Genomic DNA, 52,587 nt, shown 5'->3' with positions numbered 1-52,587 from the left:
CGCCGTGGCCGTCGACCCCGCATTCCACGCCATGGGCGAACTGCTCTGGATCGACGCCAGCGCGCCGCTGCTGGCGGGCGCCTTCCCGACCTACAGCCGCCTGGTGACGGCGCTCGACACCGGCGGGGCGATCAAGGGCGATGTGCGCGCCGACCTCTACCTCGGCGAGGGCGAGGCCGCGGGCCTGGAAGCCGGCCGCGTGCGGCACACGCTCCGGCTCTGGCGGATCGTGCCGCGATGAAGCGCCACCCAACGCCGGAAGAGCTTCACCTGTGGGGCAAGGTCGCCGCCACGGTGCACCCGCTGCAGAACCGCGCGGGCCCGCAGCCGCAGACCCTGGACGCCCCCGCGCGCATCGCGCCTGCCCGGGTGGCCGAGGCGGCCAAGGCGCTGCGCGAACGCGTGGACGCCATCGAGCCCAACCGCCGCCATCGCATCGCCCGGGAACGCGAGGAGATCGGCGGGCGGATCGACCTCCACGGCATGACGCAGGACCGGGCGCGCCGCGCGCTGGAGGCGTTCCTGCAGCGGGCCTGGGACGACGGCTGGCGCGCCGTCCTGGTGATCACCGGAAAGGGCGTCCAGGGCGACGGCGTGCTGCGCCGGCGCGCTCCGGACTGGCTGGGCGCGCCCGAGGTGTCGCACATCGTCGCCGGAATCTCGGAGGCGTCGCGCCGTCACGGCGGGGAAGGGGCGCTCTACGTCGCCCTGAAGCGCAAGCCGCGCTGAGGCGGGCTAGCTTTTGCGCGCAGCCTTCTCCGCGAGGCCGGAAGTCCCCTCGCGGGCCTCGAGGCGCGCCGCGACGTCGTCGAGGCTGACGCCGGCGGCCGCGAGCAGAACCAGCCAGTGGTAGATCAGGTCGGCGCTTTCAGCGGTCAGGGCGTCGCGGTCGCCCTGGGCGGCGGCGATCACGGTCTCCACCGCCTCTTCGCCCATCTTCTTGGCGGCGCGGTCCAGGTCGCCCAGGAGCTGGGCCGTGTAGGACGTCGAGGCGTCGGCGCCCCGGCGGCTCTCGATGGTGCGGGTCAGGCGGGCGACGACGTCGGTGAAGCGGGTCATGCGGGAACGGGCTCCGTCAGGCGCACCGGGATGCCGGCCGCGGCCATGGCCGCCTTGGCCTCGCCGATGGAGATCTCGCCGAAGTGGAAGATGGACGCCGCCAGGACGGCGTCGGCGCCGGCCTCGACCGCCTCGACCAGGTGCCGCGTGGTCCCGGCGCCGCCCGACGCGATGACCGGCACGCTGACCGCCTCGGCCACCCGCCGCAGCAGCTCCAGGTCGTAGCCGGTCTTGGCGCCGTCGCGGTCCATCGAGGTGAGCAGGATCTCGCCCGCGCCCTTCGCCACCACCTCGACCGCGTAGTCGATGGCGTCCAGGCCGGTCGGGTTGCGGCCGCCGTGGGTGAAGACCTCCCAGTGGTCGCCCCGTCCCGGCGTCGTCACGCGCTTGGCGTCGACGGACACGACGACGGCCTGGCTGCCGAAGGCGTCGGCGCAGCGGCTCACGACGTCGCGGTCCTGCACGGCGGCGGTCATGATCGAGATCTTGTCGGCGCCCGCCAGCAGCAGACGGCGCCCGTCCTCGACGCTGCGGATCCCGCCGCCCACGCTGAGCGGCATGAAGCAGACCTCGGCCGTGCGCGCCACGACGTCGAGGATGATGCCGCGGTTCTCGTGGCTGGCGGTGATGTCCAGGAACATCAGCTCGTCGGCGCCGGCCGCGTCGTAGGCCTGGGCCTGCTCGACCGGATCGCCGGCGTCCACCAGGTTCACGAACTGCACGCCCTTCACGACCCGGCCGTCCTTCACGTCGAGGCACGGGATCAGGCGGGTCTTGAGCGTGGTGCTCATGCGGCCAGCCTCAGCGCCTCGGCGGGATCGATGGCGCCGTTGTAGAGCGCCCGGCCCAGCACCGCGCCCGCGACCGGCACGCCCGGCCGCGCCTTGAGCCTGGCGATGTCATCCACGCTGGCGAGGCCCCCGGCGGCGATGACCGGGATCGCCACGGCGTCGGCCATGGCGCCGAACGCCTCGACGTTGAAGCCCATGACGGTGCCGTCGCGGTCGATGTCGGTGACGATCAGGGCGGCGACGCCGGCGTCCTCGTAGCGCCGGGCCACGGTGATGGCGTCCAGGTCGGAATCGGCGGTCCAGCCCTCGACCGCCACCTTGCCCTTGCGGACGTCGACGCTGACGGCGATCTGCTCGGGCCATTCGCGGGCGGCGTCGATGACGACCTGCGGCTGCTTCACCGCCACGGTGCCCAGGATCACGCGGCTGACGCCCGCCTCGACCCACCGCTCGACGTCGGCCAGGCTGCGGATACCCCCGCCCAGCTGCACCGGCACCGACACGGCCGAGAGGATGGCCTCGACGCCCTGGGCGTTGATCGCCTCGCCCTTCACCGCGCCGTTCAGGTCGACCACGTGGATCCAGTGGAAGCCGGCGTCGGCCCACTGGCGCGCTTGGGCCCCGGGGTCGGCGTTGAACACGGTGGCGGTCGACAGGTCGCCGTGCAGAACGCGCACGCACTGGCCGTCCTTCAGGTCGATGGCGGGATACAGGATCAAGGGCGCCACTCCAGGAATGCGGCCAGGAGGCCGAGGCCGGTCCCCTGCGATTTCTCGGGGTGGAACTGCACCCCGGCCATGTTGTCCCGCGCGACGGCGGCGGGGAAGCGCCCGCCGTGGTCCACGTAGGCCGCCACGTCCGCCGGATCGGTGGGGAACATGGCGTACGAATGGGTGAAATAGACGGGCTGGCCCGCCCGGGGTCCGACGAGCAGCGGCAGGTCCGAGACGACCTCCAGCGTGTTCCAGCCCATGTGCGGCACCTTCAGGTGCGGATCGCTCACCGCGATCTTCCGCACGTCGCCCTCGATCCAGCCCAGGCCGGGGGTGACCCCGAACTCATGGCCCCGCGAGGCCATGAGCTGCATGCCGACGCAGATGCCGAGGAAGGGCGCGCCGCGATCGCGCACGGCGGCGTTCAGGGCTTCGATCACGCCGGGGCGGGCCGCGAGCGCGTCCATGCAGGCCTTGAACGCGCCGACGCCGGGCAGCACCACGCGGTCGGCGGCGGCCACCCGGTCGGGGTCGTGGGTCACGACGATCTCGGCCTTCCCGGCCGCGGCGCGGACCAGGGCCTTCTCGGCCGAGCGCAGGTTGCCCGACCCGTAGTCGATCAGGGCCACTTGCTGCATGGGATGATCCTTACAGCACGCCCTTGGTGGAGGGGGCGTGGCCGTGGGTCTTCGGGTCGAGCTCGACCGCCTGGCGCAGGGCCCGGGCCAGGGCCTTGAAGCCGCTCTCGGCGATGTGGTGGCTGTTGGCGCCGTAGAGGCACTCGAGGTGCACGCAGGCGCCAGCGTTCATGGCGAACGCGTGGTGGAACTCCTTGAAGAGCTCGGTGTCCATGTCGCCGACCTTGGGCGTGCGGAAATCCACCCGCCAGATCAGATAGGGCCGGTTCGACAGGTCGATGGCGCAGCGCGACAGGGTTTCGTCCATCGGGATGTAGGCGTGGCCGAAGCGGCGGATGCCCTTGAAGCCGGGCAGGGCCTCCTTGATCGCCTGGCCGAGGACGATGCCGGTGTCCTCGACGGTGTGGTGCATGTCGATGTGCAGATCGCCCTTGGTCTCGACCTCGAGGTCGATGCCGCCGTGGCGGGCGAAGCTGTCCAGCATGTGGTCGAAGAAGCCGATGCCGGTGGACACCTTGGACACGCCGGTCCCGTCCAGGTCCAGGGCGATCCGGATCTGGGTCTCCTTGGTGTTGCGGACGACCTCGGCCTTGCGGCTCATCTTCCTCAGTACCCCTTGGACGCGGCCAGGTCCTTCAGCGAGACCTGCGGGCGCGGACCATAGTGCGAGATCACCTCGGCCGCCGCCAGGGAGGCGAGCTGGCCGCACTGCTGCAGCGGCCGTCCCCGGGATAGACCGAACATGAAACCGGCTGCGTATTGGTCGCCCGCGCCGGTGGTGTCCACGACTTTCTCCACAGGCTCGGCCCGGACGGTCAGCCGTTCGCCCTGCGACAGGATCACCGAGCCCTTGTCGCTGCGGGTCACGGCGGCGAGGTCGCAACGGGTCCGCAGGGCCTCGCAGGCCTCGTCGAAGCTGTCGGTCTCGAACAGCGCGAGCAGCTCGGCCTCGTTGGCGAACAGCAGGTCGACCTGGGTCTCGATGAAGCCCAGCAGCCCGCCGCGGTGACGCTCCACCACGAAGCTGTCGGAGAGGGTCAGGGCGATCCTGCGGCCGGCGCCGTGCGCGAAGGCCGCCGCCTTGGCGAAGGCGCGCCGCGCCGCCTCGGCGTCGAAGAGGTAGCCCTCGAGGTAGACGATCTGGGCCGCCTCGACCGTGTCCTGGTCCACGTCGTCGTCGGTGAATTGCACCGAGGCGCCCAGGTAGGTGCACATGGTGCGCTGGGCGTCCGGCGTCACGTTGATCATCGAGACGGCGGTGGCCGGCCCGCCCTTCAGCGGCGCGTTCTCGAAGCGCGCGCCGATGCGGCGCATGTCCTGCGCGAAGGTGCGGCCCAGGTGGTCGTCCGCCACCTTGCCCATGAAGGCGCCGCGGCCGCCGAAGCTGGCCAGGCCTGCGATGGTGTTGGCCGCCGAGCCGCCCGACGCCTCGACCGCCTGCTGCATCTTCGAATAGAGCCGCGACGAGGCTTCGGGGTCGACCAGCATCATGGCGCCCTTGGTCAGCCCGTTCTCCGCCAGGAACGCGTCCGTGCACGGCGCGATCACGTCGACGATGGCGTTGCCGATCGCGGCGACGTCGTAGAGTTCGGGCATGCGTGGCTTTTCCGGTCCGATCTGGTGGGGCGGCTTAGCCGGATTGGGGTTCCGGAGCAACGCCGGGCGGCTCCACCGGCGGCTCGGTGCGTGGCTGGGCGGGCTGTCCGAAGTTGTCGCGGAACCGGAACGGCCGCACGTAGTGGTGGCGGCGAGGCTCGTCCCAGGCCCGCACGCGCGTCTCGACCGCCGCCGCTCGCACCGCCGCGAGACCGCGCGCCAGGCACCCCGAGCCGTCTTCGCGAGATTCCAGGCCCGGGGGCAGGGGGGACGCCGCGGCGGGGGTCGCGGCCGCCGGCGTGTCGTCCCCAGGCGAAGGGGCGATGGCGGGCGGCTCCTGCGGGCCGCACATGACGACCCACGTTTCGTAGGCGATCACCCGTCCCCTGGCGTCACGCCGCAGCGGGCGAACGGCCTCGAAGTCGTAGAGCCGCTGTTTCGTCCAGCGTGTCTCGCGGATCATCGGATCGCCCGGGGCAAGGCGGCTTTCCTGGACGAGGCCGTGGATCACCGACGACGCATTGAAGACGTCGCCGCCATTCCGCACGCCGTGGGCGCAGTCGGGCCAGGTCTTGAACGAGCCCGCAGGGTCGAAGACGCAGTCCGCCTCCGGGGCCGCCCAGATCCCGCGCCGAAGGACGAGCGGCGCGGTTTCAGTCACCAGGGCGGCTTGGGAGTGAACCTGGTTGGCCCGGCTGCACGCGGAGGCTGCGATCGCCATGGCCGCCATCGCCGCCGCCGGCCACCCGCGAGCCATGAGCCTCTCCGATCACAGACCCGTGATCGTACCACATCACGGAGCCGTGAACAGGTCTGGCAGGGCGCGTCTGATGGCAGGAACCGAGGCCTCCGCGGCATACCTGACGCCGGCCTCCTGACGTAACCTGCGCCGGATCGACGTCAGCCTGGGGGTCCGTCCATGCTCACCCGCCGCGCGTTCGCAGCCCTGTCCGCCTGCGCCTGCATCGTCCCGGCGACGGCCGTGGCCCAGGCAAGTCCCGCAGGGAAGTGGGTCTGTCCGCCGTGCGGATGCGACCACGACGGGAAGGTGTTCGACGCCCCCGGGACCTGCCCGGCGCCGGGCTGCGGCATGGAGCTGGTTCCGCAACCCGAGCAGAAACCCGCGCCGGCCCCCAGTTCACCGCGCTAGAGCCTATCCGGTCTCGATGCCGAACGCGCTTCAACCGCCCCAGCGGCCGCCGCGCATGCTGTGGTTCGACATCCGGCCGCCGAAGCCGCCGCGGCTGACCACGCTGGTGCGCGACATCATCTTCTCGGGCGGCCGCACGATGTCGGGGCGCTCGAAGCTGCGGTTTCCGATCCTGGCCCGGCCGGTGGAGTAGTCGGTCCAGACGCGCCCGCCGCCATAGGAGTAGTACCCGCCGTCGCGCCAGTCGCGGTACATGCCGCGCCCGCCCCAGCCGCCGTCCAGCATGCGGCCGACGACGAACCCGGCGATCAGCGGCCCCCAGATGCTGCCGCCCCCGCTCGCCTGCTGGCGGGGCACGCACTGGCCCTCGCCATAGACGTCCTCGCAGCTCTTCTGGTCGTTCCAGCTGGCGGCCTTCTGATCGTCGGCGAGGGCCTGCTTCTCGGCCTTGTCGCAGACGTCGTCGGGGACCTCGTTCTTGTCCTTGCACTCGGCCAGCGACTGGTAGGCGTAGGCGTCGACCGAGGGGCCGGGGTTTTCGATGCGGACGTTGTCGGCCGGGCTGTCGCCGCAGGCGGTGAGCGTCACCCCGCCCATCGCCATGAGCGAGGTCAGCGCCAGGGTCTTCGAGCGTTTCATGCCAGATCCTCGCGGCCCTCAGGCCGTCATGCAGGCGGCGTTCAGGATGCCGACGGTGATCGAGATGAACATCAGGTAGAGTGCGGTCGACACCTCGCCCCGCTCGATCCGCGCCGAGACGTCCGGCAGCGCGATGCGGCGGACCAGCCAGAAGGTGGCGATCTGGATCACGCCCGCCAGCAGGGCCCAGGCGACGAACTCGGGGAGCGAGTGGGTGTTGGCGAGCGCGGAGGCCAGCGGAATGACGTAGCCGATCAGCGCGCCGCCCAGGGCCACGGCCGCCGCGGGGTTGCCGGCGCGGATCAGGGCGCCCTCGTCGTGCGGCGTGATCCAGCGGTAGACCGCCTTGAAGACCAGCGTGAAGCCGCCGGCGGCCAGGAAGGCGAGGAGGAAGGCCAGGGCGCCGGTGGCGAAGGCGTTGGGGTCGAAGGTCATGCAGTCCCTCTCGAGCTGGCGTTTCACGCCTTAAGCTTCGAATTCTCCCACATTGAGCGGGATTCCCACCATCACCTCGTGGGTCAGGTCGCCGCCCTCCGGCTCCATCTCAATGGCCAGGAGCAGTTCGCGTCCATCACCCGGAAGGTCCCGGGCGAAGAGCATGCAGGTCTGGTAGATGCGCCGCGCCCGGGCGCCCGAGCGATCGTCGTAGACGCTTTCCCAGAAGCTGACCGGCTCCTGCCGCGCATCCGCGTCGCCGAACCAGAAGCGGCGGTACTCGGGCAGGTCCTGGCCGCCGAACGCGGGCGCCCGCAGCCGGTCCGCCCACCGGCGCCGCGCCGCGCCGTCGGGCGGGTAGTCGCTGGACCACGGTCCGAAGAGGGTGAAGTCGTCGGCGCCCTGGCCCTCGGGGTCGGGGCTGACCATCTGCAGCATGAGGTCGTCTTCGGTGTAGAAGCGGTGGACGAAGCCGTCCGGCCCCAGGTCGATGCGGCCCTGGGCCACGATCTCGAGCACGTCGGTGTCGAGGGCGAACTTCGCGTCCGACCCGTACCGGCGCCAAGCCAGGGGATCCAGGCGGACGGTGCGCCCGATGGTGATGTTGCGCACCACGGGGATCGCCTGATCGTCGCCCTGGTCGCGCTTTCCGCCGAAAAGTCCCCGGAAGATCACGTCGTCCGTCCTTGCTGAACGCGGACCATACGCGCATCTTGCGTGTTGTCAAATGTACGCGTATGGATACGTGAACGCATGGGACGGCGCAGGACGGACAAGGCGGCGGGCCTCAGCCCCGCGGAACGGACCCGGCTCTGGCGCGAGGAGCGCCAGCGGCTCGGGCTCGTGAAGCTGGAGCTCTGGGTTCCCCCCGCAGCCAGGTCCGACATCCAGGCCGCCGCCCGGGCGATCATCACGGCGTCGAGCCGCGGACCGGCGCTGATGAGAAACCCCGACCCTCCGCAGGGATCATTCCAGATGGACCATGTCATCGACACCGATTGGTCGGTGAAGAGTCTTGCCGAAGCGCTGTCCGAGACCCGCCTCCTGCGCGAGGGCGAACTGACCGCGCGCGTGCTGGAGGGGACGGACCCCGTGCTGCAGGTCACCATGCACGAGTTCGGGGACCTGCCGGTCTTCATGTCGGTGGGCGCCGAGCAAATCGTCGTGAGCGCGCTGCTGTGGCCGGTGGACGAGCAGAAGGACCAGGCGGCGTTCAACGTCTTCCTGCTGAAGGCGCAGAAGCTGGTGCCGCTCTCGAACTTCGGCATCACCACCATCGCCGGCCGCGACTACTACGAGGTGTTCGGCGAGCTGTCCTGCAAGACGACCCTGCAGACGGTCATCATCGAACTGCGCATGCTGGCGGAGAACGCGATCCGCGCCGCCAGCGACCTGCGCGACGATTTCGCCTCGGCGGCCTGAGCCCGGAGCCCACATGTCGATCTTCACCAAGCTCATCACCCTCTTCCGCGGCGCCAGCTACGACGCCGGCGCAGCGGTCGTCGACGCCAACGCGCTGCGCATCCTCGACCAGGAGATCCGCGACGCGGACAACGCGCTGGGGCGCGCCCGCGACGACCTGGCCACGCTCGTCGCCAAGCGGCGCATGCTGGAAAAGGAGATCCAGGGGCTGAAGGATCAGTCGGCCCGGTACGAGGGGTCGGCGCGCGCCGCCCTGGCGAAGGGCGACGAAGGCCTCGCCCGCGAGGTGGCCGTCCGGATCGCCGACCTGGAGACCGACATCGGCGTCAAGACCCCGCAGCTCGCCGACATGCGCACCGCCGAGGAGCGCCTGCACCAGACCATCGCCCAGACGCAGCAGAAGGTCGAAAACCTGCGCCGCGAGATCGACGTGGTGAAGGTCAACGACAGCGTCCAGCGCGCCCAGGCCTCCGTCGCCTCGCGCGGCGGCTCGGCGCAGGCGTCGCTCGGCTCGGCCGCGGACAGCCTCAAGCGGATCAAGGAACGTCAGGCGATCGCCGACGAGAAGTTCCGCGCCGCCGGCGAGCTGGAGGACAAGCGCACCGGCGCCGATCTCGACGCCAAGCTGGCCGCCGCCGGCATCCTGCCGGGCCACCAGAGCGCCGACGACATCCTGGCCCGCCTGAAGGCCCCCGCGGGCGAGCCGATGCCCCAGCTCGAGGCCCCGCGCCTGCAGATCGAGGCCCAGCCGGTCCCGGTCGAGCGGAAGGAGAGCTGAGGGTCCCGCTCTCCTTCGTCGTCATGGCCCGGCTCGTCCGGGCCATCCATTGAGCTGTGAGGTCGTGGCGATCCTCGGCGTCGCTGCTGCGGATGGCCGGTCGGCTCACAGCCCAATGGGTCCCCCGGACAAGCCGGGGGATGACCGGCAGAGAGGCGCAGGCTGAGGTCAGCACACCATGAAACGCATCAAGACCGACGAGCGCCCCGGCTGGGACGAGAAGGCCGAGCGGCTCGGCTTCACGTGGCGCCATATCGACGGGGCGCGGTACTGGGACGAGCGGGCCTACTACGTCTTCAGCCTTCCCGAGATCGAGGAGGGGCTGGAGGCGCCCGCGCGCGAGCTGCACGCCCTGTGCCTGGACCTCGTGGACGAGGTGGTGAGGTCGGAAGAGCTGATGGCGAAGCTCGCCATCCCCGAGGCCAGCCGCGACGACGTGGCCGAGAGCTGGGCGCGGCGCGATCCCTCGCTCTACGGCCGCTTCGACTTCGCCTACGACGGCGAGGGTCCGGCGAAGCTCTTCGAGTACAACGCCGACACCCCCACCAGCATCTACGAGTCCGCCGCCTTCCAGTGGATCTGGCTGGAGGACATGATGGCGGCCGGGCGCCTGCCCGCCAACGCGGACCAGTTCAACAGCCTGCACGAGAAGCTGCAGTCGCGCTTCCGGGCGATCTTCCCGGCGGGCGGCTTCGTCCACTTCGCCAGCGATCCCGACGCGGTCGAGGACCGTCAGACGGTGAAATACCTCGAGGACATCGCCACCCAGGCCGGGATCGAGCCCAAGTTCACGCCCGTGGGCGAGATCGGCCTGACGGCGGACCAGAAGTTCGTGGACCAGGACGGCTACGTCATCCAGGCGCTCTTCAAGCTGTACCCCTGGGAGGAGATGCTGCGGGAGGCGTACGCCGCCAACATCAAGGCCTCGGGGACGCAGTTCCTGGAGCCGGCGTGGAAGGCGGTGCTCTCGAACAAGGGCGTTCTGCCGCTGCTCTGGGCGCGGCACGAGGGGCACCCGAACCTGCTTCCCGCCTATTTCGAGGACGATCCCCGAGCCGCCGACCTGGGCCGCTCGTTCGTGCGCAAGCCGCTGTTCAGCCGCGAGGGCGCCAACATCGAACTCGTGAAGGCCGGCCGACGGGCCCGCGTGCTGGACCAGGGCTACGGCGAGGAGGGCCACATCCGCCAGGCGCTCCACGAGGTCACCGCCTTCGAGGGGAACTATCCGGTGATCGGCGCGTGGATCGTCGGGGACGAGCCGGCCGGGATCGGCATCCGCGAGGATCGCAGCCGCGTCACCCGCAACCTCAGCCGTTTCGTTCCCCACGCGATCATCGGCTGACCCGCGCTGTCGTCCCGGCCGCCTCAGGCGTGCAGGGATCCATACGCCCGAACAGAAGCCGCCTAAGCCTCCAGCACCGCGGCGAGCCTCGCGACGCCCGGCGCCATCGCGCTCACCGGGAAGCCCGTGAAGCCAAGGAGCAGCCCGCGTCTGGGCGTCTCGTCGTGGAAGAGGGGGCTGATCGCGCGGGCCGTCACGCCGCGGTCCAGCGCGCGCGCCTCGACGTCGACGTCGGACCGTCCGTCCTTCAAGTAGGCGATCAGGTGCATGCCCTGGGGCGGGACGTCGACGGCCAGCAGGTGGCCCAGGCGTCGCTCGAGCGCCTCGGCCAGGGCGTCCCGCTGGGCCCGGTAGGCCAGGCGTCGGCGGCGGATGTGGGCGGCGAACTGGCCGCTCTCCATGAAATCCAGGGTGATCGCCTGGGTGATGGTCGGCGGCTGGCGGTCGGTGAGTCGGCGCATGGCCGAGAGCGGCGCGACCAGCTCGCGCGGAGCCACGATGTAGCCCAGGCGGATGCCCGGGAAGATCGACTTGTTGAAGGTGCCCACATAGACCACCCGCTCGCCGCCATCGAGGCCCTGAAGCGAGGGCAGGGGCGCGCCCGCGTACCGGAACTCGGCCGCATAGTCGTCCTCGATCACCCAGGCGCCCGCCGACCGCGCCCAGGCGGCCAGCTCGAGCCGCCGGGCCATCGACATGGCGACTCCGTACGGAAACTGGTGCGACGGCGTGACGAAGCAGGCGCGCGCCCGCGGCGCCCTGTCGATCCCCGCCTGGACCACGAGGCCGTGCCGGTCGACCGGCACCGGGACGGCCGCCGCGCCCGCCCGCTCGGCCGCGTGCCAGGTGGGCGCATAGCCCGGGTCCTCAAGCCACACCTCGTCGCCCCGCCGCAGCAGCGTGCGGAGCGCCAGGTCGGTCGCCTGCTGGGCGCCGGAGGTCAGGATCACCTGGTCGGGCGTGCAGACGACGCCGCGCGCCGCCCGCAGGTAGTCTGCCACCGCCGCGCGCAGCCGCGCGTCGCCCGCCGCCTCGCTGTAGCCGAAGTGGACGGGGTCCAGGTGGCGCAGGGCCCGGCGGGTGGACTTCGACCAGGCGTCCAGGGCGCGGGCGTCCATCAGGGTGCGGCCGTTCGAGAAGGTCTGCGACGCGGGCGAGAGGGGGCCGAAGCCGAGCTCGGCCTCGGCGGCGTCCGATCGCGGCGCGGGCGCCGGCGCCGGCCGCACGTCGACCACGCCCGACAGGTCGCCGCTCACGTAGGTGCCCGATCCCTGGCGCCCCTCGGCGTAGCCCTCGGCCAGCAGCTGGTCGTAGGCCGCCACCACCGAGGCGCGCGCGACGCCGAGCCGCTGCGCGAGGTCGCGGCTGGAGGGCAGCCGGCCGCCCGGCTTCAGGGCGCCGTCGTGGATGGCGGCGCGCACCTGCTCGTAGACCTGGCGGATCACCGGACCGCCGGGGTCCGGCTCACGCCACGGATAGACCTCGGACCAGCTCACCGTCCCTCCCGAAGTGGTCTGCAGGATTGTCCACTATTGGACCTGTCCACCAGACCACGCACGGCCTAGCTCGCCAAGGCGAAAGAGATCGCGGCCGCGCGCCGCCCCGGAAGCCGCCATGGACCAGACCGCCGCCTACGTCCCCACCGACCGCGCCCGCGTGCGCCGCCGGCCGCAACGGGCCCACTACGACGAAGCCACCGTCCACGCCGTGCTGGACGCCGGCGTGATGGCGCACGTCGGCTATGTGCTCGACGGTCAGCCCTATGTGACGCCGACGGCCTACTGGCGCGAGGGCCGCCGGCTCTACTGGCACGGCTCGGCCATGAGCCGGATGCTCGACGCCGTGGACGGCGCGCCCGTCTGCGTGACGGTCAGCTTCCTGGACGGCTTCATCGTCGGCCGCTCGGGCTTCGTGCACTCGCTGAACTACCGCTCGGTGATGGCCTTCGGTCGCGCGCGGCGGGTGGAAGGGATCGCGGAGCGCCGGGCGGCGCTCGACCGGTTCATCGACCGGCTCTACGCGGGCCGGCCCCTCAAGCTGCGGCCGGCCACCGACGAGGAGGTCGCCGCCACCGCCATGGTCGTCATGGACATCGAGGAGGCCTCGGCGAAGATCCGCCAGACCGGCGTCGCCGACCTCCCCGCCGATACGGGCTGGGCCGCCTGGTGCGGCGTGTTCCCGGTGGAGACCCGGATCGGCGCCGCGCTGCCCGAGCCCGCCATGGGCGCGGGCGGGGCGCCCACCCTCGACCTCGCGCCCTACCGGGAGGGCGCGCGGCTGGACGAGGCGCTGGCCCAGGCCGCCTGCAGCGCGCAGGCGCGTGGTCAGGGGGCGCCGGTCTCGACGTAACGCTTCAGCCGGCCCCAGTTGGTGGAGAGGACGCCGTCGATCGTCGGCGCGGCCTTCACGATGAAGTCCCGCGCGCCGCCCACATTGTAGGTCGCGGTGAGCTCCGTGCCGCCGTCCTTGGCCTTGAGCTGCCAGAGCAGCGCGGCGCTGACGCCCTCGTCCTGCAGAGGGCCGAGCGCCGCGTGCGCGCGGATCATGCCCAGCTTGGGCGCCGCCAGCACCACCACGCCGTGCTGCACGCCGGCGCCGTCGCCCAGGGTCTCGCACCAGCAGCCGCCCGGCCGGAGATCCAGGCTCAGGTTCTCGGCGCGGCCGGAGTAGGAATGCTGGGGGTCCCACCAGCGGCCCAGCTGGCCGATGGCCTGGTACACCCGCTCGGGCGGCGCCGCGATCTGCACCACCGACTTCAGGCGGAAGCCGCCCGGGAGCTGCTCCACGACCTCGGCGCGCGCCGCGCCGGCGAGCGCCAGCACGACCGCCGCCGCCAATATCCCGGATCTCATGGCTCGCCCCCCGCTTGTCAGGCCGCCTCGAAGCTTAACGGCGCGCCCCAGAACGTCTCAACGAGCTTGTTCTGCATGCCGGGCTCGCCGGTCGTCAAAAAGCGACGAACGGCGCTGTGGCCCGGCCGGAACTCCGGGTGTCGCTCGAAATAGCGGGCCAGGGCGTCGGCCGTGGCCTCGGGCTGGCGGATGAGCGGCGTGCCCGGCGGCAGGGCTGCGGCGAACAGGTCGGCCACGATCTCGTAGTGCGTGCAGCCCAGGATCGCCCGGTCGGGCGGCCGGCCGATCCGGACGGCGAGGGCCTTCACGTGGCCGGCGATCGCGGCGGCGAGCTCGTCGCGGGAAGCGCCGGCCTCGATCATCCGGGCGAGGTCGGGACAGGGCTGGGAGAAGACGGCCACGTCCTGGCGGCGCTTGTCGATCTCGATCTCGTAGACCCGGCTGGCCGCCGTCGCCGGGGTGGAGAAGACGCCCAGGATGTCCACGTGCTCGACCTTGTCGCCCAGGCGGTCCGCCTCGTGCTCCCAGGGCAGCCCCGTCGCCGCCTCGATGGTCGGCACCACGATGCCCAGGATGTTCAGCGGCCGCCCCGCCTCGCGGCGGTAGCCCGGCAGCCAGGTCTGCTGCAGGCGGCGGAGGGCGACGCTGGCGGCGGTGTTGCAGGCCAGGATCACGACGTCGCAGCCCTCCTCGAACAGCCGCCTGGCGCCTTCCCGGGTGAGCTCGACGATCTCCTCGCCCGAGCGTCCGCCGTACGGGGCGTTGGCCTGGTCGGCCAGATAGATGAGGTCCGCCTGCGGGAACCGGTCCACGAGCCGGTGGTGCACGGTCAGGCCGCCCACGCCGGAATCGAACACGCCGATGCTCATGCGCCGGTGTTAGCGGCGGTCGGCCGGACGGTCCAGCAAGCTTGCCCACGGCGCCGCTTCAGTGCGAATGGCGTTCGATGACCACCAAAATGCTGAACACGCGCGACGGGCGCATGCTGGCGCTGGCGGGCGACCGCTACATCACGCCCTGCCTGGAGGCCTATGGCGAGCTCAGCCCCGCCGAGCGGGCGCTGCTGCTCCAGATGATCCGCCCGGGCATGTGCGTCGTCGAGGTCGGCGCGAACATGGGGGCCTTCACGCTCGCCATGGCGCGGGCCTGCGCGCCCGGCCTGCTCTACGCTTTCGAGCCCCAGCAGCGGATCTTCCAGATCCTGTGCGCGAACCTGGCCATGAACGACGTCGGCAACGTCATCGCCTCGCCGGACGCCTGCGGCCGGGCCGACGGCCGCGCCGTGATCCCGCCGCTAGACTACGCCGCGCAGGACAACTTCGGCGGCGTCTCGCTCGCGCCCGTCGGGCAACCGGGGCTGGAGGTGCGGGTGACGCCGCTCGATGCGCTGGCCCTGCCTGCCTGCGGGCTGATCAAGATCGATGTGGAAGGGTTCGAGATCGAGGTCATCGAGGGCGCCCGCGAGACCATCGGCCGCTGCCGGCCCCTGCTCTACGTCGAGAACGACCGGCCGCAGCATGCACAGGCGCTGATCCGGCTGATCGACGGCCTGGGCTACCGCCTGTTCTGGCACACCCCGCCGCTCGCCAGCCCGCAGAACTTCAACGGCCTCGACCGGCTGATCTTCGACCGCAACTACATGTCCAGGAACATGGTCTGCATCCCCGCCGAGCGCGGCACCGAGACGGACCTCGAGCTCATCGACCCGGACAACCCCCGCGAACCCGCCGCCTTCCGCCCGGCCGGCGCCTGAAGGGGCGAATGCTCACGTGACGTTCAGGTTGGACGTGCCTAGTTTGTGCGTCCCTCTCGAAAGTCGTTGCGGAGATCTCATGCGCCGGCGCACGTTCCTTGCCGCCTCCACGGCCACGGCCACGGCAGCCTTCCTCCCGGCCGCCGCCCTTGCCCAGGCCGGAAACCCGCTGCTGGAACCCTGGCGCGGGCCGTTCGGCGGGGTCCCGGCGTTCGACAAGGTCCGCGTCGCCGACCTCAAGCCGGCGCTCGAAGCCGCCATGGCGGAGGAGCTGCGCGAGATCGACGCGATCGCCGGCGCCGAGGCGGCGCCCACCTTCGCCAACACTCTGGAGGCGCTGGAGAAGACCGGCGAGGCCCTCGATCGGGTGCGCACCGTCTACGGCGTCTGGACCGGAACGCTGTCCACGCCCGAGGTCCGCGCCATCGACAAGGAGATGTCGCCCAGGATGGCGGCCCACGGCGACGCGATCCTGCAGAACGCCCGCCTGTTCGAGCGGATCGACGCCGTCTACCGGCAGCGCGGAAGCCTCAAGCTGACGCCCGAGCAGGACCGCGTCCTGTGGCTGCGCTGGAACAGCTTCGTCCGCAACGGCGCCAAGCTCAGCCCGCAGGCCAAGGCCCGCGTGGCGGAGATCAACAAGGAGCTGGCGCAGGCCTTCACCGCCTTCAGCCAGAACCTGCTGCACGACGAGACCGAGCGCGACCTGTTCCTGGCCGCCGGCGACCTCGCGGGCCTGCCGGCGGACGTGCGCGCCGGCATGGCCGCCCAGGCGCAGGGCAAGGGGCGGCCGGGCGAGTTCGTGATCGTCAACACGCGCTCGTCGGTGGACCCCGTCCTGACATACGCCGAGCGGCGCGACCTGCGCGAAAAGGTCTGGAAGACCTTCTACAGCCGCGGCGACAACGGCGACGCCTACGACAACAACCGGCTGATCAGCCGGATCCTGAAGCTGCGGGCCGACCGCGCGAAGCTGTTCGGCTACCCGACCCACGCCCACTGGCGCCTGGCCGACAACTCGATGGCCGAGACGCCCGACGCGGCCATGGCCCTGATGATGCGCGTCTGGCCGGCCGCGGTCGCCCGGGTGAAGGAGGAGGTGGCCGAGATGCAGGCCATCGCCGACAAGGAAGGCGCCGGGATCCGGATCGCGCCCTGGGACTACCGCTTCTACGCCGAGAAGGTGCGGGTCGCCCGCTACGACCTCGATATGAACGCGGTGAAGCCGTACCTGCAGCTGGAGAAGCTGCGCGAAGGCATGTTCTGGGCGGCGGGCCAGCTCTACGGCTTCTCGTTCCACCCGGTGACGGTCCCGGTGCAGCATCCGGACGTGCGGGTGTGGGAGGTGAAGCGCGGGGCCCGACACGTCGGCCTCTGGTACTTCGACCCCTACGCCCGCGCCGGCAAGCGCTCGGGCGCCTGGATGAACGCCTACCGGCCGCAGCATCGCCTGGGCGGCGCCGCCACCACCACCATCGTCTCGAACAACTCGAACTTCGTGAAGGGACCGCCCGGCGCGCCGGTGCTGATCTCGTGGGACGACGCCGAGACCATGTTCCACGAGTTCGGCCACGCCCTGCACGGGCTGAACTCGAACGTGACGTATCCGTCGGTGTCGGGGACGCGGGTGTTCCGCGACTACGTCGAGTTCCCCTCGATGGTGAACGAGTCCTGGCTGCGGACGCCTGAGGTGCTCAACCGGTTCGCGCTGCACCACGAGACCGGCCAGCCGATCCCCGCCGACCTGGTGGCGAAGATCGAGAAGGCCGCCACCTTCCGGCAGGGCTTCGACGTCACCGAGTTCCTGGCCTCGGCGCTGATCGACATGAAGCTGCACCTGGCGGGCGACGCCGACATCGACCCCGACGCCTTCGAGCGGGAGGAGCTGGCGAAGCTGGGGATGCCCGCGGAGCTGCCGATGCGCCACCGCACGCCGCAGTTCGGGCACGTCTTCTCCAGCGACGGCTATTCGGCGGGTTACTATTCCTACCTCTGGGCCGAGGTGATCGCGCTGGACGCGGTGGAGGCGTTCCGCGAGGCGCCGGGCGGGCTCTACGACAAGGGCGTGGCCCAGCGGCTGCACTACAGCGTCATGAGCGTGGGCAACGCGATCCACCCGCGCGACGGCTACCGCAAGTTCCGCGGCCGGGATCCGGACGTGAAGGCCTACCTGAAGGACAAGGGCTTCCCGACGGGCTGAGCGCTCAGCGCCAGTCCTCGCCGGCGTTGATGATGCGGCGGGTCTGGGCGAGGCGGCCCACCGGCCCGCGCGCGCCCACGCATTCGGCGACCACGGCGTCCTCTTCGCGGCCCACGATGCGGCAGGTCACGTCCTGGCCGAACGCGGCGGCCATCAGCGCGCCGCGCGACGGCGGCGCCGTGGCGGCCCGGATCGGGAGGTCGGCGAGCCGCACGGGGACCCAGGCCGAGGGACTTGCGCCCAGCGCCACGCAGAGGCGCTCGCCGTCCAGCACCTCGAGGACGGGGCCCCGGAACGCCTCGGCGTCGGCCGGCGGCGCGCCGCCGCACACGCCGGCCTGCGCCGTCCCGCCGAGGGCGAGGGCCAGGAAGAGGGCGGGTCCGAGGGCTCGATGGATCATCTTGGGTCTCAACGCGGGTCCGGACCGTCGGTTCGCAACGTCCAGGCCACACCCTGAGGACGGCGCCCGCCCGGCCGATCCCTAGGTGAGGCGGCGCGCGACCCGCTCACGCCACAGCGCGATGAGCGGCGTCACGCCCAGCTCCATGACCAGCGGAAGCCCAGACCCCGGCGTCAGGCCGCGCTCGACGACGGCGCCGAGCCGCGCCAGGCCCCCGATCACGACGATGAACGCCAGCGCGCGCACCACCTCGCCGCGTCGTTCGATCGTGGGAATGCAGGCCCAGAACGTCAGCCCGACGCCTAGCAGCAGGCCTGAGAGATAGCGGGCGTGGCTGTCCGGCCGCCATTCGCCCAGGGCGCCCCAGGCTCCGGCCGCGACCGGCACGACCCCGGCCAGGGCGATGGCGACCTGCAGAAGCCGCCGCTCGAGCGCGGGGCTCATCCGGCGAACAGGTCGGCCTGGGCGGCGGCCTTCGCGCCCTCGATGGCGAGCAGCTTCATCTTGGTCTCCACGCCGCCGCGGGCCGAAAAGCCGCCCGGCTTGCCGCCGGCCGCCGTCACCCGGTGGCAGGGCACCACGATGGGCCACGGGTTCTTGCCCAGCGCCTGCCCGACTTCGCGGGCCAGCAGCCTGTCGCCCAGCTTCACCGCGATCTCGCCGTAGGTCAGCGTCTCGCCGGGCGGGATGGCGCGGGCGATCTCGTAGACCCGGGCGTGGAACTCGGGCGTCCGCGACAGGTCGAGCGGCGCGGCGGCGAGGTCGGCCTTCTCGCCGCGCATGAGGGCGCGGATGCCGTCCACGGTCGAGGCGAGCCCGGGCGGGACCTCGGCCTCGACGGCGTCGGGGAAGCGGCGCAGGAAGCCGCGGCGGCTGGTCTCCGGATCCCGCTCGGGCAGATGGCAGGCGACGAGGCCGGCGTCGTTCCAGGCTATCCCCGCGAAGCCGATGGCGGTGTCGAAGAGGGCGAACTGGGTCATGGCGGCAAGATAGGCGCGTTCGCCGAAAGGCGCTGGCGGTTATCGGACATGGATCGCGGGTCGGGGTTCGGAGGAACCTTCCTCACCCGCTTCGCGGGAGCTCCGCCGACGGGGGATCATCTGGCGGGGGCGATGACCCCTCCCGCCCCAACCAACAATATCTTCGGCGGACAGTGCGGAGCGGGCGCCTGCGCATCCGTGCGTCATCTCCTGGCCCTGAGCGTGCCTATCGGGTTCGGCCAGTCAAGGAGCGCGCTCCGCGCGCCCGCGCCGCGGCGACGCCTGCGGCGTCGTCCTTGAGTGGCCGAACCCGATAGGCCCCAATGCCACCAGGAGATCGAAGCCCTCCTCTCTCCAAGAGGCGGAGGCGCGTTCATCAGGACGTGGCGGAATGCGGCGGCATCGCAGATTGCAGGCGTGCTGCTGGCGACGCCCGCCGTGATCTTTGCGGCCTGGGCCTCTCAGACGGTGTCTTTTGGGGTTGCGCCCACCCTCGCGGCAGGGCTTTGGACCGCCGCAACTGCTGGCTTCGCCTCCATATGCACCGGTGTCTTGCTCTTGCGCCGGACAGACCACCCGCCCCCCACTTCCTTGACCTGACGCCCCTCTAAGCGCATAAGCCGCCGCTTCCGGCGCCAACCTCGGTCAGCGCCCTCCACCGCTACGACCCCGATCCCCATATCGGACGAGAGCGGCGAGGCCCCCCGTCCACGCAATCGTGCACGGGGGTCGACTGCGTTTGGGCCTTAGGAGTTCGACTTGTTCGACGCACTGACAGATCGGCTGACAGGAGTCTTCGACCGGCTCTCCGGGCGGGGCGTGCTGTCCGACAAGGACATCGACGAGGCCCTGCGCGAGGTGCGCGTGGCCCTGCTCGAGGCCGACGTCGCGCTGCCGGTCGTGCGCGACTTCATCGCCAAGGCCAAGGAGCGCGCCACCGGCGAGGCGGTGATCCGCTCGGTCCGTCCCGCCGACCAGGTGGTCAAGATCACCTACGACGGCCTCGTCGAGATGCTGGGCGGGAGCCGGGCGGCCGAGGGCCTCAACCTCTCGCTCAACCCGCCCACCGTCATCCTGATGGCCGGCCTGCAGGGCTCGGGCAAGACCACCACCGCCGGCAAGCTGGCCAAGCGGCTGGTGGGCGAGCGCAAGAAGGTGCTGCTGGCCTCGCTGGACACCCGCCGTCCCGCGGCGATGGAGCAGCTCGGCATGCTGGCCGAGCAGGCCGGCGCCAACTTCCTGCCCATCGTCCAGGGCCAGGCCGCCCCCGACATCGCCCGCCGCGCCATGCAGGCCGCGCGCCTGCAGGGTTTCGACGTCCTGATCCTGGACACCGCCGGCCGCACGACGATCGACGAGGCCATGATGGCCGAGGCGGCCGAGATCGCGAAGATCTCGACGCCGTCCGAGACCCTGCTGGTGGCCGACGCCCTGACCGGCCAGGACGCCGTGCGCACGGCCAAGGCCTTCCACGAGCGCCTGCCGCTCACGGGCCTGGTGCTGACCCGCGCCGACGGCGACGGCCGCGGCGGCGCCGCGCTGTCGATGCGCGCCGTCACCGGGCTGCCGATCAAGTTCCTCGGCGTCTCCGAGAAGATCGACGGCCTCGACGTCTTCGACGCCGACCGCGTGGCCGGCCGCATCCTGGGGCGCGGCGACGTCGTCGCCCTGGTCGAGAAGGCCGCCCAGGAACTCGACATGGCCAAGGCGGAAGCCACGGCCAAGAAGCTCGCCAAGGGCCAGTTCGACCTCGACATGATGGCCGACCAGCTGGCCCAGATGAAGCGCATGGGCGGCATGGAAGGCATGATGGGCCTGCTGCCCGGCGTGGCGAAGATGAAGCGCCAGATCGCCGAGAGCGGCCTCAACGACAAGACGTTCGACCGCCAGATGGCGATCATCTCGTCGATGACGAAGCAGGAGCGCAAGAAGCCCGACATCCTGCAGGCCTCGCGCAAGCGGCGGATCGCGGCGGGCTCGGGCGTGGACGTGGCCGAGGTGAACCGACTGCTGAAGCAGCACCGCCAGATGGCCGACGCCTTCAAGGCGCTCTCGAAGAACGGCGGCAAGGGCTTCGGCCAGATGGCCAAGATGCTGGGCGGCGGCAACCTCGACATGGGCAAGATCGCCCAGATGACCGGCCAGCCGGCGCCCACGCCCGAGCAGCTCGAGGAGATGCAGGCCCGGCTGAAACAGATGCCCGGCGGCCTCCCGAAACTTCCCGGCCTCGGCGGCGGCCTGCCGCCGGGCTTCAACCCCTTCAAGAAATAACGACCTAGGAACCGACTGAAATGCTGAAGATCCGTCTCGCCCGTGGCGGCGCCAAGAAGCGCCCCTACTACTCGATCGTCGTCGCCGACAGCCACTCGCCCCGCGACGGCCGCTTCATCGAGAAGGTGGGCAGCTACAACCCGCTGCTGAAGAAGGACGACCCGAACCGCGTGGTCCTGAAGCAGGAGCGCATCGCCGAGTGGCTCGCCAAGGGCGCGCAGCCGACCGACCGCGTCGCCCGCGAGCTTGGCAAGCTGGGCATCGTGAAGTGGGAAGCCGGCTCGAACCCGAAGAAGGGCGAGCCCGGCACGAAGGCCAAGGAACGCGCCGAGGAGCGCGCCCAGCGCGAGGCCGACCGCGCCGCCGCCGCGGCCGAGGCCGCCGCCAATCCGCCGGCCGAAGAGGCGCCCGCGGAAGAGGCCGCTCCGGTCGAGGCCGCCGCCGAGGAAGCTCCCGCCGCCGAGGCTCCGGCCGAGGACGCGCCGGCCGCCGAAGAGGCTCCGGCCGCCGAAGGCTCCGAGGAGCAGGCCTAAAGTCGAAGCCGGATGGGAGACGATCTCATCCTGGTCGGCCGCGTCGCGGGCGCCTTCGGGGTCCGCGGCGAGGTCCGCCTCACCAGCTACACGGCCGAGCCCGCCGCCCTCCTCGCGTACCGCGACCTGAAGCGCGAGGACGGGACGCCCGCCCTCACGCTGACCGGCGGCCGGGCGGCGAAGGGCGGCGTGGTCGCGCGTGCGCGCGAGATCGAGACCCGCGAGCAGGCCGAGGCGCTGCGGGGCCTGAGGCTCTACATCCCGCGCGACATCCTCCCCGAACCCGAGGAGGACGAGTTCTACGTCACCGACCTGATCGGCCTCGCGGTCGAGACGCCCGCGGGCGAGGCCCTGGGGACGATCCGCTCGGTTCAGGACTTCGGCGCCGGCGACCTGCTCGAGATCGCGCCCGCGCAGGGCGGCGCCACCTGGTACCTGCCCTTCACCAGGGACGCCGTCCCCGAGGTGCGCCTGGCCGAACGCAAGGTGATCGGCCTGCGGCCCGACGAGCTGGAATGACCCCGGCGAGCCCGGGCCCAGCGCCAGCGGAACAGGAATCCATGACTCCGGCCCCTGCCGCACGAGGCGCGAGCCTCGCCCTCGGCGACGGCAGAGCCCGCCGGACGTTCGGCTCGGCCGGCGTCAGGTCCGGGGCTTCGGCGCCCGCATGCGCATCAGGCCTTCCTGGGCGCAGCTCGCCACCAGGGCTCCGTCCGAGGCGCGGTAGATGTAGCCCAGGTTGAAGCCGCGGCCGCCAGAGGCCGAGGGGCTCTCCTGCACATAGAGGTGCCAGTCGTTGAAGTCGGTCGGCCGGTGGAACCACATGGCGTGGTCCAGGCTGGCCGACATGAAGCCCGGCGTGCGCCAGCTCACCCCGTGCGGCCGGATCGAGGTGCCCAGGAGGCTCATGTCCGAGGCGTAGGCCAGCACCACCTGGTGCATGTGGGCGTCGGCGCCGATCGGATGGCGGGCGCGGAACCACACCTCCTGGCGCGGCTCGCGGGGCTCGGGCGCGGCGCTGTCCCAGCGCTCGCCGACGGTGCGCATCTCGATGGGCTGGGCCTTGTCGATCCAGTCCAGTTCCTCGGGCGGCGGGTTCGGGTTCATCCGCCGGCGGACCGCCTGGTCGTCCTCGACCTCGTCCCATCCGGGCGCCGCGGGCATGTCGGACTGGTGCTCGTAGCCCTGCTCGTCCACCTGGAACGAGGCCGCGAGGTTGAAGATCTGCTGGCCCTTCTGCACCGCGATCACCCGCCGCGTGGTGAAGCTGCCGCCGTCGCGGCTGCGGTCCACTTCGAAGATGATCGGGATCGAGGGGTCGCCCGGCCGGATGAAGTAGCAGTGCAGCGAGTGGCAGGCCCGCGCGTCCACCGTCTCGTAGGCCGCCAGCAGCGACTGGGCGATCACCTGGCCGCCGTAGATGCGCTGGCGCGTGCGCTCGTCGTCGGGCGTGAAGCCGCGGAACAGGTTCACCTCGAGCCGTTCCAGCTTGAGGGTGTCCACGAGGGTCTGGCTGTCCATGACCGCGCCTATGCTGCAGTGCGAAAGGCTCGGCTGATACGCCCCGGCGGGGGCGTCGGCAACTAGGTCGGCTTGCGCATCCGCATCAGGCCCTCCTGCGCCACGGAGGCGACCAGGGTGCCGTCCTCGGCGTAGATCGCCCCGCGGATCAGCCCGCGGCCGTCCGAGGCCGAGGGGCTGTCGTGGACGTAGAGGTGCCACTGGTTGAAGTCGGTGGGGCGGTGGAACCACATGGCGTGGTCCAGGCTGGCCGACTGAAAGCCCGGCGTCTGCCAGTGCACCGCATAGGGGCGCATGGCGGTCGACAGCAGGTTCATGTCGGACGCGTAGGCGAGGATCACCTGGTGCATGTGCGGGTCGTCGCCGATGGGCGTCGCGCACCGGAACCAGTTCTGCGCCACGGGCTCCTTCGGCTTCCCGTCCCGCCAGTACGAGCGCGCGTCCTGCGAGCGCATCTCGATCGGCTGCGGCCGGGACAGCCAGCGCTTCGCCTCCTCGGGCGCGTGCTTCATGGCCTCCTTCAGCATCTCCATCTGGTCGGGCAGCTCGGACCAGTGCGGACCGGGCGGCATCGGCGACTGGTGGCTGAAGCCCTCCTCCGGGTCCTTGAACGAGGCGGCGAGGTTGAAGATCTGCTTGCCGTGCTGGACGGCGATGACCCGCCGCGTGGTGAAGCTGCCGCCGTCGCGCGAGCGGTCCACCTCGAAGACGATCGGCACGGTGGGGTCGCCCGGCCGGATGAAATAGCAGTGCATCGAGTGGCAGACGCGCGCCTCGATGGTCTCGTAGGCCGCCAGCAGCGACTGGGCGATCACCTGGCCGCCGAAGATCCGCCCCGGCCGGTTGTCGGGCGACGTTCCGCGGAACAGGTTCTCCTCGATCCGCTCCAGCTGCAGCGTCTCGACCAGGGTTTCGTCCTGGGCTTCATGTTCGGGGGCGATGGGCGTATCGGTCATCGGCGCCGCTTACGCGCCCGGCCGCAGTCGGGCAAGGTGTTGCCTCGCAGGCGCAAGCATCATCATCCTCCCCACGATGGACAACCTTGGCGACAGCTATACGCCCGTCTGGCGCACGCCGCTGGCCATGGCGCTGCTCGCCTGGATGGGGCTGGCGATCGGCGCGATCGTCGGCGCCTGGCGCGGGCTGGAGACGCTGCCCCCCGGCGTGGTCCTGGGGCTGGCGGCGGGCCTGCTCGTGGCCTGCCCCGTCCTGCTGCTGATCTGGTCGTTCTGGACGATGATGCGCGATCCGGTCACGGGGTGGATCGCGCCCTCGGCCCTCCTGGCGTTCCTGGGCGGCATGGTGCCCGCCTGGGGGCCGCTGCTCGACGCCGGAGTGCGGCTGAACTTCGAGAGCCATCGGCCCACCTACGAGGCCGTCGTCGCCGACGCCGCGGCGGGCCGGCTCGCGCGCCTCTCCGGAGCGCCCGGCGGCTGGGTGGAGGAGGACCGCGACGGCCTGCGCTTCCGCTACCGGGGCGGGCGGCCCGAGCGGATCGACTTCATCTGGGCGCGCAACGCCTACATCGAGGCCGGGGTGCGCTACAACGCCCGCCCCTGCCGCCCCACCCCGCGCATGAAGTGCCTCGGCGCCGGCCTGCCGCTGGCCGCCGGCTACAGCCACTACGTCCTGCTGCGGCCGTGATCCCTTGACCTGCGGCGCACGGCGCGCCCTAGGAAGCCCCGATGTCGTTCGACTGCACCGTGCTGACCATGTTCCCGGAGGCGTTCCCGGGCCCGCTGGGCGTGTCGCTCATCGGCACGGCGTGGCGCGAGGCCGCGCTGTGGACGCTGGAAACGGTGGACATCCGGGGCTTTTCCACAGATAAGCGCGGCTTCCTCGACGACACCCCTGCGGGTGGCGGTCCGGGGCAGGTGATGCGGGCCGACGTGATCGCCTCCGCGCTCGACAGCGTGGAGCGGCGCGGACGCCCGCTTTTGTACATGAGCGCCCGGGGTCGCCCCATCACCCAGGCGCGCGTGAAAGCGTGGGCTTCCGGCCCGGGACTGATCGTCCTGTGCGGGCGGTTCGAGGGGGTGGACCAGCGGGTGCTCGACGCCCGTGGGTTCGAGGAGGTCGCGGTCGGAGACGCGGTCCTCGCCGGCGGCGAGGCGGCGGCCATGGTGGCGATCGAGGCGTGCGTACGGCTGGTCCCGGGTGTGCTGGGGCAGGCCGAGAGTCTGAGTGAGGAGTCCTTCGAGGACGGGCTTCTCGAGCATCCGCAGTACACGCGACCGCGGACGTTCGAGGGGATCGACATCCCGGAGGTCCTGCTGAGCGGCCATCACGCGGAAATCCGCAAGTGGCGGCAGGCGCAGCGGGAAAGCGTCACGCGGGAGCGGCGACCCGACTTGTGGGCCGCCAGGACCGCCAATCAACAGGCAAAGGGCGCCCCCAGATCCAAAGGGTAAGCCCAGTAAGGACAAGACCGATGAACGTGATCGAACAGCTGCGCAAGGAAGAGGCCGACCGCCTCCTGGCCACGCGCAAGGTCCCCGAGTTCCGCCCCGGCGACACGGTGCGCGTGAACGTGAAGATCAAGGAAGGCGAGCGCGAGCGCGTCCAGGCCTACGAGGGCGTCTGCATCGCCCGCTCGGGCCAGGGCATCGACGAGAGCTTCACCGTCCGCAAGATTTCCTTCGGCGAGGGCGTGGAGCGGGTGTTCCCGATCCTGTCGCCGATGATCGAGAGCATCGAGGTGAAGCGCCGCGGCGTCGTGCGCCGCGCCAAGCTCTACTACCTCCGCGACCGCCGCGGTAAGAGCGCCCGCATCGCCGAGCGCCAGATGACGGCGGCGAAGGAAGAAGCCCCGGAAGCCTGAGGGGCCTTCCTCTCTCGCGGCTGGAGCGCTCCCGAGGGGAGCATCCGGATTTCAGGCGGCGGTCGGAGCGATCCGGCCGCCGTCTTCGTTCGGGCCCAGCTTTGGGCTTGCCGCGCTCTCCCTTGTAGTGTTGCCTAGCAGACGCAACCAGGGGGTGAAGATGGCCAAGCGTCCAACCTCATCTAAGGGGCGCACGACCCGCGCCACGCAGGCTGCGCCGACGCCGACGACCCCGATCCGCCTCCCCACCGCCTATGAGCTGACCGACGAGCAGATCGAGCGCGCGCTGGTCACCGACGAGTACCGCGGCGAACTCGAGGACTACTTCGGCCCGGCCCAGTACGAACAGCTGCGGCGACTCAAGCAGGAAGCCGGCACGCGCGCCGTGCGCGGGGGAGACCGGGTGCTGATCCTGCCCGGAATCACGGGTTCGCGTCTCGGGCGGGACCGGGGCTTCCCGTTCCCCCCGGACGTCATCTGGTTCAACCCGGTCGACCTGCCGTTCGGCAAGCTGGCCGATCTCAAACTGCCCGGGACCGGCCGGCCCATTGTCCCGCTCGGCGTCATTTCGTTCGCCTACGAGTTCCTGAAGCTCAGGCTGCAGATCGACGGCTTCAACGCCGACTTCTGGCCTTACGACTGGCGCAAGTCGATCCCGGCGCTCGGTCGCGACCTCGCGGACAAGATCAAGAAGGAGCGTGAGGCCCGGCCGGGCAAGCCGCTCTATATCGTCGCCCACAGCATGGGCGGCCTGGTGGCCCGCGCCAGCTTCCCGCACCTGACCGCCGCGCAGTCCGCGGACCGCATCGTCATGTTGGGGACGCCGAACTACGGCTCGTTCGCGCCGGTCCAGGCCTTCCGCGGCGCCAGCAAGACCGTCCAGAGCCTCGACAAGCTGGACCAGAAGCACACGGCTGCCGAACTGGCGGGCATCTTCGGCTCCTTCCCCGGCCTGTTGGAGATGATCCCCTCGCCGCGGTTCGCCAAGCGCGACTTCTTCGATCTCGGCATCTGGCCGGCGCAGGGCGTGAAGCCTGACCAGGGCATGCTCACGCGAGCCCGGAAGGCCCAGGAGACGCTGCCCATCGATCATCCCGCGATCGTGATGGTCTGCGGGGTCAACCGCGACACTGTGGTCGACGCGAACATCCAGGGCGCGGAGTTCGCCTACACCATCTCGAAGGAAGGCGACGGCACGGTGCCGCTGGACTGCGCGCGCATACCGACGGCCGCCCAGACCTACTACGTCGAGGAGGAGCATGGCGCCCTGCCCAACAACGGGCAGATCCAGAGCGCCCTCCCGTCGCTGCTCACCACTGGGCGGACCACCGAGTTGCCCGACCGCTACGAGGGCGTCCGCGGCGCGACGCTGCGCACGGTGACGGAGCGCCAGCTGGCGCTGCTCGCGCCCGCCCCTACCCGCGGCCTGCCGAGCGTGCGGGAACAGCGCCACCTGCTGGACGAGTTCGTCGCGCCGCGCGAGGCCGAGGCCGGCGCGCTCGCCCCACACGAAGCCGCCTCGCCGTCCACCGCCCCCGGGGCCCCGCTGTTCGGCCAGCGCGTCGTGGTGGGACGCGGCCGCCAGCAGCGGCTGGACATCACCCTGGCGCGCGGCAGCATCACCGAGGCCGACGCGGCCTGCTACGTCGTGGGGCTGTTCCAGAACGTCGCGCCTGACGGCGCCGCCCGCGCCATTAACGCCGAGATGGACGGCGCGCTGGACGACCTCATCACCCGCCGGATGTTCGGCGCCGACGTGGGCGAGATCTCCATCCTCCCGCGCGGCCGCCACGCGCTCCGCGCCGAGAGCGTCGCCTTCGCGGGCCTGGGCCCCTTCGACCTCTTCAACGAAGCGTCGCTGGAGATCGTCGGCGAGAACCTGGTGCGGACGTTCTCGGCCGCGCGCGTGGACGACTTCGCGATCGTTCCGCTGGGGGGAGGCTCCGGCCGCATGACCCTCGCCGCGCTGCGGCATCTGATGACCGGCTTCCTGCGCGGCCTGAAGGACGCCGACCGCGACCGCCGCTTCCGCGGGATCACGATCTGCGAGATCGACGAGGCGCGGCACCTGGCGATCCGCGACGAGATGTTCCGGCTGTCGGCCACCACCCTCTTCGACGACGTGGAGGTCGAGTTCCAGGAGCGCACCTTGCCCGCGCCGCGCGCCCGCGAGGCGTCTCGGGTGGCGACGCCGGCCTCCAGCAAGGTCTACCTGATCGTCCGCCAGGACACCGACGCGGAAGACCGCAAGGGCTTCGTGTCCTCGGTGCTGACGAGCGGCTCGGCCGCGGCCATCGAGAGCGGCCGGACCTCGGTCGAGCCGGGCCCCGACCGGCGCAACCTGCTGGACGACCACCTGCAGCGCATCCCCGCGCTGGCCGGCCGCGGCGCGGCGGCCCAGGACCACCTGCGCGACTTCGGCCGCCAGCTCGGCGAGATGGTGCTCGCGGAGAATGTCCGCCAAGTGCTCGCGCGCTACCCCGACGACCATCTGGTAGTGGTCCACGACGCCGCGGCCTCGCGCATACCCTGGGAGACGCTGGCCCTCGGGCCGCAGGGCGAATTCGCCCCCGCGGCGGGGAAGGGCCTCAGCCATCGCTACGAGGCGGCGAACTTCTCGGTGGCCAAGTGGCGCCGCGCCCGGCAACTCGCCGACGTCCTGGGCGTGCTCCTGATCGTCGACCCCACCCGGGACCTCCCGGGCGCGTTTGAGGAGGGCGAGCGCGTCCGCGCGCTGCTCGAGCGGATGAAGCCCGGGGTCCGCTTCCGCGTCATGCTGCAGGAGCAGGCCCGCAAGTCGGAAATCCTGCGATGCCTGTCCTCTGGGGAGTACGACGTGGTGCACTACGCCGGGCATGCCTTCTTCGATCCCGAGGTGCGCGGCAACAGCGGCCTGCTCTGCGCCGGGCGCGAGGTGCTCTCCGGGTCCGACCTCGCCAACGTCGGCGACCTGCCGACGCTGATGGTCTTCAACGCCTGCGAGTCCGCCCGCGTGCGCAAGGCGGACGGGCCGGACATTGACGCCCGCTCGCCCGAGCAGGTGCATCGCAACCTGAGCTTCGCCGAGGCTATGCTGCGGGGCGGCGTCGCGAACTTCCTGGGGACGTACTGGCCGGTGGGCGACGACCCGGCGAAGATCTTTGCCGAGACCTTCTATCAGGCGCTGCTGGACGGCCGGGACCTGAACAGCGCCATCCAGGAGAGCCGCGGCATGGTGCGCGACGACGGCTCGGTCGACTGGGCGGACTACGTCTTCTACGGCGACCCCGACTTCCGCGTGAAGATCCGCGCCTGACGTCCCGGCCGCCGCCTGCGCCGCGGTCTCAGCGTGCGGCCCAGCCTTCGGCGTGCCGGGGCAGGCCGTCGTCGAGCGCGAGCCACGGCGCCTTCTCGCTGACCCAGATGTGGCAGTCCGGCCTCAGCGCGCCGCGGTCGTCGCAGGTCGCGATCGAGACGCCGATCCGGGCCGGCGGGTCGGAGGGGATCGCGAACATCGGCGTGCCGCAGCGGGCGCAGGCGGCCCGCGTGAGGCGCTCGGAGGTGGCCCACCGCGTCGTCTCGCCCGACCGCTCGAAACGGTCCGCCAGGAAGATCGCCCGGGCGAAGAACGGCGCTCCGGTGGCGCGCTGGCACAGCCGGCAGTGGCACAGCCGCACGTTGGCCGGCGCCCCGACCGCGCGCCAGCGCACCTGCCCGCAGAGGCAGCCGCCCTCGTAGGTCTCGCCCGCCGGCTCAGCGGCCGTCGGCGGCATAGTCGGCGAGCTCGCGGGCCAGGTGGTCGAACATCAGCCGCATGCGCGGGCTGCCCCGCAGCGTCTCGTGCATGCAGATCCAGATCTCCAGCTTGAAGGAGAAGAGGTCCGGAAGCACCGGCGTGAGGCCGAAGCGCCGGCCGATCTGGCGCTGGCACGCGCCGATCCCGAATCCCGTCTTCAGCGCGGCGAGCTGGGCCACGTCGTTGTCGGTCCGCAGGGCGAAGAGGTCGCGCGTGATCGGCCGGCCCACCGACAGGTCGTTGACCATGGCGGGGAACTGCCGGTCGAAGCCGATCAAGGTGTGGTCCGCGAGCTCGTCCAGCGAGGCCGGGGCGCCCTTGCGCTCCAGGTACTCGGGCGCGGCGTGGAAGCCGATGGTCAGCTCGCCCACCTTCTTCGCCACCAGGCTGTTCTGGGTGGGCCGGCCCATGCGCACCGCCACGTCGGCGTCGCGGCGGCTCAGGTCCTCGTTCCTGTTCGAGAGCACCAGTTCCACGTCGATGCCCGGATTCGCAGTCCGGAACCGGGTCAGGATCTCGGGCAGCACCTCGATGCCGATGATGTCGCTGGCGGCCACGCGCACCACGCCGCCTTCGCCGCTGGCGACGCCCGAGGCGTCCCGCCCCGCCGCCTCCGCCGCCGCGGCCATGTCGGCCAGGTGCGGGCGGAAGGCCAGCGCCAGGTCGGTAGGCTGCAGCCCGCGCGGGCTGCGCAGGAACAGCGGCGCGCCGAGCTGCCGCTCCAGCTGGTCGATGTGCCGGCCCAGCGTGGGCTGGGTGAGCCGCCGCAGCCGCGCGGCCGCCGAGAAGCTGCCCGCCTCCAGCACCGCGTGCAGGCTCTGCAGAAGGTCCCAGTCCAGCGCTCCAGGCATGCGCACATGAAGACCTGTTCCGCCGCAAACGGCAATTCCGGCGAGCGCAGGTGGCAGCGCCGCTGGGGCGCTGGTCTCACACCCTGCCGGGCGGCGTCAGGGATCGTAGATGATGAGCGCGCAGCCCCACTTCAGCGCGGTCTCGTAGGCGGCGCGGAAGTCCTCGGGCAGGGCGGGCAGGTCGATCACCTCGGCGGCCCGCAGGACCGCGATCTCGCGCCACCCCTGGCTCTTGAGGTCGGCGACCGCCACGGCGCGGGCGGCCTCCTCGTCGCTGCCGGCCGCAAACGCCAGGATGGTCAGTGGCGCCGGCGCTCCCGCCTCCACTGCCTCCAGCGTCACCACGAACATCCCCGGCGGCGTCTCGTCCATCGTGAGGTTATCCGGCGATCCGGGCCCCACGGGAAGCAAGCCCGCCGACCTTTTCTGGGCCCCCCCGCGGGCGCCGCAAGTCACGTCGCGCCCTGGCGCCATCACGCCGCGCGAGGCAGTAAATTGCTGCGGCGGCGCACAATCTGCGGCGTTGCAGCACTAGACGTGCGCGCCTGAGCCGCCCTACATGCCGGCCATGCCCGGCAAGACCCTCTACGACAAGATCTGGGACGCGCACGTCGTCGCCGAACAGGACGGCGAGGCGATCCTCTACATCGACCTGCACCTCATCCACGAGGTGACGACGCCGCAGGCCTTCGCAGGCCTCAAGGCCAACCGGCGCCCCGTGCGGCGGCCGGACCGCACGCTCGCCGTGGCCGACCACAACGTCCCCACCGAGGGCCAGGCCCAGGGCGTCGACGCCGTGGCCGACGAGGAGGCCCGCCTGCAGCTGCAGACCCTGGGCAAGAACGTCGAGGCCTACGGGATCGAGTTCTTCCCCATGGGCGACATCCGCAACGGCATCGTCCATGTGGTGGGCCCCGAGCAGGGCCGCACCCAGCCCGGCATGACCATCGTCTGCGGCGACAGCCACACGTCCACCCACGGCGCGTTCGGCGCGCTGGCGCACGGCATCGGCACGTCCGAGGTCGAGCACGTCCTGGCCACCCAGACCCTGCGCCAGAAAAAGGCGAAGAACTTCCGCGTCCGCATCGAGGGCGAGCCCGCTCCCGGCGTCGGCGCCAAGGACTTCGCTCTGGCGGTGATCGGCGAGATCGGCACGGCGGGCGGCACCGGCTCGGTGATCGAATACGCCGGCTCGGCGGTGCGGGCGCTCTCGATGGAGGGCCGCATGACGCTGTGCAACCTGACCATCGAGGGCGGGGCCAAGGCGGGCCTGATCGCCCCCGACGAGACCACCTTCGAGTACCTCAAGGGCCGCCCGGCGACGCCCAAGGGCGGCGCCTGGGAGATGGCGCTGGCCTACTGGAAGACCTTCTTCACCGACGAGGACGCGGTGTTCGACCGCGAGCTCGTGCTCGACGCCGCGAAGATCGCCCCCAGCGTCACCTGGGGCACCAGCCCCGAGGACGTGATCCCGGTGACGGGCCGCGTCCCCGATCCTGACAGCTTCGCCACGCCCGACAAGCGCGCCTCGGCCGCGCGCGCCCTCGCCTACATGGGCCTGACCGCCGGCCAGCCGATCACCGAGGCCAAGGTCGACGTGGTGTTCATCGGCTCCTGCACCAACAGCCGCATCGAGGACCTGCGCGCCGCCGCCAGGATCGCCGAGGGTCGAAAGGTGGCCGACGGCGTCCGCGCCATGGTCGTGCCGGGCTCGGGCCTCGTCCGCGCCCAGGCGGAAGCCGAGGGCCTGGACGAGATCTTCCTGGCCGCCGGCTTCGAATGGCGCGAGCCGGGCTGCTCCATGTGCCTGGGCATGAACCCCGACAAGCTGACCCCCGGCCAGCGCTGCGCCTCCACATCGAACCGCAACTTCGAGGGCCGCCAGGGCCGCGACGGCCGCACCCACCTGATGAGCCCCGCCATGGCCGCCGCCGCCGCCATCGCCGGCCACATCGCCGACGTGCGGGACTTCCTGTGAGCTTGACCAAGTTGGTCAAGATGACCATTTTCCGCAGATGAAGCAGGTCAACCTCTACGAGGCGAAGACACGCCTCTCGGCCCTGGTCGACGAGGCGGCCGCGGGCGAGGAGATCATCATCGCCAAGAACGGCAAGCCATGCGCGCGGCTGACGCCGCTGCCTCAGCCGGATGCGAAGCCGAGGAAGCGCGTGTTCGGCCAATGGGGCCGCGACTACGGCTGGAAAGCGCCGGACGTCTTTCCGGAAACGACAGAGGAAGAGATCGCGCTCTGGGAAGACGGCCCAGTGTTCCCCGCCGACGATCAAAAGGCGTGAGCGGCTATCTCCTCGATAGCCACCTGTTCCTGTGGCTCGCGGGAGGAGATCGGCAGATCTCCAGGCCCACGCTCGACGCGATCTCCGACGGTGAGGCAGACCTCTACCTGAGCGTCGTGAGCATCGTAGAGCTCTGCATCAAGAGCGGCCTCGGGAAGCTCAGGCTGCCGGAAGTTGTCGAAGCCGACCCGGCAGCTGGTTTCGAGCGCGTCATGGCGGCCAACGACATCAGAGCTCTCCCCCTGTCGATTTCGCAGGCGGTCAGGCTGCGAGACCTGCCGCTGCACCATCGCGATCCGTTCGACCGGCTGCTCGTCGCCCAGGCGATGGCCGAGAACCTCACACTCGTCACTCACGATCGGACGCTGGCGCGCTATGACGGCCTCGCCGTGCTATGGGCCTGACATGATCACCGGTCTCGACCATGTCGCCCTCGTCGTCCGCGACCTCGACGCCGCCGTCGACGGCTACGCCCGCATGCTGGGCGTCCCGGCCAACTGGATCGGGCGCGGCGGCGGCGTGCGCCAGGCCTGGTTCCAGTTCCCGAACATGGCTCTGGACGTCATCTCGCCCGAGGGCGAGGGCCCCTTCGCCGACGCGATCCGCGCCCATCTCGACGCCCGCGGCGAGGGCGTCTGGGCCGTGGCGTTCACCGCCGACCCGATCGAGCCCTTCGCGGCCCTCCTGACCCGCCGCGGCATCCGCGCCACGCCGCCCGCGCCCGTGCGCACCACCGCCGACGACGGGCGCACGCGCACCTGGCTGGGGTCGAACCTCGACGCCGCCGCGACGGGCGGCCTCCAGCTTCTCCTGATGGCGCCGCCGAAGGGGGAGCCGTGGCCGCTGTCCGAGCCCGCCGGGCCGGGCGCGATCGCGAAGCTGGACCACGTCGTGGTCGCCACGGGCAACGTCGACCGGGCGCTCGGCGTCTATGGCGCCAAGCTCGGCCTCGACCTGCGGCTCGACCGCGAGAACCCCGCCTGGAACGCCCGCCAGCTCTTCTTCCGCTGCGGCGACGCGGTGGTGGAGATGGGCGCGCGCATCGGCGAGCCCAGCCTGGAGGCGCTCGGCAAGCCCGACCGCTGGGGCGGCCTCGCCTGGCGCGTCACCGACCCCGACGCGGCCGCCGCGCGCATCGCCGCCGCCGGCTTCGACGTCTCCGAGGTCCGCACCGGCCGCAAGCCCGGCACCCGCGTCTTCACCGTCCGCGACGCCCCCGCGGGCGTGCCGACGATCATGATCCAGCAGACCACGCAGGAAGCCGCCTGATGGAAGCCTTCACCCGCCTCGATGCGCCCGCCGCGCCGCTGCCGCTGGCCAACATCGATACCGACCAGATCATCCCCAAGCAGTTCCTGAAGACGGTGGAGCGCGCCGGCCTGGCGAAGGGTCTGTTCTACGAGTACCGCTTCGACCGCGACGGGCGCGAGAAGCCCGACTTCGTGCTGAACCAGCCGGCCTACAAGGGTGCGGGCGTGCTGATCGCCGGCGACAACTTCGGCTGCGGCTCGTCGCGCGAGCACGCCCCCTGGGCGCTGATGGACTTCGGCATCCGCTGCGTGATCAGCACCAGCTTCGCCGACATCTTCTACAACAACTGCTTCCAGAACGGCCTGCTCCCGGTGGTGCTGAAGGCCGGCGAGGTGCAGCAGCTGATGGACGAGGCGCGTGGGGGCAACCACGTGGTCTCGGTGGACCTCGAGGCCCAGACCGTGACCTCGCCGTCCGGCGCGGTCTTCCGCTTCGACATCGACCCGCAGCGCAAGGCCAAGATGCTGAAGGGCCTCGACGCCATCGGCGAAACCCTGGAGGCCGCGGGCGACATCGACACCTACGAGATGAAGCGGGCCCTGGCCCAGCCGTGGCTGGAGGGCGCGTGAGCGTCGTCGTCGCCGGAACCGTCCGCGTCCCGCCCGAGAACGCGGCGGCCTTGCGGCCGCACCAGGACGCGATGCTGGCCGCCAGCCGCGCCGAGGACGGCTGCCTTGTCTATTCGTACGCGATCGACGTGCAGGACCCGGGCCTGATCCGCGTGTTCGAGGTCTGGCGCGACCAGGCCGCGCTCGATGCGCACGCCCGCGCCCCGCACATGAAGACGTGGCGCGCCGCCAACGCCGAGCTCGGGGTTTTCGACCGCAGGCTCACCCTGTACGAGGTCGCCTCCGAACGCGCACTCTAGCCCTCCGCGCGTCATCCCCCGGCCTGTCCGGGGGACCCATTGGGCTGTGAGGTGGAGCAAAGCGTAGCGATGCTGCGGCTGGCCCTCACAGCCCAATGGGTGGCCCAGACGAGCCGGGCCATGACGACCCAGAAAAAGGACGACCGATGACCGACCTTCTCCTCCTGCCCGGCGACGGGATCGGGCCCGAGGTGACGGCGCAGGTGCGTCGCGTGGCGGAGGCGCTGACGCCGGACCTGACGATCGAGGAACGCCTGTTCGGCGGCTGCAGCTACGACGCCCACGGGACCCCCCTGACCGACGAGGCGCTGGCCGCCGCCAAGGCCGCCCGCGCCGTGCTGATGGGCGCCGTCGGCGGCCCGCAGTGGGCGGGCGCCCCGCGCGACAAGCGCCCCGAGGCTGGGCTGCTCGCCCTGCGCGCCGGCATGGAGGTGTTCGCCAACCTGCGTCCCGCCCTCTGCTTCGGCCCCCTGGCCGACGCCTCGACCCTGAAGCGCGAGGTGGTCGAGGGGCTGGACCTGATGATCGTGCGCGAGCTGACCGGCGGCATCTACTTCGGAAGCCCCCGGTTCATCGAGGACCTGCCGGGCGGCGGCAAGCGGGCCGTGGACACCCAGGTCTACACCACCGCCGAGATCGAACGGGTGGCCCGGGTGGCCTTCGAGCTCGCCCGCGGCCGCCGCAACAAGGTGGCCTCGGCCGAGAAGTCCAACGTCATGGATTCGGGCCTGCTGTGGCGCGAGGTCGTGACCGACCTGCACCGGCGCGACTACGCCGACGTCGAACTCACCCACATCCTCGCCGACAACGCCGCCATGCAGATCGTCAAGGCGCCCAAGCAGTTCGACGTCCTGCTCACCGACAACCTGTTCGGCGACATCCTCTCGGACGCCGCCTCGCAGCTCACCGGATCCCTCGGCATGCTGCCGTCGGCCGCGCTGGGCGTAGCCGGCGCGCCCGGTCTCTACGAGCCGATCCATGGCTCGGCGCCGGACATCGCCGGCCAGGGCGTGGCCAATCCGCTGGCGGCGATCCTGTCGTTCGAGATGGCGCTCCGCTGGTCGCTCGACCGCGCCGCCGACGCCGACCGCCTCTACGCCGCCGTGAACCGCGCCCTCGAAAAGGGCGCCCGCACCCGCGACCTCGGCGGCGCGCTCACCACCGTCCAGATGGGCGACGCCGTCCTGGCTGAACTCTGAACGACGCCCGGCGCGCGGCGAGTACGGGCCCTGGCTCAGGCCGGCGCAGCAGGCGCGGCGACGGCGGCCTTCAGCGCTTCCAGGCGGCGCGCGTCGGCCGGGTGGGTGGAGATCACCTCGGGCGGCCCCCCGGTGTTCTGGGCCCGGCGGATCATCCGCTCCCAGAAGCGCACGGCGTCGTTGGGGTCCTGGCCGGCCTTGCGCATCAGGTCGACGCCCACGCGGTCGGCCTCGAGCTCGTGCTTGCGCGAATAGGGCAGGATGACCCCCAGCACGGCGCCCGCGCCGAGGGCGGCGCCGATCTCGTCGGCGTACTGGCCGGCCTCCTGCGAGATCAGGAGCTGGGCGATGCCGACGCCCGCCTGGACGGCGATCTCCTGGCTCATCCGTTCGGCCGAGTGCCGCGCCAGAACGTGGCCGATCTCGTGGCCGACCACGGAGGCGATGGCGCCGTCGTCGCCAGCGAATTCCATGAGGCCGCGGAAGAAGCCGACCCGGCCGTTGGGCAGGACGAAGGCGTTGAACTCGGGGCTGTCCAGGACCGTGAACGACCAGTCGAGATCGTCGCGGCCGGCCGCCTTCACGAGCGGGGCGCCGATGCGGGCGAGCCGCGCCTGGGCGGCGGGGTCGGCGACCGGCGGGATCTTGGCCACCACCTCGTTCCAGGTGCGGTCGGCGAGGGTGGCGAGCTGGCCGTCGTCGACGAAGACGAGCTGGCGGCGGCCGGTGGCCGCGTTCTCGCTACAGCCGGCGAGGCCGACCGCGCCGAGGGCGGCGAGCAGCCCGCGACGGGAGAAGCAGACGCGGCACATCAGAGGATGAACTTCGACAGGTCGGTGTTCCTGGCCAGATCGGCGATCCGGCTCTCGACATAGGCGCGGTCGATGACGATCCGTTCGCCCGTACGGTCGGCGGCGGTGAAGCTGATCTCCTCCATCACCCGCTCCAGGATCGTCTGCAGCCGGCGGGCGCCGATGTTCTCGACCGAGCCGTTTACCTGCACGGCGGCGTCGGCCAGGGCGTCATAGGCGTCCTCGGTGAACTCCAGCGTGACGCCCTCGGTGGACATGAGCGCCTGGTGCTGGCGCACGAGGTTCGCTTCCGGCTCGACCAGGATGCGGCGCATGTCCTCGCGGGTGAGCGCCTTCAGCTCCACGCGGATCGGCAGGCGGCCCTGCAGCTCGGGCAGGAGGTCGCTGGGCTTGGCCACGTGGAAGGCGCCCGAGGCGATGAACAGGATGTGGTCGGTCTTCACCGGGCCGTGCTTGGTGGAGACGGTGGTCCCCTCGATCAGCGGCAGGAGGTCGCGCTGCACGCCCTCGCGCGAGACGTCGGCGCCGTGCCGTTCGCGGTTCGACGCCACCTTGTCGATCTCGTCGAGGAAGACGATGCCCTCGTTCTCGGCCAGGGCCAGGGCCTCGGTGGTGAGGGCCTCCTGGTCCACCAGCTTGTCGCTCTCCTCGGCGATCAGCGGCGCCCAGGCGCCGGAGACCGTGGTCTTGTGGGTCTTGGTGCGGCCGCCGAAGGCCTTGCCGAACATGTCGCCCAGGTTCAGCACGCCCATGCCGACGCCCGGCTGGCCCGGGATGTCCATCATGCCGAGCGGCGAGGAGGTGTCGGCCAGCTGCAGTTCGACCTCCTTGTCGTCGAGTTCCCCCGCCCGCAGCTTCTTGCGGAAGCTCTCGCGGGCCGCGGTCGAGCCGGGGCCGGTCAGGGCGTCGAGGATCCGCTCCTCGGCGGCGGCCTCGGCGCGGGCGCGCACGGCGGCGCGGCGCTTCTCGCGCACCATGGCGATGGCGCTCTCCACCAGGTCGCGGACGATCTGGTCCACGTCGCGGCCCACGTAGCCGACCTCGGTGAACTTGGTGGCCTCGACCTTCAGGAACGGGGCCTGGGCCAGTCTGGCCAGCCGCCGGGCGATCTCGGTCTTGCCGACGCCCGTGGGCCCGATCATCAGGATGTTCTTGGGCGTCACCTCGTCGCGCAGGTCGTCGGGCACCCGGCGGCGGCGCCAGCGGTTGCGCAGGGCGACGGCCACCGCCTTCTTCGCGTCGTTCTGGCCGACGATGAAGCGGTCGAGTTCGGAGACGATCTCGCGCGGAGAGAATTCGGTCATGCCGCGCTAGATAGGGGCTCAGTTCGCCCCTGGCGACGGTGACGCTGCGCGGTCGGGCGTTTTTGCGGGCGGCGGTTTCAGCGGCGGCGCGGCCAGCAGCTGGTCGTAGAGCAGGCGCCAGCCCGCCTTGTCGTTGCGCCAGATGCGCACGTAGTGGCCCCGCTGGGCCGAGCCGTCGCGCGCGGTCCATTTCGCCGCCCCGTAGGTCCAGGCCAGGTCGCCGGCATCGGAGGCCGTGCCGCCCAGGGGCGCGAAGGCGATGGCCGCGGGGCGGGTGTCCAGCTCGGCCTCCAGCTCGGCGCGGCTGGTTGGCGGCCTGGCGCGCGAGCCCTGCACCCGGCCGTCGTCGGCCACAGCGGCCAGGTAGGCGGCCTTCACGTCGGACGCGGCGGCGGCGTGCAGCGCCTTCTCGGCCGCGGTCACCTGCACCATGGCCTTGTGGGCCGAGCCTGCGCGGCGGTCGGCCAGCCGGGCGTAGGCGACGGGAGAATCCTTGGGGGCCGCGCCGGTCATGTCGCTGGGCGGACCGCCGTCGTAGAGCCACTTCCACGAGCCGTCCGGCTGCCGGGCCCAGACGGTGAAGTACCAGGCCCGCGGCTGCCCGTCGAAGGTGTAGGGCCCCGTCGTGAAGCCCAGGTCGCCTGACCGCGCGATGCCGGCCCACAGCGGCCACCAGACCAGCGGCGGACCCTTGGGCTGGGGCTCGCCGAAGGCCGCCTTGGCCAGGATGGGCTCGGGCCCGAAGACGATGCCGTCGGGCGCCGAGTGCTTGAAGAAGCTGGCCTGGATGCCCAGCGCCAGCCCGTCGGCCGCGAACGCCCGCTCGGCGGCGACCACGGGCGCCGGATCGATCGGCGCGGCGAGGGCGGGAACGGCGAGAAGGGCGGCGGTCAGCGCCAGGGAGGGGAACATGCGCATGGCCGTGGTTTAGCCCCGGCGCGCCCCGCCGTCAGCCGCTCGTCTGCCGGTGGCCGCCCGGCGCGCCGAACGGCGTGCAAGGCGTAGGATGTCGGGCCGGGAGCCGCTCGCGCGTCCTACGAGCACGAGCGGGCTGCAGTCGAAGGAAGCCACGATGGAAACGTTTCTCGCCGTCTTCACCGGACAGCCTTCCGAGGGTCCGCCCCCCGATGACGCCACCGTCCAGCGGGGCATGCAGGCCTGGGGCGAGTGGATGACGCGGCACGCCGCGGCCATCGTCAGCACGGGCGGGCCGCTGGGCCGCACGAAGCGCGTCTCGCCCCGAGGGGTCGAGGACGTCCGCAACCAGATGGCCGGCTTCGTCATCGTCCGGGCGTCCAGCCATGCCGAGGCGGCGGCGATGTTCGAGCGGCATCCGCACTTCACCATCTTCCCCGGCGAGGCCGTGGAGGTGATGCCCTGCCTTCCGATCCCGCAGCCGTAGCGGCCGCGGTTGTCCTCAGCCAATCGTCTCCACCGTGAGCGAGGCGTTGGTGTAGACGCAGATCTCGGCGGCGATGGCCATGGCCCGGCGGGCGATCTCCTCGGCGCCGAGGCCTTCGACGTCCACCAGCGCCCGGGCGGCGGCCAGGGCGTAGTTGCCGCCGGAGCCGATGGCGGCGACCCCATGCTCGGGCTCCAGCACGTCACCGGCGCCGGTCACGGTGAAGATCTGGTCCTTGTCGGCGACGATCATCATCGCCTCGAGCCGGCGCAGGTACCGGTCGGTCCGCCAGTCCTTGGCGAGGTCGACGCAGGCGCGGGTCAGCTGCTCGGGATACTGCTCGAGCTTGCCCTCGAGCCGCTCGATGAGCGTGAAGGCGTCGGCGGTGGAGCCGGCGAAGCCCGCGATCACGCGGCCGCCCGCCAGGGTGCGCACCTTCTTCGCCGTCCCCTTGACGACCGTCTGGCCCATGGAGACCTGGCCGTCGCCGGCCACGACGGTCTTGCCGCCCTTCCTCACCGCGAGGATGGTGGTGCCGTGCCAGTCTGGGAAGCTATTGGACATCGGCGCGATGTGAGCAGCGGGGCCCCCCAGGTCAAGACATGAGCTTCACCGACGAGGAGATCGAGCGGTACGCCCGCCACCTGGTGCTGCGCGAGGTGGGCGGTCCCGGGCAGCAGAAGCTGAAGAGCGCGAGCGTGCTCATCGTCGGGGCCGGCGGCCTGGGCGCGCCGGCCTCGCTCTACCTGGCGGCCGCGGGCGTGGGGACGATCATCCTGGCCGATCCCGACGAGGTGGAGCGGTCGAACCTGCAGCGGCAGGTGATCTACGCCGACGACGACCTGGGCCGGCCCAAGGTGGACGCCGCCGCCGACCGCCTGCACGACCTGAACCCGCACATCTTCGTGGCGGGCTTCCACGGCGCGTTCGGGCCCGACACCGCCGACCAGCTGGTGGAGGGCGTCGACATGGTGCTGGACGGCACCGATGACTTCGGGGTGCGGTTCTGCGTGAACGAGGCCTGCGTGAAGCACGGCAAGCCGCTGGTGTCGGGCGCCATCGGGCGCTGGACGGGACAGGTGGGCGTGTTCGGCCGACAGCCCTGCTACCGCTGCCTGGTGCCCGAGATCCCGCCGGACGCGGAGACCTGCAGCGCCGTGGGCGTGGTGGGCGCCCTGGCCGGCGTCGTGGGCTCGATGATGGCGGTGGAGGCGGTGAAGCTGATCACCGGCGCGGGCGAGCCGCTCGCCGGCCGCCTGCTGATCTACGACGCCCTGGCCGGGGAGACACGCACGGTGCGGGTGGCGGGCGATCCGGACTGCCCGGTCTGCGGGGGCTGATTCGGAAGGCGCGCGGTCAGATGTGCGTGGCGATGAAGTCGGTGACCTTGGCCAGGACGCTTTTCCAGGTGGCGTCGGACCAGTTGCGGTGTCCCTCGCCCTTCAGCTCGACAAGCTCGCAGGTCTTGCCGGCCGCCTTCAGGGCCCGGGCCATCAGCCGCGACTGGCGAGGATCCACGATGGCGTCCTCGGTCCCGTGGATGAGCAGGACGGGGATTTCGATCTCGGCCGCGCGACGAGCGGGCGAGGCCTGGATCAGACGCGCCTCGTCGGACTTCGGATCGCCGATGGTGGTCCGCCAGTAGGCGTAGGCGGGCGAGTCGGCGCCGTCCTCGCGCCGCGAGAAGGCCAGCGTCTCGAGCAGATCGGCGTCCCCGGCGATCGAGACGGCGGCGCGGTAGAGCCGGGGCGTCTTCACCGCGCCCATGAGGGCGGCGTAGCCCCCGAAACTGGCGCCGAAGATCGCCACGCGACCCGGGTCGGCGCGGCCCAGCCGCACCACGTGGGCGACGCAGTCCTCGACGTCGTCCTGCATGAGCCCGCCCCACTGCCCGCGCCCCTTGTCGGCGAAGGCCCGGCCATAGCCGCCGGACCCGCGGAAGTTCGGCTGCAGCACCAGCCAGCCGCGCGCGGCCAGGGCCTGCGCCGTGACGTCCCAGTCCAGGTAGTCGCGCAGCTCGGGCCCGCCGTGCGGCATCACGACCATCGGCCGGGGCGCCGCGGCCGCCCCGATCGGCGTCGTCAGGTAGGCGGTGATCTCGGCGCCGTAGCGGGTCTTCACGCGCAGCGGCTCGGTCCGGGCCAGCCGCTCGGGCGCGAGCCACGGCTTGCAGTGGCCCACATACTCGAGCGACCGCTTCTGCCGGTCGTAGACCTGGAAGGCGCCGGGCTCCTGGGGTCCGCTGACCTTCAGCAGCAGCCGACGATGGGCCGTGTCGATGTCGTAGAGCGCCACGTTGCAGGCGTTCTTCAGCGCCGCGTTGATCGCGCGGAAGTGCGGCGCGAGCGCCGGGTCAGCGAACTCGTAGTTCAGGCGGTCGTCCCAGTAGAGGCTGCCCACCAGGCGCAGGTTCTCGTCGACGAAGGCGGTCTCGAAGTCGTGGCCGGGCTTCTCGGCCACGACGTCACCGAAGGTGAGGCTCGCGATGTCGAAGGTGCGCACCACCGTGGTGTCGCGGCCCTCCATGCGCTGGCAAACCAGGAAGACGCCCGCCTGGGGCGTCGGCCCCACCACGTCGAAGTCAGGGACCTTCTTCAGCTCGTTGAGGCGCGACTTGCGCACCAGCTTCCAGTCGCGCTCGCCGGGCGCGCGGCCGTAGACCCAGCGCACCGTGCCGCGGGCGTTGGAGTCCATCCGCAGCATGGGCACGCCGCCCTGGGTGAGCCAGGAGTCGGTGGCCGGCACGCCGGTCTCCACCAGGGCGGCTTCGCCCGAGTAGACGTCCACATGGTAGAGGCCGAAGGCGTTGCGGGTGTCGTTCCACGCTTGCATCAGGATGCGGCGGGGGTCGTCGGCCATCAGGTCGACCACCTGGCTCGCGTCGAAGCCCCGGCGCAGCACGGCCTTCGAGCCGGCGAACATGACCACCGGGTCCTGGCCCTTCAGGTCCACCGACACGACCCGCTGCACCGGAATCGGCAGGAACTCGTCGCCGAACCACACGCCGTAGGGCTTGCCCCGGTCGTCGCGGTAGAGGGTGATCCAGATCAGCAGGCGCTCGTTGTTCGCCCACTCGACCTGGCGCACGCGCGTCTCGTCCAGCAGCACGACCGCCGGCCGCGCGGTGAGCTCGGCCATGCGCGAGAGGGTGACGTAGGCGCGGGCCTTCCCGTCCCGGATGTCGGTGCGCAGGATGGCCAGCTGCTCGCCGTCGGGCGAGATCGCCGCGTCGTGCACGGCCGGCTCGCGGAGGAGTTCGTCGAGGCTGGGCGGAAGGGGGGCCTTGCCCTGCGCGCGCGCCGCCTGCGGCGCCACGGCGGGGGCGGCGCCCGCGGCGGCCAGCATCGAACGGCGCGTCAGCATCGAGGGTCCAAGGTAACGCCGATACGTCGCCCCCGACCTTGCGGAGACGGCGCCGGACCGTCAACGCCGCAGGTTGGCGCAGGCGGGCCTACAGCATCTGCGGCAGGACCCGGTCCGGCGGGCGGTGGCCGTCCATCCACGTCTTGATGTTGATGATCACCTTCTCGCCCATGTCCACGCGCGCCTCGACAGTGGCCGAACCCATGTGCGGCAGCAGGACCGCCTGGGGGCACTTCAGGAGCTTGGGATTGATCTTCGGTTCGAGCTCGAAGACGTCGAGGCCGGCGCCGGCGAGCTTGCCCTCGACCAGCATGTCGGCCAGCGCCTGCTCGTCGATGATCGAGCCGCGCGCGGTGTTCACGACCACGGCGTGCGGCTGCAGGAGCTTGAGCCGCCGGGCCGAGAGCAGGTGGTAGGTGGCCGGCGTCGCCGGGGCGTGCACCGTGACGATGTCCACCCGCGCCAGCATCTGGTCCAGGCTGTCCCAGTAGGTGGCTTCCAGCTCGTCGGCGACCACGTGACTGACGGGCTTGCGGTTGTGGTAGTGGATCTGGAGCCCGAACGCGCGGGCGCGCCGGGCCACCGCGGCGCCGATGCGACCCATGCCGATGACGCCCAGGCGCTTGCCGCCCAGCCGGCGGCCCAGCATCCAGGTGGGCGCCCAGCCGGTGAACTCGCCCGCCTGGACGGCGTTGGCGCCTTCGATCACCCGGCGCAGCGTGGCCATGATCAGCGTCATGGTCAGGTCGGCGGTGTCCTCGGTCAGCACGCCCGGAGTGTTGGTGACCACGACGCCCGCGGCGTTGGCGGCGGCCACGTCGATGTGATCGACCCCCGCGCCGAAGTTGGCGATGAGTTTCAGCCGCTCGCCGGCCTTGGCCAGCATGGCGGCGTCGATCTTGTCGGTGATCGTGGGCGCCAGCACGTCGCAGCGCCCGATGGCGTCGAGGAGCTGCTTGCGGGTCATCGGCTCGTCCGAGATGTTGAGCTCGGTGTCGAACAGCTCGCGCATCCGCGTCTCGACCTGGTCGGGCAGTTTGCGGGTGACGATGACTTTCGGCTTGCGGGACGCCATGGGCCTACGGGAAAAGGTCCTGCGCCGTCCGCCTCGCATCGAGACGGGGGCGCGTCGAGTTGCGGAACCCTTAGCAGGGGGGCCGGTCACGGCCAAGGCGAGGCGAGGGTCATCGGACGTTGGCGTTGAAGGTGGTTCGCGCAAGGGCGCCCCGGCTGGCGGCCCTGGGCATGGCCGCGCTGATGCTGGCGGGCGCTGCTCCGGCCGACCGGCCGACGCCGTCGGGCTATCCGGTGCCGCGCTACATCGTGCTGAAGTTCGGCAAGGTGAACGCCCGCGCGGGCCCTGGCGACGACCACCGGCTGCTGTGGGTCTACCGCACCCGCGGCCTGCCCGTGCAGGTGGTGGCCGAGACGGCCGACTGGCGGCGGGTCTGCGATCCGGAGGGCGGCGTGGCCTGGGTGCACAAGCGCGTGACCGACGGCCGCCGCGCGGTGATCAACACGCGCCGGCAGCCGGTGGCCCTGCTGCGCCGGCCCGAGAGGGGCGCCGAAACCGCGGCCTATCTGAACGTCCGCGCCCTGGCCTCGCTCACCCGCTGCGAGAAGGGCTGGTGCAGGGTGAAGGCGGATCGGGCCAGCGGCTGGGTGCGGGAAGGGACCCTCTGGGGAACTTCCGATGCGCCGCAATGTCGTTGAGGGAGCGGCGGGCTCCGTGCTAGGCCCGGCGCCTCTGCCGAAACGAGGGCATATTCGATGAATGACGTGCCAATAAGGCCCTCGAGCTTCGCCTACGAGGAACTCCTGGCGTGTTCCCGCGGCGAGATGTTCGGGCCGGGCAACGCCCAGCTGCCCGCGCCGCCGATGCTCATGTTCGACCGGATTGTGGAGATCAACGCGACCGGCGGCGAGCATGGGAAGGGCTACATGGAGGCTGAGCTCGACATCCGCCCGGGCCTCTGGTTCTTCGACTGCCACTTCATCGGCGACCCGGTGATGCCCGGCTGCCTGGGCCTGGACGCCATGTGGCAGCTGGTCGGCTTCTTCCTGGGCTGGAGCGGCGCGCCGGGGCGCGGCCGGGCGCTGGGCTGCGGCGAGGTCCGGTTCGCCGGCGAGGTCACGCCCGACATCAAGAAGGTGACCTACAAGATCGAGATGAAGCGCGTGATCCTGCGCCGTCTGGTCATGGGCATCGGCGACGGGGTTCTCCTCGCCGACGGCAAGCCCATCTATGAGGCCAAGGACCTTCGCGTCGGCCTCTTCAAGCCCGGCGAGCAGGGGTAAGGGAGGGAGACGGACGGAATGCGCCGCGTGGTCGTCACCGGGATGGGCATCGTCTCGTCCATCGGCAACAACACCAACGAGGTCCTGGCCTCGCTGCGCGAAGCCCGCTCGGGCGTCGAGGCCGCGCCGGAGTACGCCGAGCTCGGCTTCCGCTGCCAGGTGCACGCCCCGCCGAACATCGACTGGGAGTCCATGGTCGACCGGCGCGCCGCGCGATTCCTCGCGCAGGGCACGGCCTTCGGCCACATCGCCATGGAACAGGCCATCGCCGACTCCGGCCTGGGCGAGGACGAGGTCAGCCACGAGCGCACCGGCCTGATCGTCGGCTCGGGCGGCCCGTCCACCCGCGCCATCGTCGAGGCCGCCCAGACGGCCCGTGACAAGGGCCCGAAGCGGGTCGGCCCGTTCGCGGTGCCCAAGGCCATGAGCTCGGGCGCATCGGCCACGCTCGCCACCTGGTTCAAGATCAAGGGCCTGAACTTCTCGATCAGCTCGGCCTGCGCCACCTCCACCCACTGCATCGGCTCGGCCTACGAGCAGATCGCCATGGGCAAGCAGGACGTGGTGTTCGCCGGCGGGACCGAGGAGCTGGATTGGACCCTGTCGGTCCTGTTCGACGCCATGGGCGCCATGAGCTCGAAGTTCAACGATCGCCCGTCCACGGCCAGCCGCGCCTACGACGTCGACCGCGACGGCTTCGTGATCGCCGGCGGGTCGGGGATCCTGGTGCTCGAGGAGTATCAGCGGGCCAAGGCGCGCGGCGCGAAGATCTACGGCGAGATCGTGGGCTACGCCGCCAACTCCGACGGCTTCGACATGGTGGCCCCTTCGGGCGAGGGCGCGGCGCGCTGCATGCGCCTGGCCAACGCCGACGGGCGCTCCATCGACTACCTCAACCCGCACGGCACCGGCACGCCGGTGGGCGACGTCAAGGAGATGGAGGCGGTCCGCGCCGTCTTCGGCGCCAAGGCGCCGCTGATCTCGTCCACCAAGTCGCTGACCGGCCACAGCCTGGGCGCCGCCGGCGCGCAGGAGGCGATCTACTCGCTGCTGATGCTGAACAACGGCTTCGTGGCCGAGAGCGCGCACATCGAGAACCTCGACCCGGCCTTCGCCGACATGCCCATCGTGAGGACGCGCATCGACAAGCCGATCGAGACGGTGATGTCGAACAGCTTCGGCTTCGGCGGGACCAACGGTTGCCTGGTGATGGCCCGGGTCTAGTGAGCGACGCGGCGATCCCGCGGCCGCCCACGCCTCCGGACCCGCAGGAGTGCTGCCAGCGCGGCTGCGACCCCTGCATCCTCGACTACTACGACCGCGCCCTGGAGCGCTGGGAGGCGCGCGTGCGGGCGATGGGGCTGGACCCCGACGAGGCGCGGGCGCGGCTCCAGCCGCCGCCTTAGGACCTCCCGGGCGGACGTTGTGGACCGTGGCCGCTGGCGCGGCCTGTCCCTGCCCATTAAGGGAGGGAGGAACGAGGGAGACGCACGACGTGGCCGACGAGTATCAGATGCCGACCGGGACCCTGATGAAGGGCAAGAAGGGCGTCATCACCGGGGTCGCCAACCACCAGTCCATCGCGTGGGGCATCGCGAGCCAGCTTGCGGCGCAGGGCGCCGAGCTCGCCTTCCTGCACCTGCCGGGGATGGAGCGGCGCGTGGAGCCGCTGGCCCAGAGCGTGGGCGCCAAGCTGATTGCGCCGGCCGACGTCACCGACGACGCGGCCATGGACGAGGCCTTCGGCAAGGTGAAGGACACGTTCGGCCAGATCGACTTCTTCCTCCACGCCATCGCCTTCGCCAACAAGGACGAGCTGAAGGGCAGCTTCGTGGACAACACCACCCGCGAGGGCTTCCTGCGGGCGATGAACATCTCGGCCTTCAGCTTCGTGGACTGCGCCCGGCGCGCCGCGGCGCTGATGCCCGAGACCGGCGGCTCGATCGTGACCCTGACCTACATGGGCTCGGAGCGGGCGATCCCGAACTACAACACCATGGGCGTGGCCAAGGCCGCGCTGGAGGCCGCCGTCCGCTACGCCGCCCGCGACCTGGGGCCGCGCGGCATCCGGGTGAACGCGCTGTCGCCCGGGGCCATGAAGACGCTGTCGCTGGCGGGCATCTCCGGCGGGCGCGGCATGCTGGCCAAGGGCCGCTCGCTGTCGGCCATGAAGGAAGACACCGCCATGGAGGGCGTGGCCGGCGCGGCGCTCTGGCTGCTGTCGGACCTCGGCCGCTCGACCACGGGCGAGTGCGTGCACGTGGACGCGGGCTTCCACATCATGGGCTTCTCGGACGACGAGGGCGGCGAGGGCTGAGGCTTTCCCCGGGAGGCGGGCCGCGATCCCCGCGGCTTGCCGCCACGGGCGTCCGGGGCGGCTACGCGCCGAAGATCCAGCCGTCGGGCAGCGCGCTCAGCTGGACGCCCACCAGGATCATCCGGTCGGCCGAGGAGCCGAGGGTGATGACCACGTCGCCGCCCACCTGGGCCACGCTGAAGGGCGTCCCCGGGTCCAGCATCACCCGGTCGCCCTCGGCGATGCTGAAGTCGAAGACGCTGTCGATGCCCGCGTCCGCCGAGGTGTGGAACAGGTCGGCGCCGGCGCCGCCCACCATGCTGTCCGAGCCGCGGTCGCCCGAGACGAAGTCCGCCCCCGCCCCGCCCGCCAGCGTGTCGTCGCCCTGGCCGCCGCGGACGGTGTCGTTCCCGGCGCCGCCGTCCACCGAGTCGTCGCCCAGGTTCCCGAAGACCACGTCCGAGCCGTCGTCGCCGAACAGCCGGTCGTTGTCCTTGCCGCCCACCACCCAGTCGTCGCCCCCGCCGCCGGATTCGGTGTCGTTGCCGGTGTTGCCCTGGATGTCGTCGAAACTGGCGCCGCCCACGATGGAATCGTTGCCGTCCTCGCCGCGCAGGAATCCCGATCCCGAGCCGCCATCGATGGTGTCGCCGCCGGCGCCGGCGAAGATGCGGTCCGCGCCGGCGCCGCCGGTCAGGATGTTGGCGAGGGCGTTGCCGTTCATGGTGTCGGCGCCGAAGCCGCCGATGGCGTTCTCGATCTGCGCGCCCTGGGCCACCGCCACGTTGCCCACCAGCCCGCCCACGTTCGAGAAGAAGCCCTCGCGCAGGTCGATCAGCTGGTTGTTGGAGTAGCCTGAGAAGTCGAAAGTGTCGGCGCCGCCGGCGTCCCAGACCGCGAAGACGAGGCGGCTGGACGAGTTCTGCGCCAGGAACCAGTCGCGCTGGGCCGTGGAGTTGAAGCCGTAGACCGTGTCGCCCGTGCGGGTCGTCATGTTGGCGCCGTACTCGATCTGGGCGGCGCGGATGTCGTCGAGCTGCGGCGCGGCGGCCAGGCGGCCGCCGTAGCTGGCGCCGGTGTTGGCCTCCGAGAAGTAGCTCATCACCGTGTACTGGCGGCTGTCCTCGAAGTACTCGGCGTTGTTGGCGTAGGTGATCGGCGCGGAGTCGTTCTCGCCGGCGTTGTAGTCGCCCGGATGGGCGAGGCCGATCGCGTGCCCCAGCTCGTGCACCAGCGTGTGGTAGCCGAAGTTGCCGGGGGTCGGGATGGCGTTCGTGCCGGCGGTGATGTTGACCCAGACGTCGCCGGCGGCGCTCGAGGCCGCCGGGTTGCCCGGGTAGTTCGCGAAGGCCGACGCGCCGCTCTGTCCCGAAGTGTAGTTGCCGAGCAGGATGGAGGCGTTGTCGGAATAGGCCCCCTCGCCCTCGAAGCCCGACCCGACCCGCACGAAGGTGATCCGCGCGACGTCGGACCAGGCCAGCATCGCCTGCTCGGCGGCCAGCATCTGGGTGCTGTTGAAGCGCTGGAAGCCTTCGGTGTCGCTGGGCATGTTCAGCGGGGCGGTGGCGCGGAAGGCGTAGGTGACGGTGTAGGCTTGGCCGGCCGTCCCGCCCCAGCCCGGGTAGGGCTCCATGGTGGCGGGGTTGAAGCCGGTCATCTGCAGGCCGGCCCGGTCGATGGAGAAGCTCTGCTTGCCGTTGACGGTCGTCCCGGACCGCTCGTCGGCGTTCAGGTAGGCCAGGGGAGAGGCGCCGGCCCCGTCATCGAGGACCACCGCCTGGCCGGCGCAGATCGGGCAGCCGCAGCCGGCCGCCCCGGCGAACGGCCGGCTGTCCAGGGCGGCGTCACTGAGCGAATGGGGAGCTTCGAGGGACATCTTCCAACTCTACGTCGCCATCCCCTTGGAATCCCTAGGTGATCTGGCGAACGGCGGCCACGCGACCATTCGGCGCACAGATTCTTACGGCGACAAGGCGTCGCCGGACGAGAATCAATGCCGGACTTTTCGCGGCGCCGCCAGAGCCGCCACGCCGGTCCGACCTTCACCGCCCTATGCCGTAGACCTGCCGGGCGCGGACGAGATCCCGCGCAATCTGCAAGCGGCTGCCCTCGACGGCCGGACCCCGCAACCGTCATGCGTTGATGCCCAGGAGGCGTTTCAGGCGGAGCGCTCGCCAGAGCGCGGAGACCCGGGACCCAGCCGCACAGCCTCCAACGCGGCTCCAGGAGGACGTCCCCCCACAGTGGGCCGTCTCGCCGGTCATGGCGCAGCTTTACGGGCGCAGGGGCTGGGTCCCGGGTCTCCGCGCTCTGGCGAGCGCTGCGCCCGGGATGACGGGGGGATGGAGTGCCACGCCCACAACCCACCCGTCCGTCTCTGGCCTACAGGAGGTCCGTTTACGGCCCGCCACCCAAGGTCCGGCTTCCAGCGCCAAGGCAAAGACCGCAACCGACCCGTAAGGGACCTTGCCTCCCCCGTCGCGGCAGCGACGGCGGGCGGTCCCCCTCCCGCCGCTTCGCGGGGGAGGTAAGGCGCCCGCAATCCACCGTTGCTGACGGTCTGCTCCCGGCGGAGCGCCCAGAGGCCGCGTTCGACCCATTGCGGACCTCGACCCCTGCGCCCCAACCTCCGTCATCCCGGGCGCAGCGCTCGCCAGAGCGCGAAGACCCGGGACCCAGCCGCAGAGCCTTCGACGAGCCTCCAGGAGGGCGTCCCCCCACAGTGGGCCGTCTCACAGGTCATGGCGCAGCTTTACGGGCGCAGGGACTGGGTCCCGGGTCTGCGCGCTCTTCGAGCGCTCCGCCCGGGATGACGGGGGGAATGGGAATGACGTCCGCCTCAGGGCGCTGCCACCTGCTCCCGGCTTATGGGTACACGACCTAGTCCAGCGGCGCCCGGCCCACGATCTTCAGGCCGTAGCCCGCGGAGCCGGGCAGGACCGTCTGCGAACTGGTCAGCAGCAGCATGTCGCGGACGCCCAGGTCGAGGAGGATCTGCGCGCCGATGCCGTAGTCGCGCAGGATGTTGGACGAGTGGTCCGCCTGCGGCTGGCCGTAGCGTTCCGAGAGCCAGTGGGGGTTGGAGTCGCGGATGAACACGCCGACCGCCGCTCCGTCGAAGTCGGCCATGGCCTTCAGCGCCTTCGGCACGTAGTCGCGCCGCGCCTCCACCGCGCCCAGCATGTCGGTGGCCAGGTCCACCCGGTGCATGCGGACGAGCGTGGGCTTGTCGGGATCGATCCGGCCCTTGGTCAGGACCACGTGCTCGGTCTGGTCGATGGAGTTGCGGTAGATCACCATCCGGAAACGGCCGCCGTAGGCCGAGTTGAACGGCGTCTCCAGCACACGCTCCACCTGCCGCTCGGTGCGGCGGCGGTAGGCGATCAGGTCGGCGATGGTGCCGATCTTCAGCCCGTGCAGCTGGGCGAAGGCCACCAGGTCGGGCAGGCGCGCCATCGAGCCGTCGTCCTTCATGATCTCGCAGATCACGCCCGCCGGGTTGAGGCCGGCCATGCGGCTGATGTCGACCGCGGCCTCGGTGTGGCCCGCCCGGACCAGGACGCCGCCGTCCTTGGCGACCAGGGGGAAGACGTGGCCCGGCGAGACGATGTCGTCGACGCCCTTGGTGGGATCCACCGCCACGGCGATGGTGTGCGCCCGGTCGTGCGCCGAGATGCCGGTCGTCACGCCCTCGCGCGCCTCGATCGAGACGGTGAAGGCCGTGCCGTGGCCGCTCTGGTTGTCGGTGGCCATGGGCGGCAGACGCAGCCGCCGCGCCCGCTCGGCGGTGATCGACAGGCAGATCAGGCCGCGCGCGTGCTTGGCCATGAAGTTGATCTGCTCGGGCGTGGCGAACTGCGCCGGGATGATCACGTCGCCCTCGTTCTCGCGATCCTCGGCGTCCACCAGGATGTACGGGCGCCCGTTGCGGGCGTCCTCGATGATGTCCTCGATGGGGCTGATCGCGCCGGAGACGGCGTCGGGGTCGGGGCTGGGACCGACCAGATAGGGCTTCTTCATGCGCCGATCCCCGGGCCTTTCTCGGATTGCGCCACGCGCATCATCGCGAACTCCATCACCTGGTCGGCGACGGTGTCGAGCTGCCAGGCGTCCTTGTCGTCGCGGCACGCCCCGTCCGCGTCGAACAGGTCGTTGGCCGAATTCAGCGTCGCGCCGAACGGCGTCGGCCAGCCCCGGAGGGCGTGGACGATGTTGCGCAGCGCCATCAGCGTCGTGCCGCCGGCCTGGAACCCCGCCGCCGTGATCACCGTGCCCACGGGCTTGCCGGTCAGGTAGGGCTGAGGGTCGCGTCCGGTCATCTCCAGGGTGTCCAGCGCGTTCTTGATCACGCCCGAGATCGAGCCGTGGTAGCCGGGGCTCGCCACGACCAGGCCGTCGGCCGCGCGCACGGCCTCGGCGAGTTCGGTCTGTTCCAGCGTGGGGTCGCTCGGGCGCGGGTCGAAGATGGGCAGCGCGCCCAGGAACGTCCCGCCCAGCAGCCGCACCTCGGCGCCCAGCGCCTCGGCCCGGCGCAGCGTGCACAGTAGCGCCTTCTCGGTGGAGGATCCCGCACGGATGGTGCCGCCGAGGCCGAGGATGACGGGTCTGCGGCTCACGCCTGCTCCAGTTCTTCGGCGAACACCTTCTTGAGTTCGCTCTTCATGATCTTGCCGTTGGCGTTGCGGGGCAAGGTCTCGGGCCAGAACGCCACCTTCACAGGGACCTTGAACGCGGCGAGCCGCGCGCGGACGAAGTCGCGCAGCTCGGCCTCGGTGGCCGTGCCCCCCGGCTTCAGATGGACCACGGCGCCGGGCTCCTCGCCCAGCGTCTTGTGGGGGATGCCGACCAGGGCGGCGTCCATCACGTCCGGGTGGTCGTAGAGGACGTTCTCGACCTCGACGCAATAGATGTTCTCGCCGC

Annotated in this window: 61 protein-coding genes (2 of these 61 cut by a window edge); 30 read left to right on the top strand and 31 right to left on the bottom strand. The window is 71.4% G+C overall.

What is annotated here, in order from left to right; all coding sequences use genetic code 11:
- Both AC2D8W_RS11065 and AC2D8W_RS11060 read left to right on the top strand, forming a co-directional pair.
- Positions 1–241: the final stretch of an MltA domain-containing protein gene (locus AC2D8W_RS11065; RefSeq protein WP_484671592.1), read on the top strand. The gene continues 884 nt to the left of window position 1, outside the view; only the last 241 of its 1,125 coding nucleotides appear in the window; its start codon lies beyond the left edge, outside the window; its stop codon occupies positions 239–241.
- Positions 238–729, top strand: a complete 492-nt coding sequence (locus AC2D8W_RS11060; protein ID WP_293485783.1) for a Smr/MutS family protein — start codon at positions 238–240, stop codon at positions 727–729. The genes AC2D8W_RS11065 and AC2D8W_RS11060 overlap by 4 nt, the downstream gene beginning before the upstream one ends.
- Before the next feature lie 6 nt (positions 730–735).
- Here AC2D8W_RS11060 and AC2D8W_RS11055 read toward each other — a convergent pair whose 3' ends face one another.
- From AC2D8W_RS11055 to AC2D8W_RS11025, 7 genes are read right to left on the bottom strand one after another with little or no spacing between them, the layout of a single operon-like run.
- Entirely contained in the window at positions 736–1,059 is a 324-nt protein-coding gene (locus AC2D8W_RS11055; RefSeq protein ID WP_484671591.1) for a phosphoribosyl-ATP diphosphatase, read from the bottom strand.
- Entirely contained in the window at positions 1,056–1,850 is a 795-nt protein-coding gene (hisF, locus tag AC2D8W_RS11050; protein ID WP_484671590.1) for an imidazole glycerol phosphate synthase subunit HisF, read from the bottom strand. Before hisF ends, AC2D8W_RS11055 begins: the two co-directional genes overlap by 4 nt.
- A complete protein-coding gene (gene hisA / locus AC2D8W_RS11045; RefSeq protein WP_484671589.1) occupies positions 1,847–2,569 on the bottom strand; it encodes a 1-(5-phosphoribosyl)-5-[(5-phosphoribosylamino)methylideneamino]imidazole-4-carboxamide isomerase in 723 nt (240 codons plus the stop codon). Before hisA ends, hisF begins: the two co-directional genes overlap by 4 nt.
- A complete protein-coding gene (gene hisH / locus AC2D8W_RS11040) occupies positions 2,566–3,201 on the bottom strand; it encodes an imidazole glycerol phosphate synthase subunit HisH (protein WP_484671588.1) in 636 nt (211 codons plus the stop codon). The genes hisA and hisH overlap by 4 nt, the downstream gene beginning before the upstream one ends.
- Positions 3,202–3,211: 10 nt before the next feature.
- On the bottom strand, positions 3,212–3,802 hold the full coding sequence (gene hisB / locus AC2D8W_RS11035) for an imidazoleglycerol-phosphate dehydratase HisB (protein WP_293485789.1): 591 nt from the start codon (positions 3,800–3,802) through the stop codon (positions 3,212–3,214).
- Between the two features lie 5 nt (positions 3,803–3,807).
- Positions 3,808–4,797, bottom strand: a complete 990-nt coding sequence (locus AC2D8W_RS11030) for an adenosine kinase (protein ID WP_484671587.1) — start codon at positions 4,795–4,797, stop codon at positions 3,808–3,810.
- A 34-nt stretch (positions 4,798–4,831) separates the two neighbouring features.
- Positions 4,832–5,554 carry a hypothetical protein gene (locus tag AC2D8W_RS11025; RefSeq protein WP_484671586.1) on the bottom strand — a complete coding sequence of 241 codons (723 nt, stop codon included), beginning with the start codon at positions 5,552–5,554 and terminating at the stop codon, positions 4,832–4,834.
- A 162-nt stretch (positions 5,555–5,716) separates the two neighbouring features.
- Between AC2D8W_RS11025 and AC2D8W_RS11020 the strand changes: the two genes are divergently transcribed.
- On the top strand, positions 5,717–5,947 hold the full coding sequence (locus tag AC2D8W_RS11020; protein ID WP_484671585.1) for a heavy metal-binding domain-containing protein: 231 nt from the start codon (positions 5,717–5,719) through the stop codon (positions 5,945–5,947).
- Between the two features lie 30 nt (positions 5,948–5,977).
- Here AC2D8W_RS11020 and AC2D8W_RS11015 read toward each other — a convergent pair whose 3' ends face one another.
- The 3 genes from AC2D8W_RS11015 to AC2D8W_RS11005 are packed head-to-tail and all read right to left on the bottom strand — an operon-like array spanning position 5,978 to position 7,696.
- Positions 5,978–6,586, bottom strand: a complete 609-nt coding sequence (locus AC2D8W_RS11015; protein ID WP_293485795.1) for a DUF1190 domain-containing protein — start codon at positions 6,584–6,586, stop codon at positions 5,978–5,980.
- A gap of 18 nt (positions 6,587–6,604) precedes the next feature.
- Positions 6,605–7,021: a DUF350 domain-containing protein gene (locus AC2D8W_RS11010; protein ID WP_484671842.1), complete on the bottom strand. Its 417-nt coding sequence runs from the start codon at positions 7,019–7,021 to the stop codon at positions 6,605–6,607.
- Between the two features lie 30 nt (positions 7,022–7,051).
- Positions 7,052–7,696: a DUF2491 family protein gene (locus AC2D8W_RS11005; protein ID WP_484671584.1), complete on the bottom strand. Its 645-nt coding sequence runs from the start codon at positions 7,694–7,696 to the stop codon at positions 7,052–7,054.
- A 78-nt stretch (positions 7,697–7,774) separates the two neighbouring features.
- On the opposite strand from AC2D8W_RS11005, the gene AC2D8W_RS11000 reads away from it, so the two are divergent.
- From AC2D8W_RS11000 to AC2D8W_RS10990, 3 genes are all read left to right on the top strand, one after another.
- The gene (locus AC2D8W_RS11000; RefSeq protein WP_293485797.1) at positions 7,775–8,443 is read left to right on the top strand and encodes a YjfI family protein; all 669 of its coding nucleotides are present in this window, start codon (positions 7,775–7,777) and stop codon (positions 8,441–8,443) included.
- Positions 8,444–8,456: 13 nt separating this feature from the next.
- On the top strand, positions 8,457–9,221 hold the full coding sequence (locus tag AC2D8W_RS10995; RefSeq protein ID WP_484671583.1) for a PspA/IM30 family protein: 765 nt from the start codon (positions 8,457–8,459) through the stop codon (positions 9,219–9,221).
- A 178-nt stretch (positions 9,222–9,399) separates the two neighbouring features.
- The gene (locus AC2D8W_RS10990; protein ID WP_484671582.1) at positions 9,400–10,563 is read left to right on the top strand and encodes a glutathionylspermidine synthase family protein; all 1,164 of its coding nucleotides are present in this window, start codon (positions 9,400–9,402) and stop codon (positions 10,561–10,563) included.
- Between the two features lie 62 nt (positions 10,564–10,625).
- Here AC2D8W_RS10990 and pdxR read toward each other — a convergent pair whose 3' ends face one another.
- Positions 10,626–12,059 (bottom strand): MocR-like pyridoxine biosynthesis transcription factor PdxR, encoded by a 1,434-nt coding sequence (gene pdxR / locus AC2D8W_RS10985; protein WP_484671581.1) that lies wholly within the window; start codon positions 12,057–12,059, stop codon positions 10,626–10,628.
- A 118-nt stretch (positions 12,060–12,177) separates the two neighbouring features.
- Between pdxR and AC2D8W_RS10980 the strand changes: the two genes are divergently transcribed.
- Positions 12,178–12,912: a pyridoxamine 5'-phosphate oxidase family protein gene (locus AC2D8W_RS10980; RefSeq protein ID WP_484671580.1), complete on the top strand. Its 735-nt coding sequence runs from the start codon at positions 12,178–12,180 to the stop codon at positions 12,910–12,912.
- Here AC2D8W_RS10980 and AC2D8W_RS10975 read toward each other — a convergent pair.
- Entirely contained in the window at positions 12,888–13,415 is a 528-nt protein-coding gene (locus tag AC2D8W_RS10975) for an SRPBCC family protein (RefSeq protein WP_484671579.1), read from the bottom strand. The genes AC2D8W_RS10980 and AC2D8W_RS10975 overlap by 25 nt on opposite strands.
- A gap of 17 nt (positions 13,416–13,432) precedes the next feature.
- Positions 13,433–14,284, bottom strand: coding sequence for a glutamate racemase (locus AC2D8W_RS10970; protein ID WP_484671578.1), 852 nt, complete (start codon positions 14,282–14,284; stop codon positions 13,433–13,435).
- Between the two features lie 77 nt (positions 14,285–14,361).
- Here AC2D8W_RS10970 and AC2D8W_RS10965 point away from each other — a divergent pair, with 77 nt between their 5' ends.
- Positions 14,362–15,168 carry an FkbM family methyltransferase gene (locus AC2D8W_RS10965; protein WP_484671577.1) on the top strand — a complete coding sequence of 269 codons (807 nt, stop codon included), beginning with the start codon at positions 14,362–14,364 and terminating at the stop codon, positions 15,166–15,168.
- A gap of 79 nt (positions 15,169–15,247) precedes the next feature.
- Complete coding sequence (locus AC2D8W_RS10960) at positions 15,248–17,368, top strand: M3 family metallopeptidase (protein WP_484671576.1); 2,121 nt, start codon at positions 15,248–15,250, stop codon at positions 17,366–17,368.
- 4 nt (positions 17,369–17,372) lie between these two features.
- Here AC2D8W_RS10960 and AC2D8W_RS10955 read toward each other — a convergent pair whose 3' ends face one another.
- The 3 genes from AC2D8W_RS10955 to AC2D8W_RS10945 form a co-directional block, all read right to left on the bottom strand.
- The gene (locus AC2D8W_RS10955; RefSeq protein ID WP_484671575.1) at positions 17,373–17,768 is read right to left on the bottom strand and encodes a hypothetical protein; all 396 of its coding nucleotides are present in this window, start codon (positions 17,766–17,768) and stop codon (positions 17,373–17,375) included.
- Between the two features lie 81 nt (positions 17,769–17,849).
- A complete protein-coding gene (locus AC2D8W_RS10950) occupies positions 17,850–18,212 on the bottom strand; it encodes a DUF4345 family protein (RefSeq protein ID WP_484671574.1) in 363 nt (120 codons plus the stop codon).
- On the bottom strand, positions 18,209–18,748 hold the full coding sequence (locus AC2D8W_RS10945; protein ID WP_484671573.1) for a methylated-DNA--[protein]-cysteine S-methyltransferase: 540 nt from the start codon (positions 18,746–18,748) through the stop codon (positions 18,209–18,211). The genes AC2D8W_RS10950 and AC2D8W_RS10945 overlap by 4 nt, the downstream gene beginning before the upstream one ends.
- A 759-nt stretch (positions 18,749–19,507) precedes the next feature.
- On the opposite strand from AC2D8W_RS10945, the gene ffh reads away from it, so the two are divergent.
- Genes ffh through rimM form a run of 3 tightly spaced genes read left to right on the top strand, consistent with a single transcriptional unit; the run spans position 19,508 to position 22,071 of the window.
- Positions 19,508–21,019 (top strand): signal recognition particle protein, encoded by a 1,512-nt coding sequence (ffh, locus tag AC2D8W_RS10940; protein WP_484671572.1) that lies wholly within the window; start codon positions 19,508–19,510, stop codon positions 21,017–21,019.
- Positions 21,020–21,039: 20 nt separating this feature from the next.
- Positions 21,040–21,552, top strand: coding sequence for a 30S ribosomal protein S16 (gene rpsP / locus AC2D8W_RS10935; protein ID WP_484671571.1), 513 nt, complete (start codon positions 21,040–21,042; stop codon positions 21,550–21,552).
- Between the two features lie 12 nt (positions 21,553–21,564).
- Positions 21,565–22,071: a ribosome maturation factor RimM gene (gene rimM / locus AC2D8W_RS10930; RefSeq protein ID WP_484671570.1), complete on the top strand. Its 507-nt coding sequence runs from the start codon at positions 21,565–21,567 to the stop codon at positions 22,069–22,071.
- A 123-nt stretch (positions 22,072–22,194) separates the two neighbouring features.
- Here rimM and AC2D8W_RS10925 read toward each other — a convergent pair whose 3' ends face one another.
- Positions 22,195–23,073: an acyl-CoA thioesterase gene (locus tag AC2D8W_RS10925; protein WP_293479131.1), complete on the bottom strand. Its 879-nt coding sequence runs from the start codon at positions 23,071–23,073 to the stop codon at positions 22,195–22,197.
- Between the two features lie 62 nt (positions 23,074–23,135).
- Positions 23,136–24,029: an acyl-CoA thioesterase gene (locus AC2D8W_RS10920; protein ID WP_484671569.1), complete on the bottom strand. Its 894-nt coding sequence runs from the start codon at positions 24,027–24,029 to the stop codon at positions 23,136–23,138.
- 76 nt (positions 24,030–24,105) lie between these two features.
- Between AC2D8W_RS10920 and AC2D8W_RS10915 the strand changes: the two genes are divergently transcribed.
- From AC2D8W_RS10915 to AC2D8W_RS10900, 4 genes are all read left to right on the top strand, one after another.
- Entirely contained in the window at positions 24,106–24,717 is a 612-nt protein-coding gene (locus AC2D8W_RS10915; RefSeq protein WP_484671568.1) for a hypothetical protein, read from the top strand.
- Between the two features lie 41 nt (positions 24,718–24,758).
- Positions 24,759–25,484, top strand: coding sequence for a tRNA (guanosine(37)-N1)-methyltransferase TrmD (trmD, locus tag AC2D8W_RS10910; RefSeq protein WP_484671567.1), 726 nt, complete (start codon positions 24,759–24,761; stop codon positions 25,482–25,484).
- A 20-nt stretch (positions 25,485–25,504) separates the two neighbouring features.
- Positions 25,505–25,894, top strand: coding sequence for a 50S ribosomal protein L19 (gene rplS, locus AC2D8W_RS10905; protein ID WP_484671566.1), 390 nt, complete (start codon positions 25,505–25,507; stop codon positions 25,892–25,894).
- Between the two features lie 160 nt (positions 25,895–26,054).
- Positions 26,055–29,189 (top strand): CHAT domain-containing protein, encoded by a 3,135-nt coding sequence (locus tag AC2D8W_RS10900; protein ID WP_484671565.1) that lies wholly within the window; start codon positions 26,055–26,057, stop codon positions 29,187–29,189.
- Between the two features lie 28 nt (positions 29,190–29,217).
- Here the strand turns inward: AC2D8W_RS10900 and AC2D8W_RS10895 are convergent, their stop codons facing one another.
- The 3 genes from AC2D8W_RS10895 to AC2D8W_RS10885 all read right to left on the bottom strand — a co-directional run bounded on the left by AC2D8W_RS10895 (position 29,218) and on the right by AC2D8W_RS10885 (position 30,892).
- The gene (locus AC2D8W_RS10895) at positions 29,218–29,646 is read right to left on the bottom strand and encodes a GFA family protein (protein WP_484671564.1); all 429 of its coding nucleotides are present in this window, start codon (positions 29,644–29,646) and stop codon (positions 29,218–29,220) included.
- A complete protein-coding gene (locus tag AC2D8W_RS10890; RefSeq protein ID WP_484671563.1) occupies positions 29,627–30,520 on the bottom strand; it encodes a LysR family transcriptional regulator in 894 nt (297 codons plus the stop codon). Before AC2D8W_RS10890 ends, AC2D8W_RS10895 begins: the two co-directional genes overlap by 20 nt.
- 96 nt (positions 30,521–30,616) lie before the next feature.
- Entirely contained in the window at positions 30,617–30,892 is a 276-nt protein-coding gene (locus AC2D8W_RS10885; protein WP_484671562.1) for a hypothetical protein, read from the bottom strand.
- Positions 30,893–31,088: 196 nt separating this feature from the next.
- Between AC2D8W_RS10885 and leuC the strand changes: the two genes are divergently transcribed.
- The 7 genes from leuC (at position 31,089) to leuB (ending at position 36,192) form a co-directional block, all read left to right on the top strand.
- Positions 31,089–32,498 (top strand): 3-isopropylmalate dehydratase large subunit, encoded by a 1,410-nt coding sequence (gene leuC / locus AC2D8W_RS10880; protein WP_484671561.1) that lies wholly within the window; start codon positions 31,089–31,091, stop codon positions 32,496–32,498.
- Between the two features lie 37 nt (positions 32,499–32,535).
- On the top strand, positions 32,536–32,814 hold the full coding sequence (locus tag AC2D8W_RS10875) for a type II toxin-antitoxin system Phd/YefM family antitoxin (RefSeq protein ID WP_484671560.1): 279 nt from the start codon (positions 32,536–32,538) through the stop codon (positions 32,812–32,814).
- Complete coding sequence (locus AC2D8W_RS10870; RefSeq protein WP_484671559.1) at positions 32,811–33,218, top strand: type II toxin-antitoxin system VapC family toxin; 408 nt, start codon at positions 32,811–32,813, stop codon at positions 33,216–33,218. Before AC2D8W_RS10875 ends, AC2D8W_RS10870 begins: the two co-directional genes overlap by 4 nt.
- Before the next feature lies 1 nt (position 33,219).
- On the top strand, positions 33,220–34,083 hold the full coding sequence (locus AC2D8W_RS10865; RefSeq protein WP_484671558.1) for a VOC family protein: 864 nt from the start codon (positions 33,220–33,222) through the stop codon (positions 34,081–34,083).
- Positions 34,083–34,694 (top strand): 3-isopropylmalate dehydratase small subunit, encoded by a 612-nt coding sequence (leuD, locus tag AC2D8W_RS10860; RefSeq protein ID WP_484671557.1) that lies wholly within the window; start codon positions 34,083–34,085, stop codon positions 34,692–34,694. Before AC2D8W_RS10865 ends, leuD begins: the two co-directional genes overlap by 1 nt.
- Positions 34,691–34,993, top strand: coding sequence for a putative quinol monooxygenase (locus AC2D8W_RS10855; protein ID WP_293482542.1), 303 nt, complete (start codon positions 34,691–34,693; stop codon positions 34,991–34,993). Before leuD ends, AC2D8W_RS10855 begins: the two co-directional genes overlap by 4 nt.
- A gap of 146 nt (positions 34,994–35,139) precedes the next feature.
- Positions 35,140–36,192 carry a 3-isopropylmalate dehydrogenase gene (gene leuB, locus AC2D8W_RS10850; RefSeq protein ID WP_484671556.1) on the top strand — a complete coding sequence of 351 codons (1,053 nt, stop codon included), beginning with the start codon at positions 35,140–35,142 and terminating at the stop codon, positions 36,190–36,192.
- A 35-nt stretch (positions 36,193–36,227) separates the two neighbouring features.
- Here the strand turns inward: leuB and AC2D8W_RS10845 are convergent, their stop codons facing one another.
- Genes AC2D8W_RS10845 through AC2D8W_RS10835 form a run of 3 tightly spaced genes read right to left on the bottom strand, consistent with a single transcriptional unit; the run spans position 36,228 to position 39,226 of the window.
- The gene (locus AC2D8W_RS10845; RefSeq protein WP_484671555.1) at positions 36,228–37,004 is read right to left on the bottom strand and encodes a M48 family metallopeptidase; all 777 of its coding nucleotides are present in this window, start codon (positions 37,002–37,004) and stop codon (positions 36,228–36,230) included.
- Positions 37,004–38,308: an ATP-dependent protease ATPase subunit HslU gene (hslU, locus tag AC2D8W_RS10840; RefSeq protein ID WP_484671554.1), complete on the bottom strand. Its 1,305-nt coding sequence runs from the start codon at positions 38,306–38,308 to the stop codon at positions 37,004–37,006. The genes AC2D8W_RS10845 and hslU overlap by 1 nt, the downstream gene beginning before the upstream one ends.
- A gap of 18 nt (positions 38,309–38,326) precedes the next feature.
- A complete protein-coding gene (locus AC2D8W_RS10835) occupies positions 38,327–39,226 on the bottom strand; it encodes a DUF4440 domain-containing protein (RefSeq protein ID WP_484671553.1) in 900 nt (299 codons plus the stop codon).
- Positions 39,227–39,380: 154 nt separating this feature from the next.
- On the opposite strand from AC2D8W_RS10835, the gene AC2D8W_RS10830 reads away from it, so the two are divergent.
- The gene (locus AC2D8W_RS10830) at positions 39,381–39,710 is read left to right on the top strand and encodes a YciI family protein (protein WP_484671552.1); all 330 of its coding nucleotides are present in this window, start codon (positions 39,381–39,383) and stop codon (positions 39,708–39,710) included.
- Between the two features lie 15 nt (positions 39,711–39,725).
- On the opposite strand, the gene hslV is transcribed toward AC2D8W_RS10830, so the two are convergent.
- Complete coding sequence (hslV, locus tag AC2D8W_RS10825) at positions 39,726–40,274, bottom strand: ATP-dependent protease subunit HslV (protein WP_484671551.1); 549 nt, start codon at positions 40,272–40,274, stop codon at positions 39,726–39,728.
- Between the two features lie 38 nt (positions 40,275–40,312).
- On the opposite strand from hslV, the gene AC2D8W_RS10820 reads away from it, so the two are divergent.
- On the top strand, positions 40,313–41,050 hold the full coding sequence (locus tag AC2D8W_RS10820) for a HesA/MoeB/ThiF family protein (protein WP_484671550.1): 738 nt from the start codon (positions 40,313–40,315) through the stop codon (positions 41,048–41,050).
- 16 nt (positions 41,051–41,066) lie between these two features.
- On the opposite strand, the gene AC2D8W_RS10815 is transcribed toward AC2D8W_RS10820, so the two are convergent.
- Both AC2D8W_RS10815 and AC2D8W_RS10810 read right to left on the bottom strand, forming a co-directional pair.
- Positions 41,067–43,073: an alpha/beta hydrolase family protein gene (locus tag AC2D8W_RS10815; RefSeq protein ID WP_484671549.1), complete on the bottom strand. Its 2,007-nt coding sequence runs from the start codon at positions 43,071–43,073 to the stop codon at positions 41,067–41,069.
- A gap of 88 nt (positions 43,074–43,161) precedes the next feature.
- On the bottom strand, positions 43,162–44,148 hold the full coding sequence (locus AC2D8W_RS10810; protein ID WP_293485822.1) for a 2-hydroxyacid dehydrogenase: 987 nt from the start codon (positions 44,146–44,148) through the stop codon (positions 43,162–43,164).
- A 131-nt stretch (positions 44,149–44,279) separates the two neighbouring features.
- Between AC2D8W_RS10810 and AC2D8W_RS10805 the strand changes: the two genes are divergently transcribed.
- The 5 genes from AC2D8W_RS10805 (at position 44,280) to AC2D8W_RS10785 (ending at position 47,688) form a co-directional block, all read left to right on the top strand.
- Positions 44,280–44,786 (top strand): SH3 domain-containing protein, encoded by a 507-nt coding sequence (locus AC2D8W_RS10805; protein ID WP_484671548.1) that lies wholly within the window; start codon positions 44,280–44,282, stop codon positions 44,784–44,786.
- A 57-nt stretch (positions 44,787–44,843) separates the two neighbouring features.
- Positions 44,844–45,371, top strand: a complete 528-nt coding sequence (gene fabA / locus AC2D8W_RS10800) for a 3-hydroxyacyl-[acyl-carrier-protein] dehydratase FabA (protein ID WP_484671547.1) — start codon at positions 44,844–44,846, stop codon at positions 45,369–45,371.
- 18 nt (positions 45,372–45,389) lie between these two features.
- A complete protein-coding gene (gene fabB / locus AC2D8W_RS10795) occupies positions 45,390–46,595 on the top strand; it encodes a beta-ketoacyl-ACP synthase I (RefSeq protein ID WP_484671546.1) in 1,206 nt (401 codons plus the stop codon).
- Positions 46,595–46,777, top strand: coding sequence for an oxidoreductase-like domain-containing protein (locus AC2D8W_RS10790; RefSeq protein ID WP_484671545.1), 183 nt, complete (start codon positions 46,595–46,597; stop codon positions 46,775–46,777). Before fabB ends, AC2D8W_RS10790 begins: the two co-directional genes overlap by 1 nt.
- A gap of 89 nt (positions 46,778–46,866) precedes the next feature.
- On the top strand, positions 46,867–47,688 hold the full coding sequence (locus AC2D8W_RS10785; RefSeq protein WP_293485828.1) for an enoyl-ACP reductase FabI: 822 nt from the start codon (positions 46,867–46,869) through the stop codon (positions 47,686–47,688).
- 61 nt (positions 47,689–47,749) lie between these two features.
- Here AC2D8W_RS10785 and AC2D8W_RS10780 read toward each other — a convergent pair whose 3' ends face one another.
- From AC2D8W_RS10780 to AC2D8W_RS10765, 4 genes are all read right to left on the bottom strand, one after another.
- Positions 47,750–49,543 (bottom strand): M10 family metallopeptidase C-terminal domain-containing protein, encoded by a 1,794-nt coding sequence (locus AC2D8W_RS10780; protein ID WP_484671544.1) that lies wholly within the window; start codon positions 49,541–49,543, stop codon positions 47,750–47,752.
- Between the two features lie 1,004 nt (positions 49,544–50,547).
- Positions 50,548–51,687 (bottom strand): 3,4-dihydroxy-2-butanone-4-phosphate synthase, encoded by a 1,140-nt coding sequence (ribB, locus tag AC2D8W_RS10775; RefSeq protein ID WP_484671543.1) that lies wholly within the window; start codon positions 51,685–51,687, stop codon positions 50,548–50,550.
- Positions 51,684–52,283, bottom strand: coding sequence for an NADPH-dependent FMN reductase (locus AC2D8W_RS10770; RefSeq protein ID WP_484671542.1), 600 nt, complete (start codon positions 52,281–52,283; stop codon positions 51,684–51,686). Before AC2D8W_RS10770 ends, ribB begins: the two co-directional genes overlap by 4 nt.
- Positions 52,280–52,587 carry the 3' end of a class I adenylate-forming enzyme family protein gene (locus tag AC2D8W_RS10765; protein ID WP_484671841.1) on the bottom strand. 1,420 nt of this gene lie beyond the right edge of the window, so only the last 308 of its 1,728 coding nucleotides appear in the window; its start codon lies off the right edge, out of view — the gene reads right to left on this strand; it ends in the stop codon at positions 52,280–52,282. Before AC2D8W_RS10765 ends, AC2D8W_RS10770 begins: the two co-directional genes overlap by 4 nt.

Source organism: Phenylobacterium sp. T106 (assembly GCF_057219735.1).
The sequence above is the reverse complement of the archived record's forward strand: the minus strand, read 5'-3'. Positions and strand labels throughout refer to the sequence as shown.

Bases quoted from the DNA above. Each gene is read 5' to 3' on its own strand.
- AC2D8W_RS11060 (WP_293485783.1), top strand. From the start codon at position 238: ATGAAGCGCCACCCAACGCCGGAAGAGCTTCACCTGTGGGGCAAGGTC.
- AC2D8W_RS11055 (WP_484671591.1), bottom strand. From the start codon at position 1,059: ATGACCCGCTTCACCGACGTCGTCGCCCGCCTGACCCGCACCATCGAG.
- hisF (WP_484671590.1), bottom strand. From the start codon at position 1,850: ATGAGCACCACGCTCAAGACCCGCCTGATCCCGTGCCTCGACGTGAAG.
- hisH (WP_484671588.1), bottom strand. From the start codon at position 3,201: ATGCAGCAAGTGGCCCTGATCGACTACGGGTCGGGCAACCTGCGCTCG.
- hisB (WP_293485789.1), bottom strand. From the start codon at position 3,802: ATGAGCCGCAAGGCCGAGGTCGTCCGCAACACCAAGGAGACCCAGATC.
- AC2D8W_RS11030 (WP_484671587.1), bottom strand. From the start codon at position 4,797: ATGCCCGAACTCTACGACGTCGCCGCGATCGGCAACGCCATCGTCGAC.
- AC2D8W_RS11025 (WP_484671586.1), bottom strand. From the start codon at position 5,554: ATGGCTCGCGGGTGGCCGGCGGCGGCGATGGCGGCCATGGCGATCGCA.
- AC2D8W_RS11020 (WP_484671585.1), top strand. From the start codon at position 5,717: ATGCTCACCCGCCGCGCGTTCGCAGCCCTGTCCGCCTGCGCCTGCATC.
- AC2D8W_RS11015 (WP_293485795.1), bottom strand. From the start codon at position 6,586: ATGAAACGCTCGAAGACCCTGGCGCTGACCTCGCTCATGGCGATGGGC.
- AC2D8W_RS11010 (WP_484671842.1), bottom strand. From the start codon at position 7,021: ATGACCTTCGACCCCAACGCCTTCGCCACCGGCGCCCTGGCCTTCCTC.
- AC2D8W_RS11000 (WP_293485797.1), top strand. From the start codon at position 7,775: ATGGGACGGCGCAGGACGGACAAGGCGGCGGGCCTCAGCCCCGCGGAA.
- AC2D8W_RS10995 (WP_484671583.1), top strand. From the start codon at position 8,457: ATGTCGATCTTCACCAAGCTCATCACCCTCTTCCGCGGCGCCAGCTAC.
- AC2D8W_RS10990 (WP_484671582.1), top strand. From the start codon at position 9,400: ATGAAACGCATCAAGACCGACGAGCGCCCCGGCTGGGACGAGAAGGCC.
- AC2D8W_RS10980 (WP_484671580.1), top strand. From the start codon at position 12,178: ATGGACCAGACCGCCGCCTACGTCCCCACCGACCGCGCCCGCGTGCGC.
- AC2D8W_RS10975 (WP_484671579.1), bottom strand. From the start codon at position 13,415: ATGAGATCCGGGATATTGGCGGCGGCGGTCGTGCTGGCGCTCGCCGGC.
- AC2D8W_RS10970 (WP_484671578.1), bottom strand. From the start codon at position 14,284: ATGAGCATCGGCGTGTTCGATTCCGGCGTGGGCGGCCTGACCGTGCAC.
- AC2D8W_RS10965 (WP_484671577.1), top strand. From the start codon at position 14,362: ATGACCACCAAAATGCTGAACACGCGCGACGGGCGCATGCTGGCGCTG.
- AC2D8W_RS10960 (WP_484671576.1), top strand. From the start codon at position 15,248: ATGCGCCGGCGCACGTTCCTTGCCGCCTCCACGGCCACGGCCACGGCA.
- AC2D8W_RS10955 (WP_484671575.1), bottom strand. From the start codon at position 17,768: ATGATCCATCGAGCCCTCGGACCCGCCCTCTTCCTGGCCCTCGCCCTC.
- AC2D8W_RS10950 (WP_484671574.1), bottom strand. From the start codon at position 18,212: ATGAGCCCCGCGCTCGAGCGGCGGCTTCTGCAGGTCGCCATCGCCCTG.
- AC2D8W_RS10945 (WP_484671573.1), bottom strand. From the start codon at position 18,748: ATGACCCAGTTCGCCCTCTTCGACACCGCCATCGGCTTCGCGGGGATA.
- rpsP (WP_484671571.1), top strand. From the start codon at position 21,040: ATGCTGAAGATCCGTCTCGCCCGTGGCGGCGCCAAGAAGCGCCCCTAC.
- rimM (WP_484671570.1), top strand. From the start codon at position 21,565: ATGGGAGACGATCTCATCCTGGTCGGCCGCGTCGCGGGCGCCTTCGGG.
- AC2D8W_RS10925 (WP_293479131.1), bottom strand. From the start codon at position 23,073: ATGGACAGCCAGACCCTCGTGGACACCCTCAAGCTGGAACGGCTCGAG.
- AC2D8W_RS10920 (WP_484671569.1), bottom strand. From the start codon at position 24,029: ATGACCGATACGCCCATCGCCCCCGAACATGAAGCCCAGGACGAAACC.
- AC2D8W_RS10915 (WP_484671568.1), top strand. From the start codon at position 24,106: ATGGACAACCTTGGCGACAGCTATACGCCCGTCTGGCGCACGCCGCTG.
- trmD (WP_484671567.1), top strand. From the start codon at position 24,759: ATGTCGTTCGACTGCACCGTGCTGACCATGTTCCCGGAGGCGTTCCCG.
- rplS (WP_484671566.1), top strand. From the start codon at position 25,505: ATGAACGTGATCGAACAGCTGCGCAAGGAAGAGGCCGACCGCCTCCTG.
- AC2D8W_RS10900 (WP_484671565.1), top strand. From the start codon at position 26,055: ATGGCCAAGCGTCCAACCTCATCTAAGGGGCGCACGACCCGCGCCACG.
- AC2D8W_RS10895 (WP_484671564.1), bottom strand. From the start codon at position 29,646: ATGCCGCCGACGGCCGCTGAGCCGGCGGGCGAGACCTACGAGGGCGGC.
- AC2D8W_RS10890 (WP_484671563.1), bottom strand. From the start codon at position 30,520: ATGCCTGGAGCGCTGGACTGGGACCTTCTGCAGAGCCTGCACGCGGTG.
- AC2D8W_RS10885 (WP_484671562.1), bottom strand. From the start codon at position 30,892: ATGGACGAGACGCCGCCGGGGATGTTCGTGGTGACGCTGGAGGCAGTG.
- leuC (WP_484671561.1), top strand. From the start codon at position 31,089: ATGCCCGGCAAGACCCTCTACGACAAGATCTGGGACGCGCACGTCGTC.
- AC2D8W_RS10875 (WP_484671560.1), top strand. From the start codon at position 32,536: ATGAAGCAGGTCAACCTCTACGAGGCGAAGACACGCCTCTCGGCCCTG.
- AC2D8W_RS10865 (WP_484671558.1), top strand. From the start codon at position 33,220: ATGATCACCGGTCTCGACCATGTCGCCCTCGTCGTCCGCGACCTCGAC.
- leuD (WP_484671557.1), top strand. From the start codon at position 34,083: ATGGAAGCCTTCACCCGCCTCGATGCGCCCGCCGCGCCGCTGCCGCTG.
- leuB (WP_484671556.1), top strand. From the start codon at position 35,140: ATGACCGACCTTCTCCTCCTGCCCGGCGACGGGATCGGGCCCGAGGTG.
- AC2D8W_RS10845 (WP_484671555.1), bottom strand. From the start codon at position 37,004: ATGTGCCGCGTCTGCTTCTCCCGTCGCGGGCTGCTCGCCGCCCTCGGC.
- hslU (WP_484671554.1), bottom strand. From the start codon at position 38,308: ATGACCGAATTCTCTCCGCGCGAGATCGTCTCCGAACTCGACCGCTTC.
- AC2D8W_RS10835 (WP_484671553.1), bottom strand. From the start codon at position 39,226: ATGCGCATGTTCCCCTCCCTGGCGCTGACCGCCGCCCTTCTCGCCGTT.
- AC2D8W_RS10830 (WP_484671552.1), top strand. From the start codon at position 39,381: ATGGAAACGTTTCTCGCCGTCTTCACCGGACAGCCTTCCGAGGGTCCG.
- hslV (WP_484671551.1), bottom strand. From the start codon at position 40,274: ATGTCCAATAGCTTCCCAGACTGGCACGGCACCACCATCCTCGCGGTG.
- AC2D8W_RS10820 (WP_484671550.1), top strand. From the start codon at position 40,313: ATGAGCTTCACCGACGAGGAGATCGAGCGGTACGCCCGCCACCTGGTG.
- AC2D8W_RS10815 (WP_484671549.1), bottom strand. From the start codon at position 43,073: ATGCTGACGCGCCGTTCGATGCTGGCCGCCGCGGGCGCCGCCCCCGCC.
- AC2D8W_RS10810 (WP_293485822.1), bottom strand. From the start codon at position 44,148: ATGGCGTCCCGCAAGCCGAAAGTCATCGTCACCCGCAAACTGCCCGAC.
- fabA (WP_484671547.1), top strand. From the start codon at position 44,844: ATGAATGACGTGCCAATAAGGCCCTCGAGCTTCGCCTACGAGGAACTC.
- fabB (WP_484671546.1), top strand. From the start codon at position 45,390: ATGCGCCGCGTGGTCGTCACCGGGATGGGCATCGTCTCGTCCATCGGC.
- AC2D8W_RS10780 (WP_484671544.1), bottom strand. From the start codon at position 49,543: ATGTCCCTCGAAGCTCCCCATTCGCTCAGTGACGCCGCCCTGGACAGC.
- ribB (WP_484671543.1), bottom strand. From the start codon at position 51,687: ATGAAGAAGCCCTATCTGGTCGGTCCCAGCCCCGACCCCGACGCCGTC.